We start from the raw sequence: 57671 nt of genomic DNA, 5'->3' as shown, positions 1-57671 counted from the left end.
GGTTGCTCGCGAGATCGGCGAATTCGTCACCGATGCGATCGAGATGAGAGAAGCCGCTGCGGCTGCTCGTCGAGATGCGGAGAAGGACGCGGCTTTCGCCGAGACCGTCGACCTCGACACTCCGGTATCCGAAGATCTCGACGCGCCGACGTTGTTCGCCGAACCGGCCGCGGGCGACAAAGCTCCGGCTACCGGCGACAAAACCCCGGTTACGGGCGAGCAGGTCTGATCCTCACCACACCGGCAACCGCCTGCGGTGTTCGGTGACATCGGTGATCAGATCCCGGTAGCCGTCGGTCAATTCGGCAAGACGACACCACTGCAGATGGGTGCGAGCCTCCCGCTGCCGTGGTGTCGTCGTCGTTTGTGCGGCCAATGCCTGTTGCGCGGCAATCCATTTCGCGGCCATCCGGTCGATCACCGCGCCGAGGGTCTCGGTGTGCAGCGAGGCGCCGTCGCGGTGTTCGACGTGGGTGGCGACCCAGTCGTCGATGCGGGCGATCAGCGCGCCGCGGTCGTCGTCGATGGCGTCGACGAGTCGCCCGCACGCCGCGACGCCGCTGCTCGACGCGGCGGGGTCGCGGGCCTGTTCGAGGATTCTGCGCCTGCGATCGTGGCAGCTGGCGAGTCCGCTCGCGGCGTCGAGAACCTGGTGTCGCGTCGGATCGGGGTGGTGGGTGTGCAGGAAGGCCCGCAGCAGTGCCGACGGTGTCGGTAGCTGTGCGGCGTCCAGGCGATGATCGATCGGCATGGCTGCCCCTGATGACGCGAAGGTGGCTGGATACGCCGACGCCGAGAAGGATATGTGAGGGTGCCACTCCCCGGCACCGGCGTAGCCCCGCCCGGACGTCGACGAAAGTCCGCGACGCTGCGGTGGAAGACGGCCCGGGGAAAAATCGGGACCCTTTCAGGAAAGCGCGATTCGGCGGCGACGCGCAATAGTACGGAGTACAAACTCCGCGGTCGGCGGCAATTGTTATCCACCATTACGGCAGCGTCTCCCCGTGAGTACTACCAGGTAACCGCCACGGCATATTTCCGGCAACCATTTCGGTGCCCTGTGCATTAACCTCGATACTTGTGCCGGCCTATGTTTCCTCGCCAGAGCTGACCTTCGGATTCCTGTTCGCACTGGAAGACCCGGAGCGCATCGCCGATGTCGTGCGCGGCCTCATGGAACGTCGTGCGGTGTCGGTGTTCCGGCTCGCGCGCCTGTCCGGCGACGACGGCCCACCCGAGCGTTACGTCGTGAATTGGGCTGCCATCCCACAGATTTCGATCACCACCGGCGCCCCCGACGACGAACAGTTGCGCGCGCAACGGATCATGCTGGTCAACGCCTTCCTCGGGGCGGGCGGCGAGGTGAGCATGTACGCGGGAAACCCGGACGGGCACAGCTGAATCAGCGGGTCGACTCGTAGATCCGGCGGACCACATCCTCGATATCGGGTTCCTCGATCGACAGGTCGCGCACCTGCGCCCGGTCCGACACCGCGGCCAGTAAAGCCGCGGCGGTGGTCTTCTCCGCGTCGAAGGCAAGGCGCTGGCGCATGCCGCCCGCTTCGCTGGACAGTAACTGGGCCCCGCAGGGCAGATCGTCGAGATCCGGTGTGGGAGCGGCCAGGTCGACCACCAGTACCCGGCGCGCGCCGACGGTGGCGCCGAGCCCGGTCAGCGAACCGTCGTACACCAGCCGCCCGTAGTCGACCACGAGCACCCGATCGCAGAGGCGTTCGATATCGCCCATGTCGTGGGTGGTGAGCAGCAGGGTGGTGCCGCGCTCGATGCGTTCGGCGCGCAGGAACTCGCGTAATCGCTGCTTGGACAGCACGTCCAGGCCGATCGTCGGCTCGTCGAGGATCACCAGTTCCGGCGAATGCAGCAGCGCGGCAGCCACTTCCGCGCGCATGCGCTGGCCGAGCGAGAGCTGGCGGACCGGGGTGTCGAGGGTGTCCGACATCTCGAGCTGTTCCACCAGTTCGTGGGTGCGCTTGTCGGCGACATCGGGGTCGAGGCGATGGATCGCGGCCAGGATCGAAAACGACTCGTGCAGTGGCAGATCCCACCACAGCTGCGAACGCTGCCCGAACACCACGCCGATGCGCGAGGCGAGCTCCTTGCGCTGGCGTACCGGCTCGAGGCCGCAGGTACGCACGGAGCCGGTGGTCGGGACGAGGATGCCGGTGAGTATCTTGATGGTCGTGGACTTGCCCGCGCCGTTGGCGCCGATATAGCCGACCGCCGAACCGCGTTCGATCCGGAAGCTCATCCGATCGACGGCGGTGATGGTGTCGCGGTGGCGGCGCCAGCGGTGGCCGTTCTTGCGGTAGACGGTGAATTCCCGGGTGAGGTCATCGATGTCGATGATCGGTTCGGCGTTCTCGTGGGAGTCCATCATCTATCCCCCTCCTCCCTGATAGTGCCTCGTACCGATACGCCATGCCGCCGAGGCGAGTAGCCACACCCACGCCGCGGCGAGTGGGGTGAGCCACGCCGACCACGCGGGCAACAGTGGTGGCCCCGGCAATCCGAGCAGGGCGATCGTCGGCACATATGCCGTGAACGCGACGGGAATCGCGAACCCGAACAACAGTTTCAGCGGTGTCGGGAACACCGAGGCAGGCTGCATCGCGGCGAACGAACCGCCGTAGGTGAAGCTGTTGGTGAGCTCGGCACCATCGATCAAGAAGAACTGTAGTCCTGCCGCACATACGAAAAGGCCACAGAACAGTGCAAATCCACTTATCAAGGTGATCACGATCAAGGTAACTGGCGCGATGCCCCAGTCGATATCGTTGCGCCACAGTCCGATTCCGAGCACGATCACCGCCACGGCGGCGCGGGCCAGCCTGCGTAACGAGATGTCGCTGGTTACCAGCTGCAGCAGAAGTGGTTGTGGGCGAAGGTGATAGGCGTCGAGGGTGCCCATTCGAATCATCGACGGCAGCGAATCCAGGTGCCCGACCGCGACCTGGGCCAGCGCGAACGAGGTGTTGGACAGCCCGAACAGCAGCAGCGCGGCCTCCACATCGAGACCACCGAGTACGCCGACATTGTGGAAGATGACCCACACCTCGCCGAACTCCACCAGCCCGATCAGGAACGCGCTGAACACCTCGGTGGCGAACGAAAGCCGGTACACCTGCTGTGCTTTCACACGCGAACGCAATACTGCGAGATAGGGGGTGAACCAGGTCCCGGCAACGATGCGCGCGGAATCCGGTTCAGCCACCCTGTACCTCCAGCCTGCGTTGTCCCGCTCGCAACAACACCCTGCCGAGCAGTCCGATCACCAGCACCCAGAAGCCCTGTACCGCCACGATGATCAAGGCATCCGAGCCGGCAGCCCGCCCTGACAGCGTATCGATCGGGGCCTGCAGGATGGACGGAAACGGCGTAGACATCGCCACGACACGCAGCCAGTCGGGGAACATGTGCACCGGCACGAAAAGCCCGGCCAGGAACGTGCCGACGATCTGGTACAGCACCCGGATCCCACGGATCTCGACCACCCAGAACCCGATCAGCGCCACCGCGAACAGGCACAGAAACGACAACGCCACGGCCAGCAGCACACTGATCAGACCGAGCAGATAGGCCAGCGGGGTGTCCGGCATCGACAGGCCGAAGGTGGTGGCGCCGATGACGATGCTCGGCACCCCGCGCGGCAGGATTGTGCAGGCCGCGCGGCCCAAATCGGTGGCCAGGTAGCCGAGTTGGACGTCGATCGGGCGCAGGAAGTCGATGGCGACGTCACCGGATTTGATCCGGTCGACCAGGTCGATCTGCGGTCCCATGAACTGGGTGGCGCCGAGCAGGGCCTGCGACAACCACACGTACGCCCCGATGGTGCCCTCGTCGTAGCCGCCGAAATCACTGGCCGAACGCACCGCCGCGACCATCACCGCCGCACGGACGAACCCGAACACACAGTTGGTGAAAAGCCCGGCGAACATCGCCAGTTTGTATTGCGCCTGCCGCTTGAACCCCGCCCGCGCCAACGTCCAATACACCCGGAAAGTCCCTGGCTTGCGGCGACGCCGCGCTGCGAAGGCAAGCCCACCATCCCCCACCACATCGCCCCGCACAATCAGTCAACTGTAGGCCGACCGCGCTGAATCAGGACGAAAACGGCACGGATCGGTACTGCTGCGCGGGTGCTACCGGTGGCCGCTCAGTCGGTGGGGAAGCCTGTCGCGAACAGGATCGCGATGGCGACGGAGCTGACCACGGAGACGGCAAGGATGATCCACATGGGCAGAAGATTACCGGGCCTGCTGTGGGATGCGGGCAGCGAGTGCCTTCACGGCGGGCCGCCACATCTGATCGGCGCAGCACGGTCGGCTGGTTCATACGCCGCCGCCGTGGTCTCGGCGCGTCACCGGTGCCGACGCAGAAAATCGACCGTCGCCTCGGCGACAGCGTCGGGCTGCTCGGTGACCAGACAGTGGCCTGCGCGCTCGATCACCACCCGTTCGGTGCGGGCGCCGATCCGCGCTTGCAGCCGCTGCGAACCCTCCGGCGGCGCGATGACGTCGTCGGCGCCCTGCACGATCAACAACCTCGGCTACTGCGTCTTCCGCGAGACCTTCGCTCGCGACCTCGGCATCGACGCCGAGCTCCTCGATGCTCGGGCGACCGCGGTCTTCGATCGGATCACCCGAGGCCTCGCGTCCGATGACGGATGAATCGGATCATCGCTTCCCGGGTTCGTCCACCCCGCTGCGTGGTGTGGCTTCAGGCCGACACGACGGTGTCACGGCAGTGCTGCTCGTCGTGATGGGTGCCGTGGTGGCGGGCAAGGGCCATCGGCAGTTGTCGTCTACCCGGTGTGTTGCGGGGGAGGCGTGAGATCGCGGCGGCGGTATCGGCTGATCGGGCGGGCGAATCGTGATGCCCGGCCAGGAAACGCCACGAACACCACCGGGACCGCGAGCGACTCGGATTCCTTCGGCGGTGATCCGAGGGCGGTAGATGGTTGCGCGGTGACCGAAGGCCGGGTCGAGATCGACGGAGTTGAACAGCTCCATCCTCGTCAACCACAGTGACGCACGAACTACTTCGTCCTCGGTGAGCGATTCTCCCGGCCAACCAACTGACGCCCCGACGACGAAGGCGCCGAGGACCGGCACCGGGTTGTCGAGAACGTCCTCGTTGTGTGCCCATTTCAGCACCGCCTCACGCACCGCCCATTGCCGGTCGGAGTAGCCGGGCGTCGTTCGCGCAGTACTGTCCATCCGCAGCATCGCAGACTTTTCCATCAGGTCACTCCTCATTTTCGAACCGAACGGCCCGTGACGTCACGGCCACTAGCGCTGAGCCGACGGGCCCGTGACTCCTGCCGCTACTCCGCTGTGGTTCCCACACGCCACTGTCCCTTCGACAGGCCCAACGTTTCCCCGGGTGACGCGAGCGGACTCGGAGTGCGACAGCTCCACGGTCGCCGTTTACAAGATAAACATATGTCCGTTTATCTTGTAAACTTCCGTATCCACTCTTGCTTGGCGGGGTGTATCGAAACCAGTCGGAACATCCCCGGTATCCTGGGATTATGGCGGTGTGCTGGAAGGCCGGGACCCGAAGATTTTGACAGGAGTTCTGCCCTGAGCGAGGACACGATCGACTCGGGCGCCGAGCTGCGCGACAACGGTTCGCGGGACGGGGATGCGCGCCGCCCCCCACGGCTGGACCGGGTCCTGATCCTGGAATCGGCGATTGCGCTGATCGATGAGGAAGGCCTGGGGCATCTGACGATGCGCCGTCTGGGTTCGTGGTTGGGCGTCGAAGCGATGGCCCTGTACCGATACGTTTCCGGTCGTGACGACCTGCTGGCCGGTGTGGTCGATCACCTCGTCGACCAGCTCTACGATCAGAACCTGATGGAGCCCGACGAGGAGGGCGGCAGTTGGCAGGGGTACCTGCAGCGTCTAGCGCACGGCGTGCGCCGCGTCGCGATCGAGCACCCCGAGGTCTTCCCGTTGATGGCCTCCAGTCCACCGCAGGCGCCTTGGCTCTGCCCGCCTTTGCGCAGTCTGAATTGGATGGAATCCTTCCTCGAAACCATGCTTCACTACGGCTTCGACGACCATCAGGCAGTCCAGGTCTACCGGTCTTTCGCTACGTTCCTGCTCGGCCACCTCCTCCTCGAGGTAGCGACAAAGGGGGTCGAGCTGAGCCCGGTCACCACCGCCGAACCCGGACAGCACGAATCATCGGAGTTGGCGGACTACCCCCACGTGTTTCGCCTGCAGAGCCACCTGGCAGCCAACCGTGCGGCCGATGAATTCGAAGACTCGCTCGAGGCACTGCTCGACCGGCTCGAAGCGATGCGCCGCGCAAGACAACGCCCGTGAGCGGTGGCTCGACTGTGTCGAGCCGTGACGCCCGCTATTGTCGGCGAGGTATCGCCGCAGGTAGCGGGCTGTTCTGTGCGCCCCCGGCAGGAATCGCCGCAGAACTGCGACGGTGGTGCATCTCGGCGGCCGCGGTGCATCGTTCGAGCTGGGGGAGGGTCGGCCGGGCGATGTCGATGCTGAACTGGGCATGGTGATGGAGTTTGTTGTAGATGATCCGGAGTGCGAAGGCGTCGCATAGCTGACGCAGTACGTCTTCCGGCATCTCGGCCACGTCGATGACGGTGTGCGGAAGCTGGTCGAGAAGTTCGACTCCGTCGTTCGGCGGTGGTGGGGCCGTGGCTTCCAGCTTGTGGAGTTCAGCTTGCTTGGTGTCGCGTTCAGTGGTGAGGGTGATCAGGCGTTTCTGGATCTGGTCGAAGATGGCACCGGTGGGATCGTCGCGCTCCTCGAGTGTGAGGAGGAGTCGGCCGAGTCGGCTCTCGGTGTCAGCGATCGTGCGTCGGAGGCCTTGGATTTTGTCAAGGTGGGTTCGGGCGCGGTCGTTGTCATCGACAGTGATCGCGGCGGCGAACAGTTCGCGGCGATGTGGTCCGAAGACATGCGTGTTGAAGAACTCAGTTGTGGCGGCAAGGAGTTCGGGCTCGGGGAGCAGGATCGATGGTGGGTGGTTGTCCGGCCGGAGCTGACCGCGGGGCTGGCAGTTGTAGTAGGTGTAGCTCTTGCGGGTCTTTCCGTGCATGCGTTTGCCGCCGCAGAGTTCGCACCGCACGTAGGACCGCATGCGGTAGGTGTGGGCCGTTTGGCGGTGTGGGTTGGCGCTGGCGGGCCTGGCGTCGCTGCGGGACCGTACGCGTTCCCTGGCGACGTGCAGGGCCGCAGTGAACGTGTCCAAGTCGATGATGGCGGGGTGGGTCGGTTTGGTGGACCAGACCCATTCGCTCGGCGGGTTCGGTTTGCACTTGTTCTTCGAGGCACGCCGGTTCCAGACTTGGTAGCCGGTGTACTTCGGATTGTGAAGTATGTCGCGAACGGTCGTGGGTCCCCACTTGCCTGAGGCCTTGGACGGGTCGGGTGCGATCGGCGCAGGGTGCCGATCGAGATCGAAGTTCAACCGCTCGGCGATCGCCCGATAGCCGAGCTTCTCGTTGATGCGCCATGAGTAGATCGTCTGGATGACGGGCGCCCGGACCGGGTCGATGGCAAGTCGGGTCTTACTTCTGCCCTCCGCGCGCCGGGCCGGGACGGGGTGGGGAACCTTCTCGGCCGCATAGCCGTACGGCGCTTGGCCGATGTTGAATCCGGCTTCGGTGTGTTGTTCGAATCCGCCCCGGGACTTCTCCAGCATCTCGAGGACGTACCACTCAGCGATGCCCTGCTTGACGCGGCGGGTCAGAACATTCGTTGCGCGTGGGCTGGCGCCGCGGGCCAGATCGATCGGCTCGTCGGCGGCGAGTAGCGCGACACCGAGGCTTTGGAGTTTGTGTTCGATGCGGGTGGAAAAGACTGTGCGACGCCAGATCCGGTCGATGGATTCACAGATGACGATGTCGAAGCGCCGCTCTGGTGCGGCGGCCTCGGTGAGCATGTCGGCGATGCCGCCGTCGCGGTGGATCGGGATCGCGAACTGTTCGTGAGCGGTGCCGCGTCCGCGCTTGTCGAGGTCGCTGCGGCCGGACTCCACGTCGTAGAAGTGAGCGGTGATGATGACGTTCTGGGGCAACCCCGCCAACACTTTGGTGCAGCTGCCGAGCTGGCGTGGCAGAGACAGCGTCGGGTCCTGCATGTCGTCAGTCGAGGTGCGACCGATGAACGCGGCACGAATCAGCCCCGACCCTGGTGCGATCAGTGGTGCGGATAGCTCGGCCAGAATCTGTTGTGGCGACCGAGTCTCGGAGCCGTTGATTGCTACGCCGCTTCCGGTTGCTGCCGATCGGCCCCAGGGCTGTTGTGGTTGATCCACCATGTCAAGACCTCCCGGATCGCGCGCGCTTGGACTTGGGCGAGCTGGGCTCCGACGGGGCCATCGACGATGGTGATGTCCGCAGTGACGCTGAGCGGCCGGATATCCCTGCCGTTGCCTGGCGCGTCTGGCCGGGATCGGTTCGGTAGTTGGGTGGCATGTGCCCGGGATACGTCATCGACTGCGGAGTCCGCAATCAGATCCGCCGGAAAAACTCCTGGTCCACGAGCTATCTGCCGGTTCCTGCGTTGAGTCACTGGTCCTCCGAACAATCTTCATGCGATTCATCCACGCCACCTTCGTGGTACTGGCCTACTCCTGGATCGCCGCCGCATTCCGACATCCAAGGTCGAGCTGCAGGAGCGCCCGAACCATCCTGAACAGGTGTTGAGAATCGTTCTGTTGACGCCGATGCCGCGATTCGCGAACGTCAGGTGGCTTCCCATCGTTGGTGTCCATGAACCGAGGTCGGCAAACGGTGTCGTTTTCCGAACACCCCCAGGCGCGACCCTATGTTGGCCGGGCCGGCTTTTCGACATGGGTGTCGATCAGAAAGCCAGCGACGGCGAATCCTGCGTTGACCGCCAGCTTCGCATGTCGCGGTGCTGGGCGAACCGAAGTTTTACCTCGCCCGTGTGAGTCGCTCAAGCTGTTGCGCATCGCCGCGAGTCCGCTCACGACGGTAGCCACTCCGCTCAGGATCTGTTTGATGATCTTCTCGGTGTGCTGGTCCGGTGCGATCTCCATTGCCGCCGCTGCCGCCTTGTACAGTTTCGCGAGATCACCGCCGTCCTCGTACGCGACCCCTCGCTCGTCGCAGATGTGCTTGCAGACGCTCTCCAACGTGGTTCGAGCCGCCGTGATCGCGCCTTCCGGATCACTGACGACCTTGTCCAAGGCCGCTGTCCACGAACGCTGCACACCGTCCCAATCTTCAAGCTGCTCAAGTCTGTCCGACGCGGCCGTCGAGCCTGGTGCGCTGCCTTGCAGCAACAGGCTCCGCAACTTCGCGATGTCCTCCTCGGAGGGCATCGGATACTTGCTCGGACCGTCGTAGGTGCACAGGTCGAGGAGGAACCGACGCTGGTCATCGCTGGAGAGACTGTTGAGTCCCGTTTCGAACAGCTGCCAGCGCGATGGGCCACCACCCGACATCGTGTACGAGCCGAGCACGTCGGTGTAGTCGGCGAAGATCCGATGGAGCTCGGGCCCGCTGAAACCGGTATCTCGCGCGAACATGTCAGTTGCGAGCTTGGTGACTTTATAGGGCAGCTTGGAACGAACGGATGGCATCAGCAGATCATCGCACCCACAAGAATTCTCAGTGCACTCCTCTTTGTGAGCGCGAAAGATGAGGTGGGAGGCGCGAACTCTCGGCCCCACAGAACCGATGCGGATCGCGCCCAATCCCACCGCCGATCGGTGCTGCTCAGGCAGTTGTTGATCATCCTGAAGCTATATGGCGGTGACTGGGCATATGCTCTGGCTAGCCGCTCGCTGTTAATGCGTCCTCGTGGGCGAATTCCAAGAACTCCCTGTGCGGGGTCCGCTGAGAATGCCATCGTGTCGTAGCGCCGTCCGGTCGAACGCGTCGTTTCGCGTATGTCAGCACCAAATGGTACTTGGCGCGCGAGATGGCGACGAAAAACTCGGAGATCGCAGTGATGGGGTCGGCCCAGAAGAGCTGCGTCTCTACGCCGAGGACGACAACCTTGTCGAACTCCAGGCCTTTGCACTTGTGGATGGTTAGAATCCTAATTGCGTCTACTTCGGATAGCCGTCGGAGTGCTTGATTGGCATCGCCGTCGACGAAAAGTTCACGATAGAAGGCTTTGTGTGCCTGCTCGATGACGTCATCAAGACGGGTACCTTGCTCGTAGCTGGGCGACAATGCGGTCAGGACGGGTCGCGATACCAGGCTCAGGAATTCTCCAATGAGAGTCCCCCATGCGGCGGGGTTCTCAGCCTCGAACGTGCTCGAATGCACGGTCGCTCGAGCCGAGTGGAGTATTCCCTTTAGTCGGCTATCGAAGCGTGCCGACTCGTTCTCGGAGTTGCTCGACTGATGGACGACTCGCATAAGTTCGGCATAAGCGTGGGGCTGCCGATTGGTTGCGACTATCCGTATAAAGTTGAAAATGAGGGCGGCTACCGGCTCCGCGGAGAGGTCCTGGCTCTGTTGCTCGTTCCGAAAGGGGATCCCGCGGAGGGTGAGCTCGCTACATAATGCTGCGGCCACAAGATGTGGCTGCTGGCGCACCAGGATTGAAATTTCATGCGGCGGTACTCCCTCTTTGAGCCACTGTTCGATAATGTTTGCGATTGCCTTCGCCTCGTCGCGTTCGGAGTCGAATTTTAGGACGTCGATGACACCATCGTCGTCAGTCGGCTCCTTTACAGGGCTAACTGCGCCGGGGTCCATGCGTGAAATCATTCTGTTCTGCATCCGGCGAAGGCGGGGTGCAGAGCGAAAGTTCTGATACAAGGGGAGTGGTTGGGCGGAGAAGTCATCGGCGAAGGTTTGCATGACTCCGTCTAGTGCGCCCGCCCAAGTCATGATTCGTTGTTTGGTGTCCCCGACCGCCGTCAGGATCGCTGTTTTTGGGTCAAACGCTGCTTTGACCAATTGGTACTGTTGGTCGGTGCAGTCCTGGAATTCGTCGAGGAAGACATGGCTATAGGTTTGGCGGATGCCTCCGCGCGCGTACGCGTTGGTCTCGATGATCTCTAGGGCGAGTGGCACGAGATCTGCGAAGGTGACCTGTTCGCCGGCGATGCGGGTGTCGGGGTCGATCCTGTAGCCCGGGCTGAGCGCGTTGTATCCGGTGAGGGCAGGTCGGAAGTTGTCGATGATCCGTTTCGCGAAAGCGTGAAACGTGAGGCTGTCGAACCGTGCGGCGAGCTGCGGCCCGGAGCGAAGACGGACTCGCTCGCGCAGATTGCGAGCGGCGTCGACTTTGAAGGACACGGCAAGAATTCTGCGAGGGTATGGACACTCACCTGTACGCAGCAGGAAGTCTGCCCGTTGGGCCAAAAGCTCAGTCTTGCCCGCACCTGGTCCGGCTGAGACGACCACGTTCTCCTTCGAGATCGTCGCGGCAGACATAGCGTTCGGCTCGAGAGTGAGCCCATCGACCGGGATCCATTGATCGCGGCGGATCATTCCGGCAGCGCCTCAAGGCTCGTGCGGACATGCTCGACAAGTCGGCTGAGTACGCCGGGCGCACCATCTATCAGTTGGTTGTCGCTCATGTCGGCTAGTGCGGCCAGGTGTGCAGCGGGCTTGCTGCCGAGATCGAATTTGTCGTGGTAATCGTCAAAGAGGGTGAGCGTGTCCGTGGAGAGTAGTTCGTGGTTCACATGGCTCTTGCCGAGTACGGCGACAATTGTGTCGTGGTCAGGTTCAGTGGGATCAACTTTATATGCATCGGGGTATGCCGCCATCATCGTCAGATCGAGGTCCACCGGCGATGAGAAAAACACCGCATGTTGCTCGAGTGTTCTGACGTAGTCGTTTTCCTTAGTGGTGGCTTCATGGTCCGGGAAGTCGCAGTGTTCATCCCATTTAGGAAGGGCTTCTATTGCTATCTTTGAGAAGGTCTCTGGCTTCACGATATTTAGCTGTTTCAGGGCATTGCGAACTCGGCCCCAACCCCCGTGGAAACGGCCTGAGTCGAGGTCGAGCAGCGTTGCATACGGGATCTGTAGATCCTCGAGGAGGCGCCAGAAGTGATTGACATGGCGTCCGCCCAGCGGGACGACGGATACGGATGCGTCGTCCTCGGCGATACCTGCGGCGGCCAGGAGCCGAGGCAGGACAACCTGCTCACTGGCACCCTCGCCCAGCACAACAAACCGGGAGAAATACAGTTCTGGGTAGGCCTTTACGGCCTCGCGCAGATACTTCGCGGCATCTTCGTCGTTCTCGGGCAAGGTTATGCGGTGGACTGTTGTTTCTCGGGAGCCGTTCAGGCGTAGGAAGCAGATGGTACGAGGATCGACGCGATGCAACAGTGCCGGTGCATGTGTCGCGATGAGTGTTTGAACATCTCCGTTTGCGCTGGCGTTTCGCAGTTGGCGGACGATCCGGCCGAGATACTGCGGCGCGAGACTGTTCTCGGGCTCCTCCAGTGCGATGACGGTGTGGATAGGGGGTCGCAGCTTGTCTGCATCGAGAGATGTCTCTTCGCCTGCCAGAACTCGCCGTGAAAGGGCCTGCCAGGCAAGCACCAGTGAGATGTAGAGCAGCGACTTCTGGCCGTCGCTCAACCGCTCGAACGGGAGAGGGGGTTCGCCGTGAGTCGGTGAGAAGTTCACGGTGAGCTGACGAAGCACACCCTCTAGATCGCCGCGCCCGAACGCGATCGACGGATCCTTGAAGTAGTCGCCATGGTGGAGTCCCTGCCACTGGTCGGCAAGTCGCTTCCCGATGCTCGCGACGGTCGGATTCGCGACTAGCGCGTTGGTGATCTCAGCAGTGAGCCGGCCCAGGGTTGTGCGTTCGGACGCCCAGTCGGCGGCGCGAAGGGTGCGTGCGATAACGGAAGTGGCGGTGTAGGAGACGTGATCGGTGGGGTCCCTACGGGCGGGCAAGTAGTGCACTTCGATATGGCGACGGTCGTATCTGGACATCTCGGATCGATGGGTGGGCTCGCCCGCCTCGTCGGCATCCAGTACGTATTCGATCTTTTCGTCGATGACGCCATCCGGTGCGAGCGCTGCCGTCAGGCGAATCCGCGTACGGGGGACCCCGTCAGCAGTGTCGATCGCCATGTGCGAGAAGTTTGGTGGGATCGACGCGTGCTGCCCGTCAACTGCCGCTTCTGGGAACTCGACGTCCACCTCCAGCCACAGTGTCGGTTCCTCGGATTGCACCTCTGTCCCGGAGCGGCCGACGGGCACGTGGAAGTCCCTGACGCGAATTTCACGCTGACCAGCCAGCGGGCTGAACAGCCGTGACATCGCCTCTAAGACCGCGGTCTTACCCGACCCATTCGGTCCGAGCACGTGTGTGAGGTCGTGGAGGTCGATCTCTGTCGGTGTTGGCCCGAAGGACTGGAAGTTGCACAGTCGCAACATCGTGATCTTCATCGGTACCCGACCCGTCTTCCGCTGCGTCAATGCTGAACACCCGTCGTGCGGGCGTTTGGCGAGGTTTCGCCGGGACGATACTTCGGCGAAAGCCGCTATCCGTTTGCTCGTCCGCCACCACGCCGTGCGAGTATCAGCGCCATGGGGGTGGGCGGGTCGAGAATACTCCAACGCTTCAGGTGAAATACGCTGGGGTGGAAGCCAACTCGTCTTCGTCGAAATTTTGAAACCGGTCGGTATTTCAGTTTCGGTTTTGGTTTGCTTGGTGGTGTCGGCGATCGTGAGCCGTTCGTCGCGCATCCTTCCGTCGGATGCGCGTCGCTGATGGCGATGCCAGCAATCGACGTTGTCCTCCAGACCTGTCGGCGTCGGCTCACGAGCTCCCCATCGTCCTGGGGGAGGCGGCGGTCAGACGAGGTTCGGCTTCGCCCTTGCGAGGGTTTCTCTGCGGAGTTGCGCATCAGTCGGTGGTTCTGGATCGGATTGGCTGTGGCGTTCCTGGTCGGGTTGGCCACGACGCGTACCGGCCGAAGGTCGAGCTTTCGCGCGAGGGGAAGCTGCAGGTTGCGGGTATGGGCCGAGCCATTCAGGTGCGACGGCTGCAATCGGCGACGTTCCCGGCAAACGATACGGCACCGGTAGGCCGCCTTCGATCGGTCTAGCCGGTGCGGCGGTTCTGACGCCGAAGTGGACGGTGTTGGGCCAGCTTGAGTCTGGCAGATAGGGAATGCTCGTGGCTTGGCGGCGACACGGTTCGCCTCGCCTGTGTGGCTGACATCGTGGCGACCGGGCAAGATGGCCTGGCGAGCATTGCTGTTTCTGTGAAAGGGTCGAGGTCGGTTATGGGTTCCGTTCACGAGGTCATCGAGGCGTTTCGGCAGGCACCCAGCAACTCGGAGCGTGGGACCAAATTCGAGGAGCTGATGGTCCGTTATTTCCAGCTCGATCCGATGCTTGCCCAGCAGTACGACCAGGTCTGGCAGTGGATCGACTGGCCGGGCCGCGACGGAAAACCTGACACCGGCATCGACCTGGTCGCCCGTGAACGGGACACCGGCTCGATTACGGCGATCCAGTGCAAGTTCTACGAACCCACCCACACCCTCGCCAAAGGTGATATCGACTCCTTCTTCACCGCCTCAGGCAAGAAGCCGTTCGCTAACCGGGTGATCATCTCCACGACCGACCGGTGGGGAAAGAACGCCGAGGACGCGCTCGACGGGCAGTCGATCCCCGTCCAACGGATCGGGTTGGCCGATATCGCCGAGTCCCCGATCGACTGGGACATCGCCTGGCCGGCTGGTGTGCTACACGTCGACCTGTCGGAGGCAAAGCGGCACGAGCCACGTCCCCACCAGCAGGATGCGATCGACGCCGTGTTCGCAGGGTTCGAGGCCGGCAACGACCGCGGCAAGCTGATCATGGCGTGTGGCACCGGCAAGACGTTCACCGCGTTGAAGATCGCTGAACGGGTCGCAGCCGAAAATGGCGGCGCCGCAAGGATTTTGTTCGCGGTGCCGTCGATCTCGCTGTTGTCGCAGACGTTGCGGGAATGGACCGCGCAAACCCAGCTTGGACTGCGGGCGTTCGCGGTGTGCTCCGACACCAAGGTTTCGCGCTCCGCAGAGGACGTCGCTGTGCACGACGTCGCGATCCCCGTAACCACCGATCCGGCGAGGCTTGTGGCGGAGATGGCGCACCGCAAGCGTGCGAAGGGTCTGACGGTGGTATTCACCACCTATCAGTCCCTTCCGGTGGTCGCCGCCGCGCAGACACAGGGCGTTGATCCGTTCGACATGGTGATCTGCGACGAAGCCCACCGGACCACCGGTGTGACCCTGTTCGGTACGGACGAGTCGAACTTCGTCCGCGTCCACGACCCTGACTACCTCAAAGCCACCCGCCGGTTGTACATGACCGCGACGCCGCGGATCTTCGACGAGACGGTGAAGGAAAAGGCAGAGGAACATTCCGCCGAACTGTCCTCGATGGACGACGAGACCCGCTACGGGCCGGAGTTCCATCGGCTTTCATTCGGGGATGCCGTCGAGCGGGGTCTGCTGACCGACTACAAGGTGATCGTGCTGACCGTCGATGAAGACTTGGTCGCGTCTCCGCTACAGCAGCAATTGGCGGGGGAGTTCAGCGAGCTGCGCCTCGACGATGCGTCCAAGATCGTCGGCTGCTGGAACGGGCTCGCCAAGCGTGCTGGCCGCACTCCCGACGGAACCGGCTTCGCGGCCGGTGAACCGCCGATGCGCCGGGCAGTGGTGTTCGCAAAGGATATCGCCGCGTCCAAACAGGTCGCGGACGTGTTCCCTGCGGTCGTGGACGCCTATCGGGATCTTCTCACCGATAGTGAGGGCGACGGGCATGCGGTGTCGACGACGAACCTCGATCTGGCGTGCTCGGTCCGGCATGTCGACGGCACGTTCAACGCCCTACAACGCAATGCTGAGTTGGCGTGGTTGAAGGCGCCGGTACCGGAGGGTGAGTGCCGGATTCTGACGAATGCCCGCTGTCTGTCCGAAGGCGTGGACGTGCCGGCATTGGATGCGGTAATGTTCCTCAACCCCCGCAACTCCGTGGTCGATGTGGTGCAGTCGGTCGGCCGGGTGATGCGGAAGGCCGACGGCAAGGACTACGGCTACATCATTTTGCCGGTCGCGGTCCCCGCAGGGGTCGCGCCGTCACAAGCGTTGTCGGACAACCGACGGTTCAAGGTGGTTTGGCAGGTCCTCAACGCGTTGCGCGCGCACGATGACCGATTCAACGCGATGGTCAACTCGATCGCCCTCAACACCACCACCACCGATCAGAAGGTGGGCAAGGGCTCAAGCATGCTGATGGGCGATCACATCGGCCCCGTGGCCGCTCAAGGCGAATCCGTCAGTGGCACAGGAACAGTCGAGTCCTCGGATTCCACCAGTGCCGACACAGCACCTGATTCCGGCGGACAGATGGCGACCCAGATGGCGCTGTTCTCTCTGTCGGAGTGGCAGGAAGCGATCGTCGCGAAGATCGTCGACAAGGTCGGCACCCGGGCATACTGGGAGGACTGGGCCAACGACGTCGCCGACATCGCCGCCGCGCAGATCACCCGCATCCGCGCCCTCCTCGCCAGCGCGGACCCGGCCGTAGCGACCGCGTTCGAGCAGTTCCACCAGGGACTCAAAGACAATCTCAACGACTCCGTCACTGTCGATGACGCGATTAGCATGCTCTCGCAGCATCTGATCACCAAGCCGGTGTTCGACGCGCTGTTCGCCGAACACGACTTCGCTTCCCACAACCCTGTCTCGCGGGTGATGCAGACGATGGTCGAGCGCCTCGGCGACTCCGGCCTCGAAGCCGAAACCGCCAAACTTGAGGGTTTCTACGATTCGGTGCGTATCCGCGCTGCGGAGGTCACCACCGCCGACGGCAAGCAGAGAGTCATCGCGGACCTGTATGAGAAGTTCTTCCGCATCGGCTTCAAGCGCCAGTCCAAAGCTCTCGGGATCGTCTATACCCCGGTCGAGGTCGTCGACTTCATTCTTCGTGCCGCCGATCAGGCATCCCGGAACGCGTTCGGACGCGGTCTCACCGATGAGGGCGTCCACGTCCTGGACCCGTTTACCGGCACCGGCACCTTCATGACCCGCCTGCTGCAATCCGGTCTCATCCGAACTGAGGATCTGGCCCGCAAGTACACCAACGAGTTGCACGCCAACGAGATCATGCTCCTCGCTTACTACATCGCAGCGGTGAACATTGAGTCCACTTACCATGCAATCGCCGGGAAAGAGGCTGCGGCGGAGTATGTGCCGTTCGAGGGGATCGTCCTCGCCGACACTTTCCAGATCAGCGAGGAGGGCGACAGTCTCGATGCAGTCATATTCCCGCAGAACAACGACCGTATCATCCGGCAAAACACCGTCCCAATCAACGTCGTGGTCGGAAATCCGCCCTACTCGAAGGGGCAGACCTCCGCGAACGACCTGAACGCGAATCGCGGCTACCCGACCTTGGACGGGCGGATCGCTGCCACTTACGCCAAACGCTCCACGGCGACGAACAAGAACAGCCTCTACGACTCGTACCTGCGCGCGTTGCGGTGGGCCACCGACCGTGTTGGGGATGCCGGCGTTGTCGCGTTCGTCTCCAACGGTGGGTGGATCGACGGCAACACCGCAGATGGCGTCCGCCTGTCGCTCGCCGACGAATATGCACAGCTCTACGTCTACAACTTGCGCGGAAACCAGCGCGCCGCTGGCGAACTCTCCCGCAAGGAAGGTGGCAAGATCTTTGGCTCTGGCAGCCGCAACACCGTCGCGATTCTGATTGGTGTCAAGAACCCCAACCACAGCGGTGCGTGTGAGATCTTCTACCGCGACATCGGCGACTACCTGACCCGCGAAGAAAAACTCCGCGTTGTCGCCGACAGCGCACTCACCAGCACTAACTGGAAGACCATCGTCCCCAACGCTCACGGAGACTGGACCAACCAGCGTAATGACGAGTTCGAGGTATGGCCGGTCATCGGTGAGAAGCAGCCGGAACCCGGACAGACCGTTGTGTTCTCGCTGCACTCGTCAGGATTGAAGTCGAACCGCGACACCTGGGTTTACAATTTCTCCGAGGCAGCCGTCGAGGCGAACGTCAAACGCATGCTCGATTTCTATAACGCGCAGGCCGAGCTATTGGATGCTCATTGCTCGGCGCACGCAGTCGCGGACCGCAAGGGTGTCGCAGAACAGTTCATCGACACCGACCCGACCAAAATCAGTTGGAGTGGGGGTCTCAGGGCGAGTTTCGCAGCCAGCAAGCGCTTCGAATACGAGCCCGCATCCCTCACAGTTGGGCTCTACCGGCCGTTCTCGAAGCAGTACGTCTACTACAATGCTGCGCTTAACGAGCGTCGCTATCAGCTCGCGTCGATGTTCCCGACCCCTCACCACAGGAACATCGGTTTCTACGTGGTCGGCACGGGGTCTGACAAGCCGTTTTCGGCCTTGATGACCAACTCGATACCCGACCTGTCATTCTGGGGATCGGGAAGCGGCCAGTTTTTCCCCCGCTGGACGTATGTGAGGACCGAGTCGTCTGACGGTGAGCTCGATTTCGCGTCAGCCGCGACCGTCGACGTCGACGAGTACGGCTACCGGCAGATCGACAACATCACTGACGGCATCCTGGCGCTTTATCGCTGCGCGGTCGGGGACCAGGTCACGAAGGACGACATCTTCTACTACGTGTATGGGCTGTTGTACGACCCTGCCTATCGCGAGGCGTACGCGGCGGATCTGAAGAAGATGCTCCCACATATCCCGACCCCTGAGACTCGGGAGCGTTTCGAACAACTCGCTACTGCGGGCCGTGGGCTGTCGGACCTGCACGTGGGCTACGAGTCCGTGGAGCCCTACGATCTCGACGTGCAGCTCAAGCCGGGCGCTCTCGACGATGATCGGGAGACATGGCGGGCGTCGAAAATGAAGTGGGGCAAGAAGAAGGACCCCGAGACGGGAAGAAGCGTCGACGATCGCACCACGATCGTTTACAACCCGAAGATCACCATCTCTGGGATCCCCGAGGACGCCGAACGCTACATGCTCGGCTCCCGCTCGGCGCTGGCATGGATTATCTACCGCTACCAGGTCGACACAGACAAGGCATCCGGAATCGTCAACGACCCCAACGACTGGTGCGACGAACACGATGACCCGACATACATCGTCGACCTGATCAAGCGGGTGACGACGGTGGCGGTCGAGACCATGAAGATCGTCGACTCACTTGGGTGAAACTCTGTTCCGCCTGGACTGACCGCCGGTCACTCCGCGCAGTCGGCCGCCCGAGTGCGGGTACCGGCGGTGCGTAGCTCAGCATCTGGTCGAACTCGTAGCCCTGTTCGCTGGTAAGGCGTCGCATCTGTTCGGCGACGTTGGCGCCGATTCGGGACCTCATTTTCGGGAGGATGAGAAGGGCTCAGCGGTTCGTGCGGCGAGTGAGTTCCTTGGCGATCTGGGATTCTGTGGCCGGGATGACGGTTGCGTCGTGGTGGTTGACGTCGATCAGATATCGGCCTGCGGCGCGGTGGCCGTGTTGGATGTCGATCCAGTTCAGGCACTGAGGCGGATTCTCGGCTGCCACGCGGACATCGTTCTCTATGTACAGGTGTCCGTCAGCGCTTCGGGGAGCTCGCAAGAGAGCGAGGATACGGTTCTCAGCTACTTCATTGCCATCGGCGTTGATGAAATACGACGTCTCCGCCTCGCCGCGCACACGCGGGGTGTAGCCCACGAGCCGAGGAATAACCCCGGCCGGTGTCGCGGGCATCGTGGTGACAACCGCGCGACCGAGATTGCCTCGTCGGGTCGCCAGGATCTCGACGTCGGAACCGAAGTCCTTTGTCTCGCCGGCGAGTTGGTGGGCGATCACCGCGTGGTCGCCCACCGCGGCCGCGAGGCAACGGATTCGGCGCCCTCGGGACTGGCCGGTGCACACGATCCGAACTTCGGGGTCGGCGAGGACCCCCAGAGCGCGCGTGAGGTCGATGTCGGCTTGGTGGGGATAACGCGAGGAGATCGCGTGGCGCTGTCGAACGTAGGTGTCCAGATCGGGTGCGGATTCGAGAATGCTCAGCGGGTAAGGGTATTCGCGCTTGGTCTGCGACCACACCCACGCGAACTCGTCGGGGGTGAATCGCCACTGCGTATTCGCGGTCATTCTCGTGTTCAGGGTCGGACGCCGGAGTCCGTGGCGGGTGTTTGGTCCTCGCGAGGCTCGTCAGGTTCGGTAGTCGGGGTGGTCATGTCCCAAGGACCGCTTCCGGTGATCGGGCCGTACTGGGGCTGGGCGGCTGGAGCTTGCGCCTGGGCAGAATCGGGAACGGCACCGGTCGGCTCAGACGTCGGTCCACTCGGTGCTACTGCGGGCATAGGAGTGGCGGCAACCGTCCTGGTTGGTTCGGCAGCGGTGGTAACGGGGACGGTTGTCGGCGCAGCTGTGGAGGCAGCGGCGGGCCGGTCGTCGGCGCTGAACAGCGAACGCGGCATCGCCGGATCGGCCGCCGGGGCGGGAAGTGGCTCGGGCCGGGGTTCGGATGCGGGCTCGGAGATTTCGGTCGTGTGATCACCGATGACCGGCGCGATCGCCGCTTGGTGGCCGACGAGTTCCTCCTGTACCCGGCGCAAATATTCGGGGCTCTGATGGGTGTCGTCGTCGCCCTGACCCTTGCGGGCGCCCGCACCGGGCCCCATCGGCCCCATCGGCCCATGGCCAGAACGCCCTGTCGAGGACCCAGCGGTCGAAGCGTTCGACGCCGCGCCGACACCTGGTGCGCTACCACGGACCGGCACTCCCGCACCGACCCCAGGTGCACCGCCCGCTCCACCACCCGAACCTGGCGCGCCAGCGCCCGAACCCGGCGTTCCAGCACCCGAACCCGGTGCACTGCCGACCGGGGACTGGCCGTTGACATTGGGTGGAGTTCCCGCCGACGGAGTCGCCGTCGTCGGTGCCGCGCCCGCGGCCGTCGTCGCCGCGTCGGAATCAGTTCCGGAGTCGGTCGAACCGGCTTGCTCCGAAGTGCCCGCGTCACCCTCAGCTGGGGCTCCCGATGATTCAGGTCCTGCCTCACCGGACGGATCGTCAGTAGGCGCGTCGGTTCCGGGATCAGCGGCGCTTGGGGTTCCCGGGTTCTGCGCACTACCGGGTGCGCCCGCACTCGTACCGTTCCCGCCGGTGTCGACGCCTTCGCCGACCTGCGGCGGCGCGACGAACGAGGGAACATCGGCCCCCGAAGGCGGGAACGTCGGTAGGTAGGTCGTGTTGACCGCCGCGACCGCCAGTGCCCGCAACCGGGTCGCGTTCTCGTCGTCGCCGCGTGCCTTCTCGCCACTGACCAGCCCGGGCAGCACCGATTCGGAGGCGTTGTCGGGATCGGCGACGGTTTCCACTGGCGGCGGTGGCACCGCTCCGGCCAGTGCCTGGGCGGCGTAGAACATCGTGTCGAGCCGCATCGCCACCGACTTCGCGACGTTGCCCATGTGCTCGCCTCCGGTAGCGAACGCCGACACCGCCGCGACACCCGCCTCCGCCGCTTGCCCTTCCCACCGACCCTCTACCGCCCGGTTCAGGCCGATCCGGGCCAACTGGAACGCGGAGGTGATCGACGTGGACACCTGCGACCAGACGACGCAGGTGTTCCAGATCGCCTGCTGGTCCAGGCGCTGGATGTCATCCCAGATTTGTTGATGGGTCATGGTCTCCGGCGGAGCCTCCGGCGAGGTCACATACGCCGGATCGACACCCCCGTCGAGTTGTTCGTCGTGGCGACCACGCTGCTGCTGCGACGCCTCGGCTCGCTGCTGCTTCCCCGTCGCGGCCGCCTGAGCGCCGGCACCCGGCACCGTCAGCATTTCCTCGATCAGCCGAGTGGCATCGTTGGTGGCCATCACTTCCCCCGTTTCGTACAAACCGCAGGTTGTCGGGTGTCCCGGCCCACGCACCCCATACGCCTTGCCAGTAGGCTACACCGGGTTGATCGGCCGTACTGGCGTGCCCGAGGCCCGGCACGGGGATATGGCGGGAGCGATGGCGGCTCGGTATCGTCGCTGTCGATCAGCAGCCGCAACAAGGGGGGACCACCTTGCTCTCAGCCGATATCGTCCAGATGCGTCAACTCGTGGGCACGTTGAACGACGTCGCGACCCAGATCGACGCGCTCGACGTTCGCACCGTCGCCGATACGCTGGCCGCGGCGCTGCCTGGCTGCCCGATCCCGGCCGCGTGTGCGCAAGCAGGCGAGTACACCGAGGGAGCGTGGCTGCGCGTCGCGCAACGAATCCAGCAGATCTCGTCCGCGACGAGCCAGTGCGCCAACAACATCCAGGCCACCGACGAGGACTTCCAGAAGGCCCTCGACACCATGCGCTTCCAGGTTCCAGGAGCGAAGTGATGCTGCAGATCACCTTGCCGCAAGTCCAGCAATGGCAGCTGGGGCGACTGTCGGAATGGGCCACCAACCTCGAGACCGCCAATCAGGGCTACGAGCATCAGCTCGGGCGCACCGTAACCCACTTCCAGGACCTGCACGGTTCATGGGCGGGCAAGGCCGCGGACGCCGCCTATGGGCGGATGGACGAGGAAAACAATCAGGGCCGTCGTCTCGCGGCCGAGACCACCGAGCTGATCACCGCTGTCCGCACCGGCACCGACCGCGTCACCCGGGAACGAGAGATCCTGCTCGGACGTGTCGCCGATGCCGAAACCCTGCCGTTCAGCATCGACGGGAAGGCGATCACGTTCTCCGTCGGCGCGCAATGGCGCGTACTCGCCGACTACACCGCCGTCCGTGACCTCACCGAGGACATCGTGCGCCAGATCCAGGCCGAGACCGACAATCGACAAGGCCAGATCAACACCGCCTACTTCAGCTTCGCCACCGCGGTCGAGGAATTCGCCACTGCCATCACCACCAACGCGGGCGAAATCCGTTCGCGTGGTGACATTCTGGGCAACGGGCTCGACGTCGCGGGCACTGAGCAAACCACGGGCCTGACAGCCGAACAGGGAAAACTCGACGGTCAAACCATCGCCGACGGAAAGCTCTCACCCGAGGAGATCGACCGGATCTCCAAGAACTTGTTGGCGGCCGGACTAACGCCCACTCAACTCGCCGCCATGCAACGCGGCGAGGAAGTCACCGTGCCCGCGTCAGCGATGAGCTACATGACCGAGCTATACGGCAGCGCTGGACGCGACGGCCTGATCGGTGTCTCCGAACAGCTCCGAACCGACACCACACCGGGATCGCAACAGCTGCGTTCGTCGCTGGCCAACGGGCTGTTGACGGTGTCGAACGAGAACGTCGTCGGCCGCGACTATCGCACCGGCAAAGACGATCGCGGTGGCTGGAACAAGCTCAACCCCGAACTAAAGGAGATCATCGGAACCCGGCCCGCGCTGGGAACCGATGCCCCCGATTCCAACACCAGCCGCCTGCCCGAAGACTACCGCAACAACGCCTGGGACAGCCGCAATATCACCGGCTCCTACAAGGAGTATCAGACCGACCTCAACGCCTTCAGCGACTTCCTCAGCAGCTCAGGCGAGGGATACCAGCCCGGTGACCGGCTCGGCGTCGAGCTGTCACGTCAAGCGGCGCACCAGACGTGGCTGTCCGACAACGGCGAGTACCGCCGCGTCATGAACCCCAACGATGTCGGGATGAGCGATGCCAGGGCGGACAACGCCGCCCAGAATCTGCTCGAGGTCGGTACCCGCAACAACGACTCCAACTACGCGCTGATCACCGGAAACGGAAGTCCCGAACTGTTCGGCAGCGGCGAGCCTGGTCAGACGTTCAATGACGGCGACAAGTTCAAAGAAGTGGTCGCCCCGATGATCACGCGTGACTGGGGTGATGACGGCGCGGCGGCAGCGGGGATGTTCGGTTGGATTAACGATGACGCCACCTCGCCGAATCCGGACGTAGCGACACGAGCCGGCGAATCCGCGAATATCCTGGCCAACTACGTCGCCGACAACAAGGCTGAACTACTCAATCTCGACGGCGAGAAGACCGCGTCACTGGGTGAACGGAATCCCGCGATGCTGCAAGGAATGGCCGAGGGATTGAGTCCGTACAGTCCGCAACTAGCGGGAGTTCCGGACGGGCCGAACAGCCCGCTTCTAACCAGCGGATTCGAGTGGACGGACGAGGACACAAATTTCGAAAAGGCGAAGTCGATCTTCACTGTGATGGATACCGACAAGGATGTCGCGGGCTACTTCAATGCCAACGCGCTTGCCTCCGCCGAGCAGCTTCAGTCAGCTTGGCTCTCATCGGCATTGGACGGGCCTCACGGCGGGGACAACCGCCTGGCGGCGGGATATGGAACGACGCTCGGTCTCGTTGATGCAGGACTTACCGCGGAGGCTGCTGATCGGACCAAAGACGAAGCTTCGGCAGCTGCGCACAGTTTCGCTGACAAGGGCGCCGCCTACGATGCACTGAAGGGCGCGCTGACCGGCGGGATCAAATATCTTCCTGTTGTAGGACCCGTGGCATCCGACATTGCATCTAACACACTCGCGCCGGCAATTGATGTATCGAACACTTATGTCAAGAATGCGACGCTGGGGGTTTATATGGCGCCGGACCCCGCGGTGCCCAATGGATCATGGATGCCGAGCTCTCAGAGTCCGGCGTCGGCGCATTATCTGGCGCAGAGTTTGCAGGACCTCAGAGGCCCGATTTCCCATCATCAAGATTTCGATAGGTATTTCGACTCCGATGGAAAGTTGCTCAGCTATGGGCAGCTTACAGAAGAGATGAACATGGATCGGGCCACCGTCCGGAATGATCTGACCAAGATCTTGGAGGAATACAATGGCAGAGTTCTTGACAACCAATTAAGTGACTACAATATCGAGGTCGCCAATGGAAGGGCTGCGGTCAAGTGAGCTGGCGTATCGCGGCGAACGTGGGTGGCGTCGCGCTGGTGACAGCATTGGGTTCGATGACCGTCGGTTGTACGTCTGACGATGGACCGGCCCGGCCGATATCAGTTCAGGTCAGCAAGGCTAATGGTCCGGTTCCAATTCAATGGGACCCATGCTTCAAAGTCAATGACAACACGGTGAGCGAATTGGGGTTCGACCCCACGACACGTCGACGTGAGACATACCTAGACCGAGAAGAAACGAAAACCGGGTGTCGCTTCACGCGAAAGATGGATGACCCGAACTCCCACGGCGAGGTTGGGTGGCTAGTGGTTATTACGAACACCCTCACGTTAGAGCAGCTGAGTTTTGTTTTTCCGAACGCTCCGAAGGTGACGATAGATGGCCGTGAGGGAATCTCCATTCCGGAGGATGGTGACTCCTGCGGCATTACGATGACGGGTCCCGACGGAACAATCGCTGTAAGGTTGGGCGCTACACCTGCGCGAAGCTGGGATCCGTGTGAGCAGATCGAGAATGCTGCTCGCGTAGTAGAGTCAACTCTGCCGAAGTGATCTACTAGTCCGGCAGCTCCGCCTCGTACACAGCGGCGACCTTCTTGATTTGTCCGCATGGGTCACCGGATGAAAATCCGAGCGATTCCGAGATTTGAACGCTTGCTGATCCATTGGTAGTCGACATTGCGAGAAAGCATGAGTCGGATGTTGATGCTTTGGGTAGCTGGAATATGATCGCTTCTCTGTTATTGATTGTGAAATGTTCGAGTGCTGTCCCGAAATAGGGTTGTTCCTTTAGTGGGACGTTCGATATATCGACAGTGAGTCCCCTTGTGCGGCGACCGGTCTCGAGATCCTCGAACGCGCACCCCACCACTGAGTATGTATCGGCAACGAAGTCAGCTCGTTCTCTGGTACGGGGCGTGAACCCGGCGCGCACGATTGCATCGTCATCCAAGGACCTGCACGGGTCGTAGGTAATAGGGGCTCGGCCCGGATTCTCACGGACGGGCGGAGCTGCAACCGATACCGCGATCGGGCCGGGGATCTTGGTGGTCGACGCCGGTTCTTGTGCGGGATCCTCGCTGGTGCATCCGCTGAGGCCGCACGCGGTAACGAAAGCGCTCAGTGCCGCCATCGTGATGGCCGCCCTGTTCATGTCGTGCGGCCGGGGACAGCGGCAGAGGCGGCTGCGATCGCTCGCGCGTTCATCTGGTCGGCCTCTGCGTATTTTCCGGCCGCCCGCAGGAAGGTTTCCTGAAGTCGGATGGTTCCCACGATGTACTGATCGATGGTGTCCACCATCTGGTCGGCTTTGCCAGAGAATCCGACGGCGAGCTGTTGAGCGGAGGGGAATCCGGCAAGACCCGTGTTCTTCGCGCCGCGATCCATTTTGAGACGTTGTCGGTCCAGCTCGTCGATCACTCCATCGAGTACCTTCACAACGTCAGCCACCGCAGCCGGGTCGAACTTCAATGTTCCCGCGGCAACGGCGTCGCTCATCGCTTTGATCTGCGCCTGCCCATAGTCGACTTCCATCACACCCCCAGATCCGAGTCCGTCAGACCGCCACGTTACCAGCCATCGCGTCAGGATTCGCCGGTGCGCAGGCGTGCAGCGGACCTCGCGCGGTATGCCTGTCCGCTGTGGTGGTTTGCCATCCCATTGTCCGCCGTGTTCAATGGTGGGTTGTTTGAATCGGGTCGGGTTGAGTGGGAGTGGACGATCGCGATGCCGTATGAACTGTTGGCTTTGGTCGGCGTGGTTTTGTGGGTGTATTGCCTGGTAGATGTGGCGATGGCTCCCCGTACGGCCGTTCGTCGTCTGCCGAAAGCGGCGTGGGTGATCATCGTCTTCGGGCTTCCGCTGTTTGGTGGCCTCGTGTGGATGATCGCGGGTAGTCCGGAGAGCGGCCCCCGGCGGCGCGTTGCGACTACCCGTTTCGCTGAGTACGACCGCCCCGGCCGTTATGTGGCGCAAGACCCCGCTGCGGATGACGCGTTCCTGGCCGGGTTGCGTGAGCGCGCCCAGCGTCAGCAGCGTGAGGCGCATCGCTCAGCGGAGCGGCAACAGGCCGAACAGCATCGCCGTTGGGCGAACGGCGAGCTGTAGCGAAGGTGTGTGATCCTCGGTCATGCGAAATGCCAGAATCTGGGCGGCCACGGCGGCGGCGTCGCCGATCGTGTTCCCGGTGCTCACCATCGCGGTGGCCTACCTCGTCGACGCGATAACCGGCACGGGCGCCGACGTCGCTTGGTATCTGGTGTTCACGCTGTTGCTCGGCACGGCCTGGTTTCTCCCCGGCATCGGTCTGACGCTTATCGGCATCGTCGTGCTCCCTCGCCGCAGCGGTGCTGTCCTGACCGTCCTTGCGCTGGTTCTGCTGGTGCTCGCGTCCGCGGCGATGGGTGTCGGCGTCTTCGATGACGCTCTGAGCCCGCTCGATGACCAACCCCGCCTGATTCCGATGCTGTCGATCCCGGAAGCCGTCGCGGTCGTGGCACCCTACGCGTTGGTCGTGCTCGCGTGTCTTCGCGCCGCCGTGCCGGTCATCGCTGCTGCACGCGGCGTAGCGACTACCGCCGACGCACCCGACGCTGTGCCTTCATGACCTCCGCGCCCAGCTCGATGGAATAGACAAAGGTCCAGCGAATCAGTCCGAACCAACTCGACGATGATGTGGTCCGGCGGGATCCAACCCACCTACCGCTGATCGGTCAGGTCGGCACGACTCCGACTCGTTGTGCCAGGCGCCCGAGGTCGCCGGTCGTCAGATTGCGCCGAGCGGTTCTCATCATGTGTCCGACCAGCTCCCGAACCGGAGCCATTGTTCGGACATGTTGAGGCGCAACATGTTCGGCACGGAGGAGGGCGTAGAGCGAGTCGCGGTAGTTGCGTTGCATCGCGTACGCGCGCCCGGTCTCGACGAAGTACTGGGCGCGGCGGCCGTCATTGGGCAGGTCAGCAGCTGACACCGTCGACGCGAGGGCCAGTACCTTGCCCGGATCGCGTTGCTCCATCGCCGCCGACATCCGCCACAGCGTCACGTTCGCCGGGCCGAAGGACTCGTTACGCGTCACCGAGGTGCTGGGTCGGGCATCGGGGAGCCGGTCCGCTTGCTCGGCGGCTTCGAGCAGGTAGGGCTCGGGGTCGGCGCCCAGTGTGGCCGCGACGATCGAGCCTTGGAGGTGGAGCATGCCGTAGGTTTCGATCTCGCCCACGGTGCGGACCTCGGCGGATAGCTGTTCGGCGGTGTCGATGGTGGTCGACAGTGCCGCGGGGAGTGCGCCGGGGCGTGACAACATGATCTGGCCCTGGCTGAACGCGGCGGCCGCTACCGGGGCGACTCCGCCGGTCTGTGTGGCGGCCCGCTGCGATTCCTGGGCGGCGGTCCACGCGAGGGCGTAGTAGCCGCGGGCCCGCAACGCGGACGCGACCCCATAGGTCACCGCGCTCAACACGTCCCATGCCCGATCAACGCTTCCGGGATCGGCGTCGCGCACTCGGCGGTAGGCGTCGGTGAGCAGTGGGGCGAGCATCGGGCCCAGTCGCGCGTAGTCGCAGTCGTTGCGCAGGCGCGTCGCGGTGTCGGTGAGCGCGGTCAACTCGTCCAGCGAGCGCGGCGGTGCGGTATCGGTGACGTTGCCGCGTGCCCACAGCACTGTCTCGAGTTCGGGGACAGCGACATGGAATCCGGCTGTTGCCGGGTCGAGTCGATCCTGTTCGTGTCCTGTCAGATCGCCGATGGTGACATCGAGTGCCGCTGCCAGTGCGAGCAGGGTTCGGCGCGAGTCGATCGGGCGTTCCCCGCTCTCGTATTTCGCGATCGCGCCACGGCTGAGCCCGGTTCGGTCGGCCAGGACTTGCTGCGAGATGCCCCGGCGCGCCCGGATCACGCGCACCTGCTGTCCGATGAAGCGGTCGGCGTCCATGAACTTCTCCCGGTTGACGGCACTACCAATCCACAGGATACGTGCGTTGTCCCGCAGCGGGACAAACAACGGTGGCGCTGCAGGGATGGTTGTCCCGGTCCCGTCGCCGGGGCGATGGAGGAAGAGGCGATCAACCCTCCACATCGGGGGTAGCGAGCTGCGAATCGATGGCGAAAGCCCCCCGGCGGCGGGCCATCCGATCTGACGATTCACCGAGGAGAACCGATGCCGCCGCTGCCGCGCTATGTCCCGCATGCCCCAACGCACTGGGGAAGGGCGTCGATTCGCGCCACGATAGAGCCGATCCGCGGAGCTGAACGATGAGCGCGCCGGTGTTCACGTACTACCGGCGGCCGTTGGTGCGCAACAGGATTGAAGCTGTCGAGGCTCGGCTCGTGGAGGTCGCGTTGCAGTACGGCAGTGGCGATCTCACCGACCGAATGTTCGTCGAGTTCGAGTCACCGGTCCGTATCTTGTGGTCGCTGGTGGAAGTCCTGGACCGACGGATCGGTGTGAACGTCGCCGAACAGGTGCGTCTCCTCGCCCGCGACCAAGGCTACGAGTTCGACCAGATGCTGAACTACGCCCCGCCGGTACCGGCACTGTGGCGGCTGACGGCGGCCGTGGAAGCTGCTGGTGGTGGCACGGTTCTGATCCCGTCGATCGAGCACCTCACGAACCTCGGTTGTTCGGAATCGGCTCTGCTGAACCATATTTCCGGCAGACCGAATACGCAGGTGATCTGGACCGACCCTCTATCCGAAGTCTCGCGAACGACCAGCGACCCGCGCGAGTCCGCACCCTCGGAGCCGCTGGCCGGAGTGCTAGGCGAGTTCCGGGTCAGCCCGTTCTGTGCGGCGCTGAGAATGGCGCGCTTCTACTGCGAGGAGCATCTGTCTCGGGCAGGGCTTTCGACGTTGGTGGATGCGGTCGATGAGCTGATGGTGGCGGTCGTGGGCCCGGCCGAGCAGCGTTGGAGCGGATGCATCGGCACGCTCAACGAGCAGATGGAGGTGCGACTGACGCGTCCAGCGGGAACTCGCTTGTTGGTGATCGACGTGACCGAGACGCGTGACATCGCCGATGAACCGCTCGATTCGAAGCTCCAACGGATCTGCGCATCGGGAATCAGCGTTCGTCGCCGCTACGGAAGCGGCGGCGGCACGTTGACTCGATGTGAGGTGCCGATTCCGATGGTGGCCCGGCGTTGATGTGGGAGCTGGCGCTGCCGATCCTGCCGTGCCTTGCGGTACTCGCCTGGTGCGTGCGCGGTTCGTGCTGGATGTCCAGGCTCACCCGGAAGTTTCGTACTCGACCCGCGACAGGGCGCGGTGGCCGGGTGCCCGGCCACCGCTAAACGGCGTTACGCCGATGCTGCGTCGTAGGCCGCGATGACTTCGGCGGAGATCCTGCCGCGGCTCGACACGGTGTGGCCGTTTTCGCCCGCCCACGTGCGGATAGCGCCGAGATCGTCTCGACGACTGGACTTGCCCGTCGCCGACGACTGGCGGCCGGCGGTCTTGGCCCGACCGATCCGACGGGCGTAGGGAACCCACTGGTCGAACGATTCGCGCAGCTTTGTCGCGTTGGTATCGGACAGGTCGATTTCGTAAGCGGCACCGTCGATTTCGAAGCTGACGGTATCTTCGGCGACCGAGGTGCCATCGAAGTCGTCGATGAGGGTGACAACAACCTTGCGTGCCATGCTTATAGGTCCTGTTCGTTGTGTTCGGAAAACGCTTGTTATCAATCGTAATTGATCTTCGGTTCGGGTATTCAATAGTCGACTCGTTGCCCCTCTGCGGTAGCCTGGTCGAAATTCACGCGGCACGCTTCTTCGGCATGATTTGCGGATGGTCGGCGTTCCAGCTTTCGCTGCGGGGGAATAGCACTACATTTGATGGGGATGGGTGCTCGAGCTGTTCGCGCTGCATTGATCCCACCGGGCCCAGTCGACGTTCGAGAACTATGACGTCTTCGTGCGCGATCAGGTGGAACGGCAGACCCGCGTTGCGTTGTTTTCTGATGAAGTCGCGTTGGAAGAAGGAGCTGCGGGCGATGAGGTCGCCGTCGGCGAGTCGGCCGAGCAGGGCCACGCAGCGTTCGACGGGGACGAGTCCGGCCAGGGTGCCGCAGGTGATGATGTAGGCGGGGAGGTTGACCAGTTCGGCGTGCTGTCGCCAGGGGCGGGCTGTGATCACGATGTGTCCGCCGGGGCGTAGGTAGGTGGCGGACTCGGTGAGGATGCGGGTGAAGCCGGAGAGTAGGCGGTTGAGGCCCACGTTGGCGAGGTTGCCGCGGTCGAGGACAGCGCCGTAGCGGTGGTTGCGTTTGTGGACGCCTTGGCCGGGGGCTGTGGTGACGTGTCCGTGGGTGGAGTCACCGTAGGGCGGTGAGGTGATGACGAGATCGACGGTGCCTTTGTAGGTTTCGGGGAGAACGGTGGAGAGTTTGCGGGCGTCGCCGGTGAATACCTCGGCGTCGTGGTCGATTCCGGCCGCGCGGGCGAGGTCGATGTTGGTGCGGGCAACGGTGGCCCAGCGTTGTTCGTATTCGACGCCGAGGGCTCTGCGGCCGGCGTGGAGGGCTTCGACGATGGTGGTGCCGATGCCGCACATCGGGTCCAGGACGAGGTCGCCGGGGCGGGTGTAGTGGGTGATGGCGTGGGCGGCGATGGCGGGCAGCATTTTCGCCGGGTGGGCGGTGCTGTCGGGGTGGTAGCGCCCGGCGCGTTGTCGGGCGGGCGCGGATTGGGCGGTGGCCCATACAGAGACCGCGGGTGCACCGGCGTTGTCGCTGGAGCCGAACGGACTGGCGTGCTTGGGGGATGTGCTCATAGACGGCAGCTCTTTCAGACTGGGCGCGGCGACGACCACGCTGGCGGATCGAAGTGTCAGGCGGTGGTACGGGGTTGTAGGAAAACGAGGACATCGACGTGCACATTTCGGTGCCGAGGTGCGCTGGTGGACTGCTTGCGGACGCATCGGGGCGGGCCCGTGATGGTGTCGTCGGTGATCGGGACGGCGACTATGTGCCCGAGGTAGAGCAGGTCGGCGTTCTGTCCGGCGGCGACGACGGGGCCGGTCGGGTCGATGAGAGTGCCGTCGCTGGTGTGGGTGCAGCGGGTGAGCACGACGAGTACGCCGTCTTCGGCGAGTTCGTCGGCGGCCAGTGCCGCGAGCTGAGTCGCCGCTCCGGCGGGGTCATGGTGGTGGGGGAGCATGCTGGCAAGGAGTAGATCGACTGTGCCTGGATGGTCCGGCTTGCGCTCGAGCTTGGCGATAGCGGCATTCGGCCGGTCGGTACTCGAGGGCGCCACGGATAGCTGTCGGCGTGTGGTCGCCGGTTGAACGAGCCGGATGCGGTCGCCGGGGCGGGTGAATTCTCGGACTGCTCGTTTGATGATCGGCTCCGGCCAGGAATCGCTGGCGTCGAGCGGCTGAGTCCCGGTGGCCCAGATGGTGGAGGGGATCTCGGCCCGATTCAGACGGGCGCCCGAACCGGTTGTGCTGTGCGGTGGGGTGGGGTCGGACTGGGATCGCGGCATGGCGGGGAGTCCTGTCTGTCGAGCGAGAAGTCGGCAACCAGCACTCCGCCGCAGACTTTTCTTTTCGACAGCCGACCCCCTTTGCCGCCCTCGGAATTCCCGCGAGATATAGCCCTGTGTCCGTGAGCCCACGCACCTGACCGGAGCCGATGCGGCCGGGCGAATCAAAGTTTCTTCGAACGGATTCGGTGGCGGTGATTCTCGATCGGTGGATCACGCAACCGGACGGACACCACAGCGCCACCAAAGATACACAGACGCAGGTAGAAGCCGGTTTCGCGTCTCTGGTGTCGAGTGGGGCTTCGGTGCTGATCGAAAGACGGCATTCGGTATCTGGTGTCGTCGCGGAAGTCGCTTGGTGGCTTCTCGGTGGCGTTTTGGTGTCTCCGATTTTGTGTCCTGGATCGACCGGAATTCGTTTCCCTTGATCCCAGGAGTCGATCACATGAATACACACGGAGAGTCGTCACGGCCCGGCAAGGGTTCGCGGTCGGAATCGGTGTTGCAGGTGGTGCGGTCGGAGTTCGACCGGCTCGGCGAACAGCCGGTTTGCCTGCCCGCGGCTGCGATGGCCGGGTTACCGGAACCGCCGGGATCCTGGCGCGGGTTGCGGGAGTTCCTGCTGGATCCGGCGTTGCCGATGGTTGCCGTCGATGCGGTGTGGGTGGCGTTGGTGAACGAGTCCCGCACGTGCGGTGGGGACATGACGATCGTCTGTGCGGGCACCGCGTTGCCGATGTTGATCAACGTCGCTGCTCGCCTTTCGCGTCCGTGGCGTGGGGACCACCGTGACATCGACGCTGCGGTCTTGGCGGGGTTTCTCGGCGAGTTGGCGCGCATCGATTTGGGACGCCGCCACGTGCTGCACAGGTTGCGGTGGGCGGCCTATCGCGGCGGGTTGAGCTGGATCGAGAAGGAACGCGACGCACCGACCCCACACGAAGACATAGGGGAATCGACCCCGGCTCGCCCTGCGCTGTCCAGTACACCGGGACATCCAGAGCTGGTGATGGCCGAGGCCGTCGCTGAGGGTGTGATCACCGTGTTCGCGGCGGAGCTGATCGCAGCCACCCGGCTTCAGCGGTGCTCGCTCACCGGGGTCGCCGCGGCCCGCGCGGATTCCTATGCGCGGCTGCATCAGATCCGCTACCGCGCCGAACGCAAGCTCGTCGCCTGGCTGCGGGCTCGTGCGGCCGAGTCGAGCGACTCCGACATCAGCGCCGACGGACCTCACGCACTGCGTGTGGTCTCCGATCCCAGCGGTGCTCGGTCTGTCGGGACGGTGTCGAACCTGATCCGCAATCGCGGAGTCCCTGAATGCGGGCGCGCATCCGATGCTCCCGCACCACCGACCTTCCAGGAGCGACGATGCGCATAAACACATTCCCGGTCCGAAACCTCCCCAACCAGCCGAACCCGGTGACCTCGGGTCGGGACCGATCCGGGCACCGACGGTTGCCGCGATTGCTGCTGTTGATCGTGGCCACGGTTTTCGCGCTGGTGTGGGTTGCTGGTTCGGCTGCGGCGCAACCGGATTCGGTGCTGGCGGTGGCGGGATCGTTCGAAGAGGTGCTCAACAACCTGCGGAACTGGTTGGTCGGGATCCTTGCCGCGCTCGCGACGGTGTGCTTGACCATCGGTGGCGTGCGGTACCTGGTCGGTGCCGGCGATCCGAGCGAGATCGAGAAGGCCAAGCTCGCGTTGAAAGGCGCCGCGATCGGTTACGGCCTGGCCGTGCTCGCCCCGGTCGTAGTCGAGGTCCTCAAGTCGATCGTCGGGGGCTGACCCATGACCGCGCCCCACCTCACCGCGCGACAAGCGCGGTCGCCATACCGACCACCGCCCGGCCCGGTGTCGGCCGTGGTGGCGATCGTCGCGATGGTGGCGATGCTGTGGTGCGGCACCGCGATCGGCCTCGCCGATCCCGCCACCCCCACCCCACCCACACCGCCGGTGGTCACCACACCGGCCCAGCCGACGCCAACACCCGCAACTACGGCACCGGGGACGTCGACACCGACGGTCACCCCGGCGCCGAGCAGCGCCCCTTCGGATGACCCCGCGGACCAGACCGGGGACGGTGACTCGGAGTGCGGTGTCACCGATATCGAGGGCTGCGTCGCGAACGCGGTAGACGGCTTCTTCCGCCGCGTGGTCGATTCCGCGCTCAACCCGCTGCTGGAACTTCTCGGTGAGACGTTTCTGGCGACACCGGAGCCGAGCGATTTGCCTCGGGTGGGGGAGTTGTGGAATTCGTCCTGGCAGCTGGTGCTCGCCATCTACGGGCTGCTGGTGATGGTCGCCGGGATCTTGTTGATGCTGCGTGAGACCTTGCAAACCCGATGGTCGCTGCAAGAGCTACTGCCTCGCCTGGTTGTCGGGCTGATCGCGGGAGCGATGAGCATGCTGATCGCGACCCAGGCCATCTCGTTTGCCAACGGACTCGCCATGGCCCTGGCCGGTGACGGTGTCGATACGGATTCCGCGGCAGCGGCATTGAAGGAACTCGCGACCATTCCCGCTGGCGGACAGGCATCCAGCATCTTCGTCATCTTGCTGCTGCTCGCGCTGATCCACGTGATGATCATTCTGGCGATCACCTATGTGGTGCGGGTGATGGTCACGATCGTGCTTGTCGTTGCTGCCCCGTTGGCGTTGATGTGTCACGCGCTGCCAGGGCTCGACGGGATCGCGCGGTGGTGGTGGCGAGCGTTCGCCGCGTGCCTGGCGATCCAAGTCGTCCAGTCCCTGGTGCTCGTCACCGCGCTGCGTGTGTTCCTGAGCCCCGGCGGCTGGGAGTTCTTCGGCCCCAATAAGGAGGGGTACGTCAACCTGATCATCGCCTTGGCGTTGATGGGTGTGCTGATCAAGGTCCCGTTCTGGCTGCTCTCGGCCATGAAGATCAGCAACGGACGCTCGCTGCCCAATACGCTGCTGCGCGGCTACATCTCCTACAAGACCTTCGGCCTGATCAAGGGCGCGAAGAAGGCACCGGCGGCGAGCACCGCGCGCAACGCCGCCGGCGGATCCACTCCCCGCCAACAGGTCCGAGCCCCGCGCCCGACACCGGACCCCTACAGCCGAACGCGTTCCACCAGCGACGGACAGCTGATGCTGCCCCTCGAAGGCGTCCGTCGCGCCACGCCGAAACCGCCACCACCGCAACGCATCACACCAGCCTGGGCGGTGCCAGCGGCCACACCGCGCGGCGAGCAGATGATGCTCCCGCTACCGCAATGGCACGGCGTGGACCTCGGTCCCCAACCTCGCCTCGGTCGCGACGGCCAATACCGGCTGCCGATCAAGGCCGCGAAAGGGCCGAGAAGGACACCACCGCCGGTCTCGACCACACCGCCACCCTCGACAACCCGAGCGCGCGTCACATCCGCACCGACACCGTCACCGACTTCGGCGACCCGAGCGCGCTTCACAACTGCACCGACACCGTCGCCGCGTCGGCAGGGGCGCCAGTTGGCGTTCGATTTCCGCACTCCGGACCCGGATCCGTACGCGGGCATCCAGCCGCTGCGCGACGGCCAGTACCCCTTGCCGATCCCGGTCCGCCGCGCGCGACCGCCGACACCTGAGCCGCCGCGACCAGCCGGACCCGCGACTCCGCCCGGGCCGATGCCTTCACCGCCGAGTCCACGAGGAAGCACACCGACACCACCACCGTCGCCGCGTCCGCCTGGTCGACAACTGCACCTTCCATTGCCTGACCTGCCCATCAAGCGTCGCAACCGGCGCACCCCGCCGCCGTCTGGAGGCACACGATGACCACTCGCATTCCTGCCGATGTCGATCGCCCTGACCGCCTTGTCGGTCCGTTCACCGCTCGCCAACTCGCGATCCTCGCTGCCCTGGTCGCGATGATGTATCTGGCGTGGACCGCCACTCGAAGTGTGATCCCGGCGCCGGTATTCATTGCCTTCGCTATTCCGCTCGGGACCGCCGTCGCTGTGACCGCGTTGACCACACGCCACGGCCTGTCCGGTGACAAACTGCTCCTCGCCGCGATCCGACACCGAACCCGACCCCGGCACCTGGTGTCGGCACCGGAAGGGATCGGCAAAGTTCCACGCTGGCTCACCGCTAGCGCCACCGGCAAACACCCCGACCCGCGCCCTCTCTCTTCGGACGCGGTGACGCTGCCGGAGACCGTGACACCCGGCGGTGACGGGATCGGGGTGATCGACCTCGGCGCGGAGGGGTTGGCGATGATCGCCGCAGCCGGCACGGTCAACCTCGCCCTGCACACCCCCGAAGAACAAGACAGCCTCGTCGCCCAACTCGGCCGCTGGCTGCACTCACTGTCCCAACCGGTACAGATCCTGCTCCGCTCGACCCGCCTCGATCTGACCGGGCACATCAACGGTCTACGCACCGCCGCCGAAGCGATGTCACCCGAACTCGCCACCGCCGCAACCGATCACGCCGATCACCTGGCAGGAATGGCGCGAGACGAACTGCTGCTGCGCCGCCAAGTACTGCTCGTGTGGCGCGAAACCCTCGACCTACCCACCGGAGCCGGGGCGAGCTTGACCGGGCCGTCATCGACCGCGATCGCGAGCTGGCTGCTCGGCGGCCGTCGCCGCGCCCGCCGCCAACTCTCCGATGCCGCCCGTCGCGCGGCCGAGTCACGATTGCAGCGCCGAATCAGCGAGGCAACCGATCTGCTTGCTCCGCTCGGCATCACCGTCACCGCCCTCGACCATGACCAGGCCACCTCGATCCTGACCAGCGCCACCCACCCCGGCAGCCTCGTCCCTGACACCGCCGACACTGACGACCACCACCGTGACGACGTTGTTCACATCGGTGAAGCCGAAACCTTCAAGAACTGGGCGTTCAGTCGCCGAGTGCGGACGACCGGTGGACGAGGCACGGCTGGATTCGCGCCGGAGTCGTTGACAATCGGAGCCAGGCATCTCGAGGTCGGCGCGGGATGGGTAGCGACACTGGCGATTACCGGATTCCCCCGCGAGGTCGGACCAGCATGGCTGGCACCGTTGCTGTCGCACCCGGGCCGCCTCGACGTCGCCGTGCACATCGAACCGGTCGACGCCGTCACCGCCGCCACCCGCCTGCGCAAACAGCTCGCGCGCCTGGAATCGTCCCGCAACACCGACTTCGGCCACGGCCGCCTGGCTGATCAACAGGTCGAGGTCGCCGTCGAGGACGCCACCGATCTGTCCTCCCGCATCGCACGCGGCCAAGGCCGCCTGTTCCGCACCGGCGTCTACGTGACCGTCCACGCCGATTCCGAAGCCGAGCTCGCCGACGAAGCCGCCGCCGTGCGAGCGCTGGCCGCGAGCCTGCTGATCGACACCTGCCCGCTCACCTACCGCGCCACCCAAGGCTGGACCGCGACCCTCCCGTTAGGCATGGACCCGGTGCGGGTGCGCCGCACCTTCGACACCGACGCCCTCGCCGCGGCGTTCCCGTTCAACTCCCCACAACTGCCCGCCATCGACCCCGTCGCGAACCGCCCGGCCGGAGTCCTGCTCGGCCGTGACGCCGCCGGTGGGCTGATGTTCTGGGACCGCTTCGCCCCAGAAGTGCACAACCACAACGCGATCGTGCTCGGCGTCTCCGGTTCCGGCAAGTCCTATCTACTCAAAGCCGAACTCCTGCGCTCGCTGCATCGGGGTATCGAGAACATCGTCATCGATCCCGAAGACGAATACCGCCGCCTGTCCGACGCGGTCGGGGGCACCTACGTTCACCTCGGCGCGAAAGGTGTCCGCCTCAACCCGTTCGACCTGGAAATCCACATCCACCCCGACGGGCACCGCGCCGCACCCGCCGACGCCTTCACCCGCCGGAAACTGTTCGCCCACACCGTCATCGCCGTGATCCTCGGCCAGCAAACCCCGACACAGCGCGCGCTGCTCGACACCGCGCTGACCGCCGCGTACTCCAGTGTCGGCATCACCGACGACCCCGCCACCTGGGGCAACCCGGCACCGACGATGAGCATCCTGCGCGAACAACTCCTCGCCCTCGACAGCCCGGTCGGTGCCGACATCGCCGCTGCCCTGGCTCCTTACACCGGGACGGGTGCGTTCGCCGGTCTGATCGATGGGCCCACCACCACGGTCCCGGATGGCGGGCTGGTGGTGCTCTCGCTGCGGGAACTGCCCGAGGAGCTCAAAACCATCGGCACGCTCCTAGCCCTGGATGTCACCGCTCGCCGGGTCGCGAACCCCGCAACTCGCCGCCCCCGGCAAGTGACCGTCGACGAGGCGTGGTTGCTGATGCGTCAACCAATCGGCGCGGAGTTCCTCCTCAAGGCCGCGAAGTCGTTCAGGAAGAGCTGGGCAGGACTGACCGTGGCCACTCAGGACTGCGCTGATGTCCTGTCCACCGATATCGGCAAAGCGATCGTCGCGAACTCGGCCACCCAGATCCTGCTGCGCCAAGCATCCCAAGCCATCGACGAGGTCGCGGGCGCGTTCAAACTCTCCGACGGCGAACGCACCATGCTGCTCACCGCCGGACGCGGCGTCGGCCTCCTGTCGACAGGCACCCATCGGGCCGCCTTTGCCACCTTGGCTTCCGCAGTCGAGAACGCTCTGATCACCAGTGATCCCAACGAGATCGCCGCCACCGACGCGGGTGTCGATGAGAACGACTACGTCGCCTTGTCCAACAACGTAATTGACGATGCCGATGCCCACAAGGTTTCGCCAGCTGAACCCGCTGACGATGGTCCCGACGGTGAGGACGTGTACATCGACTTGCGGGACGCGGCCTGATGATCACCTCACTGGCCACCTCGGACCCGGCTGACAGTCCAGTCGGTCGCCTCCTCACCGACCCCGCACAGCTCGGCAGCGTTGTGTCCGACCTCGTCACCGGGATCGGGACATCGCGGCCCGCCGCATTGATCGTGGGAGCGGTTGTCGCGGCGGTGCTCGCCGCGGTGCGGGTGCTCGGGCGTGCGCGTCGCCGGCGGATGGCCGCCGGTGCCCGACTGGTGAGAGTGCTTTCCCCGCCGGTGGTCGATGCCAAAGGTGCACTGGCGTTGTGGGCACACCTGATCGGTCTGCTGCGCCCGGCCTGGAAACGCACCCTGTTCGGGCAACCCCACCTCGGATTCGAATACGCCATCACCCCTGAGACTGGTGTCTCGATCCAGATCTGGGTGCCCTCCTCTGTTCCGCCGGGACTCATCGAACGCGCGGTTGCCTCGGCCTGGCCCGGTGCACGCACCGACACCACCCCCGCCCGACCACCACTACCCGAACTGGAAACCAGCACCCGGCGAATCCTGGCCGGGGGAGAGCTACGGCTGGGCCGCCGCGAAACCCTGCCGATCCGCACCGAACCCCTCGGCGGCGACCCCGTCCGCGACCTCATCCTCGCCGCCGACGGCCTCGAAACCGGACAAGCCGCCTGCGTCCAGATCCTCGCCCGCCAAGCCACCGGCCGCCGCGTCCGTCGCACCGAAAACCACAGTGGAGGACACGGGCTCGTCCTCGGAGCGGTGACCGACCTGCTCGATGTCTTCACGCCCCGGCGGCTCGGTCGGTCCGCACGTACCGGCCCCCGGCGCGACACCGGACGGCCTCGCGATCGTCAGACATCGTTGGAGTACACCGCAGCCACCCGCGCCAGCGCCAACAAAGCACGAGGTGGGCACTGGGACACCGTCATTCGCTACGCCGCCACCATCACCCTCCCTGCCGACCCCGACCCCGATCAAGCCCGCCAGGCTCGCGCCATCGCGCGAGGACGAGCCCACGGTCTGGCCGCGGTATTCGGCGCGGTCACCGACCTCAACTACTACAAGCGCCGCCGTCGCCTGCGCCTGTCGAAAGCGTTGGCTGAACGCAGGTTCCGACGCGGAGACCTGCTCTCGATCCCCGAACTGGCGACTATCGCCCACCTCCCGTACGACCCGGATCTCCCCGGAATCGACCGGGCCGGAGCGCGTGCCCTGGCACCCACGGTGACGGTCCCGACCTCCGGTGAACACACCAAACCCCTCGGCCTCGCAGACTCGGGCAACCGACGCCCGGTCGCGTTGCGCGTCGCCGACGCCCGCCATCACCTGCACGTCCTCGGCGCCACCGGCACCGGCAAATCCACCTTGCTCGCACAACTGATCCTCGACGACGCCGAAGCCGGGCGAGGAGTCGTCGTCATCGACCCCAAAGGTGACCTCGTCGCCGACGTCCTGGACCGCCTGCCCGCCCACTGCACTGACAAGGTCGTCCTCTTCGACGCCGACGCCCGCACCCCACCACCGTGTGTGAACCCCCTCGATACCGACCTCGCCCGAATCGACCTGGCGGTGGACAACCTGGTCACCATCTTTCGCCGCATCTACGCCCGCCACTGGGGCCCCCGCACCGACGACATCCTGCGAGCGAGCCTGCTCACCCTCTGCGCCGAACCCGGCGTCACCACCCTCACCCACCTCGCCCGAATCCTCACCGAAGCGCCCTACCGAGCCCGCATCACCGGCGGCGTCACCGATCCCGTTCTCCGAGGGTTCTGGGACTCCTTTGAAGCGCTATCCGACGCCGGCCGCGGCGAGGTCGTCGCGCCCCTGCTCAACAAACTGAGACCGCTGCTGCTGCGCCCCTTCGTCAAAGCCGCCGTCGCCGCCGGCCGATCCACCGTCGACCTCGCCGAAGTCCTCGACCACGGCGGAATCTGTTTGGTCCGCATCCCGAAAGGCTCTCTCGGCGAGGAAACAACCCGGCTGATGGGATCGCTGCTGGTCGCCCGCACCTGGCAGACCATCACCGCCCGCGCCAGCACCACCGCGGCCCAGCGTGCCGACGCGAGCCTTGTCCTCGACGAAGCACACAACTTCCTGAACCTGTCGACCCCGGTCGAGGACATGCTCGCCGAAGCCCGCGGCCTGCGCCTCTCACTCGTCTTGGCTCACCAAAACCTCGGCCAACTACCCCGCGAACTCCGAGACGGCATCTCAGCGAACGCCCGCTCGAAGATCATCTTCACCGCGTCCCCCGAAGACGCCCGCGACCTCGCCCGCCACACCAGCCCGTGGCTGTCCGAACACGACCTGACCCATCTCGACGTCTTCCATGCCGCTGCCCGCGTGCTCGTGTCCGGACAACAGGCACCACCGTTCACCTTCACCACCGAAGCACTGCCGCCGCCGGCACCAGGACGTGCCCGCACCATCCGAGCTGCCGCCCGCCGCAACACCCCCGCTCCGACACCGGACGACGACATCGAACCTGCGCCCAAACCCGTCCTAGAAATCGCTCCGAGACCACCCGGACACGACCCACGCCGATAGCCAAAGCCCGGGTCCAGCTCAGCCCCAACAGCTTCCGCACCACTGCCCGAATTCTGTGCTCGCTCCGAAAGGCGGTATCCCCGATGACCGGCAAACCATTGCGGCAGAAGGACTACCGTGCCGCCAGGAGCAACACACCGGAATCGATCGGCCCTGCCGCGCTGGCAGTACGACTGACCGCCCGTGACCGGTGGCTGCTCCGGATGCTCTACGAGCACCAGGTCCTCACCAGCCACCAAATCGCCGCCCTCGGGTTCACCTCACGTCGGGTAGCCCGACGGCGCCTGCTCACACTGTTCCGATACGGAGTGATCAGCCGCTTCACCCCCTACCGCACCTCAGGCACCCACCCCACCCACTACGTCCTCGCCACGGTCGGCGCCCAAGTCCTCGCCGCCGAGGAAGGCCTCGACCTCAAAGAACTCCGATGGCGCGCCGACCGCGCGATCGGAATATCCCTCGGTATCCATCTCGCCCACACCGTCGGCGTCGCCGACTGGTTCACCGCCCTCGCCACCACAGCCCGCCAACGCCGCGACCAGACCCTGGGCCAATGGTGGTCCCAAACCCGCTGCCAACGCCTCTGGGGCGACCTCGTCCGCCCCGACGCCTACGGCCGGTGGAGCGTCGGCGACACCACGATCGAGTTCTTCCTCGAATACGACCTCGGCACCGAAAACCTCGGCCAACTCACCCGCAAACTCCACGGCTACTCCGAACTCGCCGAATCCACCGCCATCACCACCCCGCTCCTGATCTGGCTACCCACAATTCGCCGAGAAACCAACGCACGCAGGGCCTTACATGAAATCTGGCGCTCGCTCGACAACCCCGCCGCAGTACCGATCGCCACCGCCGCGGCCGACTTCGACAACCCCGAACCACATCAACCCGGCCCAGCTGGTCGAGTGTGGCTTCCGCTGGACTCCGAACCCGGAACCGGTCGAGTGCACCTGCACCAGCTCACGCGCCGCTGGCCCCGCCTCACGCCACCAACGGTGCCGACCGCAGACGCCGAGCCCGGCGATGCGCCGCTCGCGAGGCAGACCATTCTGGCCGCGCCAACACCAGTTCCACCGGCCGAGGCTGGTGAACAGTGATGCTGACCAAAGCCCTCGGCGCCAGCGCAGCGGCCTTCGTCTTCTGCACCGTCATCATCGCCACGGTCGTCGCCACCGCCATCACCTTCGACCGCAGCGCGACGATCACCGCACCCGCTCCGGGAACAGGAACCGCACCGAGCACCGAAGCAGTACAAGACATTCCGGAGAACATGCTCGCGCTCTACCGAGCAGCCCCCGCAGCATGCCCAGGTCTGGACTGGTCCGTGCTCGCCGCGATCGGCAAGATCGAAACCGACCACGGCCGCTCACCACTACCCGGCGTCAGCACCGGCGAGAACTTCGCCGGGGCCGGCGGCCCGATGCAATTCCTCGCACCGACCTTCGACTCCGTCGTCGCCCGACACCCACTCCCGGCCGGCGGCGCGGATCCGCCCTCGCGCTACAACCCCAGCGACGCTATCTACGCCGCCGCCCACTACCTGTGCGACTCCGGCGCGCCCAATGACATGTACGCCGCGATTTACGCCTACAACCACGCCGACTGGTACGTCCGCGACGTCCTGGACCAAGCAGCCCGCTACAGCACCCCCGCCCAAACCGGCACCGGCACCTGCACCGAATTCCAAACAACCAACCCCGCCGCGGCGACCGTGATCGCCTTCGCCTGCGCCCAACTCGGACAACCGTACGTGTGGGGCGGCAACGGCCCCGAGGCCAGCGGCGGCTGGGACTGCTCCGGGCTCACCAAATCCGCCTGGGCGACAGCCGGTGTCACGCTGCCCCGCCTGGCCCACGACCAGTACTTCGCTGGAACGCCCGTGTCCGAGACCCAACTACAGCCCGGAGACCTGGTGTTCTACGGCACCGACGCTGATCTCCATCACGTCGGCCTGTATCTGGGGGCCGGAAAAATGATCAACGCACCCACGTTCAACGTGCCCGTCCAGATCGAGGACTACCGGTACTCCGGCGATGACTTCTTCGGAGCGAGCCGACCAGTTCCGCCCAGATCGGAAACTGCGAATGACCCGAAACTTTGATGTTGCAGACGGATTCGTGGAGATGCCATGAACTCGCCGCCGGGAAGGAGCAAGGAGAATGAAACCACATCGAACGGTGAGTGCGCTCGTGGACTTCTCCTATAGACCGACCGGAAGCGGTCGAATCGTCCACCGCATCGAACAGATCGAGATCCCCCTCGCCCGAACCCGAGAATGCAACCACCACGACAGCGTCTGCCCGAACTGCACCCCGAAATGGCAGAAGGACTGCCTGTTCACCGAACCATTCCCCTGGTCCGACGACGCACCCGATCCAACTAGGACATGAACACCACCACCGAAGCCACCAGGAGAAGAATGGCAAGCCAACACGCATTCGAATTCTTCTCCCGCACAGTGTTTTCCCTGTTCGCAGGCGTATCGGGATTCATCGCCGGGATAGTTTCCTACTGGCCGCTTGACATTGGCCGGTGTATCGAGCGTCCATAGATGTGGAACCCGACCGGAAACCAATTCCGAACGGCGACCGTCCCGGCCGGGACATGACAACCATCCCACCCCTTTTCCGTTGAGGAGCCGTCATGTCCACCATCATCGAAAACGCGCGCAGCACAACCGAAGACAACCTCTGGGCCACCCTGAACGCCACCGACACACCGACCACTGCCGCCGAACTGGCCTCAACCGCCGGAATCGGTGCCTCCACCGCCCGCAAGATCCTCGCTCGCTGGGGCGCCGAAGGCAGCGTCACCCGCCACGACGATGACGACAACCTCCGCGCCGCCGTCCGCTGGAGCATCACCCCAGAAACCACCATCGCGCAGCCTAACTCCGCGCCGGAGCCCGTCGAATCGAAAGTTGCTACAGCACAACAGGAACCGACAGTCTCCGACGAACCGGCAGAGCCCGACCCAACTCCCGAGCCCGAGGAGGCACCGGCTCCTGACACCGAACCGGCCGAGGAACCTACGCCCGAACCCGTCGCCGGGGACAAGCCCGCCCACCTGCCATCAGGCGGACTGCGGGGAATGGTCGAAGACCACCTGCGCGACCACCCCGGCGAATCGTTCAGCCCACACCAAATCGGCAAAGCCCTCGGACGATCGAGCGGCGCGGTCCACAACGCACTAGTCAAACTCACCGATACCGGCGTCGCGACCATGACCTGCGAGGCACCCAAGAAGTTCGCACTGGCCGAACAGGGGGACCACTCGACGGAGCCGCCGACCGAGCCCGCCGCGCAGCCCTGACAGGCACGAAGCCCTTGCAATCGCGTAGTCCAGCCCCGCGCTGTACTACGCGATTGCCGCTATTGATTCGAGAAGGGAAACAACCCGATGCATGTCATGCGGAACACGAAGGGCCACGACGACACCGGTGCCATCAAACCCGGCGTCAGTTTCAGCGGGAACGACTACGTCAGCCTGCAACTACGCGACAGCGACGACGACCCAGGCCGAGCGCTCATCCTCGAGCCAGGCAAATGCAATCACGGCATTACCATTTGTCGAGAATGGGAAATCGACTACCACGTCCACGTCCACTACCACTGCACGGCCGGTGGGCGACGCCTACTCGAACGCATCCAGGCAGACCGAACAACTATCGCCACGGGCGACGCAATAGGCGTTAGTGATCCAGCATCGCCCGTCTAACCTCGAACTGTCGGGCTTCTCCAGATAGGTTTGATCGGTGTTGGAAGAATTCGCTGCCGATCATTAGAGTTCGAGCGAATGTCGGCGAACGTTGGCACCTCGCTGTCAACGTTCACCGGGCCCTGAACCGGGTCTTACGTTACCTATCGGATCTAGGCGAGTGGTGATTCTGGCCGATAGTGTCCGAGCGCTCCTCGCGCATTGTTAAGGCGTGCGTCGTTCGATCTCCGCAATAAGGGTCGCGACCCGACTGATGCCTGCCTCATCCGGCATGTTGGTGTAAATGTCCATAGCTTGTAACGCATCTGTCATTGCGTCATGGTGCTGTTCGATCTCGATAAAGGCCTTGCTGCGGACTATGAGTGATCGGGCTTGCCAAAAAGGTAGCTTTGTGGCGCTGTTGGCCATAAACGCCGCTGTAGCTTGTTCGATGGCTAGGTACGGCTTACCTGCCCCAAGTGTCGTATATGCCAGTAGGCAATTTCCAACGGACGTTCCTGCGAGATATTCTATTGATTGTGAGATATTGAGAAGTTCAGTGACTGCCGCTGAAGCTCTGTAGAAATCGTTCATATCTATCATTATTTCTATATGTGCAATAAGTGCATTTGCTCGGCCTCGCCTGTTCCTGTCGAGGTCGTAGAGTTGCAAGCTTTTATTGATCGTGGACTCTGCGGCCGGTAGGTCATTTTGCTGCCGCTTAATCCAGCTCAATGCGCGCAACGACTCCGCGTGCGCATAATTGTTGTTTATGGATTCTGAAATATTTGCGCACTCAAGGGCAAGTTCTGTTGCTCGCTCATATGACCCGAGTCTGATATCTATCCAGCATAGATCGCGAAGCGCCTCGCCTATCCCAGCGGTATGTTGAATTGATCTATAAAGCAGAAGTGAATCTTCTACATGCTTCCGTGCGCGTTCGACTGAACCGGTTTGATGTTCGACACGGGAAATTATTGTGAGAGTATCAGCGACTCCCTTTTTGTCGCCAATGTTAGAGAAACGCGCGTTGGCATCAGCGAGTGCAGTGAGAGCATCATCCATCTTGTTGCGGAAGTAGTTGAGGCGCCCAGTGAGGTAGTAGCCACGGGCGAGTAGTTGCTCCGCTCCGAGTTTGCGAAGCCTATCCTCTTGCCCCATAACGGCGTCGAGGTGTAGGACTGCGTTGCCAAGATCCTGGCGTATAATTGCCGCCTCAGTAGTAGCTGACCACCATTCTCCGAGCGATAGGTCGCCGATCGCGAATCGGTGATACGCTTCTTCAAGTGTTTGGCCGACATCGCGGAAATAGTCGGCGGCGACGCGTTGTAACTGTGAAAACAGACGCGGTTCTCCACGTTCGAGCTGTGTGAGAACGGACTCGCGAACCAAAGCATGAATCTCAAATGTTCCGCCAGTTGATTTCACAAACGAGTGGCGGGTAAATCGACTAAACCAAGCCTCGGAGATGGTCGTTTCGTAAATTAGTTCGCCTATGATTTCTTCTGTGACGAGGCGCGGAATCGCAGCCGCCTTCAGAACCCTCTTCTGTGTGGGGGAAAGCCGCTCTAGAAGTGTTTCTGTTAGCCATGTTTCAGCAGGCCGTCCGGATGCTTCGAGCCTTAGTTGCTCGACCGTAAGCGAAACATTGCGCAACTGTAGTTCTTGATTGAATTCCGCAATTAGGGCTAGCCACAGTGGAACTCCACGGCACAACCGGTGAGCTTCTGCTATTAGCACCTCATTGTCAATTCCGCACGATTGTAGGAATGTGGTTGTGTGCTCAAGCGACCAGTCTGCCAGCTCATGAATGCTGGCGATGACTCCGGCAGGCTCTGTCGGACAGTCGCGTCCGGCGGTGACAACCTTTATGCGCGGATTGGATCGTGCCAACTCTGGTAGAACGCTATGCGTGAACCAGTGACCTAAAGGTGGTTGGCCCGGCCCCTGTTCATGTGCTATATCATCAAGCAGGGCGAGTAACTCACTCGTGTCGATAAGGATGATGCCGGGATGTTGTATATGGCGAGCTAGTTCTGTTAGTGCGGCAACCAATCGCCGCCGATGGGCAGCAAATGCTTCTGCGTCAGGTCCATTGGCAATCTGTATTACGTTTCCGGTGATGGAGCTGTTATTCTTGGCCTGTATTACAACGCGTACATCGCCTGCCCTCAGTATTTGTATCGCTTTTCTTGCCTCGATGCTAAAATATCGCTTGAGTCGTTTAGAATCAGTCCACGATGACAGTGCGTCTGCGATGCGGGCAAGGAGTTCGCCTGCCGGGCCTTGAGGTAGTTGACCATAGTTGGCAGCGATCACGGAGGTCAGGTCGATTACGCGGCTTTGGCCAGCAGGCGTTCTGGCTGCGAGCTCTGCGACGATACGAGATTTCCCCATCCCGGCGAGGCCCCAAAGCATCAATAGCTGCTCGTCTGACTGCGCGAATCGATCGAATGCGGCGATGATCTCGCCGCGGTCGGTGAACCGTCCCACCCAAACCATTGTCGAACCACCCGTCATGGAATAGCCTGTACTGCAACGGATCTTGCCACATCGAGCGCTCGGAAGAACCAATGAATGTTCGTAACGCCGCGTCAGCGGCTGCGGCTCTAAATTTCCTGACGATCGCTGCTAGCGTCGTCGTCAACAAGCTGACTGGCTTCAGCGACTGGCCTCAGATTGTGGCGGGGTCCGCGCTCCTGACTCTCATCACGGCAGCCGCCTGCGCACTAGCATGGTATGTCGAGCGGAAGCGATCTCGCGGACGTTCATCCGTGACGTTACTGGCGGATGGTGGATCGCAAATCGAAGGTTCGGTCATTCAGGCAGCGGCCGCTGCCAACGTCAAGTTGGCGGCTACATCAGAGTCTGCGATGCGGGGCAATGCGGTCGAGGCGTCCAGCGCCGACGTTGAGATCGCCGCTTCCGATCGCAGCAGGATCGATGACCAGGATATAGAGGTCGGTGCGTGATGGGGCATGAGCTTACGGTGACCAACAACCAGTAATGTGTCCACGGCAAGTGACGGTTGATCTCGTCGCAACGTCTGTTATCGCGAGAAATCCGTGTTCGCGATGACTGGTTGACGCGCGCTTCGCCGCCTGCTTCCGTGTTGGGACGCACGAATCCATCAGCGCCACAACATATCCTGACGTCACACTCGGCCAGCCTCTATGATTTGCGACTGGAACCACGTGTGATTGTGGGAGGACCGTCGGGAGGGGATGTTGTGCCGGGGACAGGTGCTCCAGCGCCGCTGGTAGACCGGGTTGACGAGCTAGCGATGCTATTGGCGGTCGTCGACCGTTCGGTCGAGAGCCGCGAGGCGCAGGTAGTCGTTCTCCGCGGTGAGGCCGGGGTCGGCAAGACCAGCCTGCTGACCAGATTCGCCCACGAAGCCGCCGAACGGCACAGTTCTTCCCACCTGCTCACCGGCTATGGGCAAGCGATGCTGAACTCGCTGGCCTCGGACTCGTTCCAGGCCGTCCGGGAATGTCTCCGGTCGTTGGCTGCCTCAGCGCAAAGGTCGGGCTCACCTTCCCGGTGGCAGCGAATCACGCAGTCGTTCAAGCAGAACGCTCCTGATTGGATCGAGTCGGTGCCCGTTGTCGGGCAGGTGCTGGCTGCGGGCGTCCGCACCGGGCAGTCCTACGCGGCCAGCGGCGGCGATCGGACAGAGATGGACAGCCGGCTCGACCAGCTGCTGCGGCTCATCGAGGACATCGTCACCGACACCCCGCTGGTGATGGTGCTCGACGACCTGCACTGGGCCGACACCGCCACCATCGACCTGCTGACAGCCATCGCGCTACGGGTGCAAGGCCCGCTCGTCCTGGTCCTCGCCTACCGGTCTGATCAGCTGAAGTCCGCCGACCAAACCCATCCCTTGCAGCGCACAGTCTTCAAACTGTGCCGGTATCGCCCGCAGACACCGGTCATCGATCTGCCGCGCCTGTCACCGCAGGACACCGAGGAGTTGGTACGCCGCACGGTCGTCGGCCGGACCGCGTCACCGAATGCCGTGTCACGCATCGTCCGGCTCAGCGATGGCAACCCCTTGTTCGCCGAGTCGCTGGCCCGAGTCGACCGACACCGCTCGCACCACCCGCCCAGGCAGATCACCTCCGTCATAGAAGATCGACTGTCCTACTTGACCTCCGAGGACCAGCGGCTGCTCGAAACCGCTGCGTTGATCGGCTACATCTTCGAAGTCGACTACCTGGCTCAACTCACCCGGATCGACATCGACGACGTCTACGAGCGACTCCACGTCCTCTTCGACGAACACGACCTCGTTCGCCCCGCCGAACAGCGAAACGAATACGACCGCTACCGCATTCATCACCCGCTGTTCGCGCAGGTGCTACGGGAACGCGGCGCGGCCAACGCGCCCCGGTGGCGGCGTCACCACACCAAACTGCTCCAGATCATCGAAGCAGAGCGGGACTGGGACGATGAGCTGTTCGTGCGAGCGGCAGCGGTCGCCGTCGAAGCCTCCAACGGGGCGAAGGCCGGAGCGCTCGCATTGCGGGCGGCCCGGCGCCAGTTCGCACTCGGTGCGGTCTCGAAAGCGCGGGACCTCGCTCGGATCGCGGTGGAGAACACTCCACATTTCGCCGCGTTCGCGCTGCTGGCCGAATGTCTTTCCGCTGGAGGAGATCACGCTGCCGGTGTCGACGCGTGCGTAGCGGGACTCGACCTGCCCGAATCGGACGCGGTTGCGCCCGCCGAGGTGGCACACCTTCGACTGTTGTGGGCGCGGAACCTGCGCATGACCTGCCGGTGGGAGCAGGCAGTCGACGTGCTCGACCAGTTGGCGATCGACTTCGGCGAACCCGGGGGAGTGCTGGCGGAGACGCTGAACCTCTATGCGGAGGTCGCGCTGTGCGGGCCGGTCCAGGACTTCGCCCGGTGCGTCGAACTGTGCGACCAGGTCGCGGCGATGTCCGCCGAACCCGAAGTGCAGTCACGAGCTTTCGGCCACCGGGGGCTCGCACACCTGGCTGCGGGTCAGCCGATGGAGGCTGAGCAGTGGTTACAGAAGGCGATCGACGTCGCCCGCGCCGCCGGACACCCGTACGCCGAATACGAGGCAGTGCATTGGCTGAGCAAGAAGACGATGGCGTGCATGGAGGTCGAACGTTCCGCTGAGCTGCTCACGCAGCTGCGGGAGATGTCGCAAGCCTCGGGGGTGGCCAGCGAGAATCCGCCACACATCCGCGATCTCAGCCGGGTACTCGGGATGCGCGGTGAATTCCCCAACGCCGCCAACGCCTTCGCGGTTTTCACCGATATCAGCCAATCCGCTGCGGCTGGACGGGTATCGACCACACTCGCGTGCCAGCTCTTTGAAATCGAGGCTCTGCGAGGTCCGTTCGCGGCGGCAGAATTCCTCGACGAGGTACTCCGCGCGGCGAACGAGGACTTCCTGCTCGCGGATTCACGTGAGCTGCTGCGCGAGCTGGTCGAACGGCTCGGCACCCGACCGCCAGGGTGGGATCCAGTCACTTTCGCGGTCGCGCAACTGGGAGTGTCTGTCGAAGACGCGCAGGCAGCGGATGCGATCTTCCGGTTCGACGTGCCCAACCTGGCACACCTGCGGGCGGGGCTGGCATGAAGCCCGGGGCGGTCGTGGACTTCGCGCTGCGCGCTGACCTCACCCAGTTCAATCACGCGTCCTATGGGCTGAGTTCACGGAGAGTCATCGCTGAAGGTGACAGGCTCCGTCAGCAGATCGAATCCGACCCGACAGCGCATCTGGGATACGAGCTGACCGGCCGTCTGGCCGAGCAGACGATTTCGGCAGCCCGAGCGCTCGGTGTGGACGGTGCTCGCATGACGCTGTGCACCAATGCCACGTCGGCCGCCGCGTCGACAATCGCGTCGGTTCCGCTCAACCGGGACAGCACCGTTGTTGTGCTCGATATCGAGTACTCGTCGATCCGCCGTGCCTGGGAAATCGCGTGCTCCAAAGCTGGGGCCCGTTTGGTGTCGGTCGCAGTGCCCGTTCCGCTCGAGTCGAGTACCGCTCTGCTCGCCGCTCTCGATGAACAGGTACCCGGCCAGGTCGACTACTTGCAGGTCAGCGCCGTCACATCGTCGACCGCGATCCGGATGCCACTGGCCGCGCTAGGAGAGTGGGTCGAGCAGCGCGGTGGGCGAATGATCGTCGACGCTGCGCATGGGCCTGGACATATTCCCCTGTCTCCCGAAATTTGGGGTGCGTCCGTGGTGTTCGGAACCCTCCACAAGTGGTTTCCAACGTTGCGTCCTGTCGGCTTCCTGTGGGTTGAGCCAGAGCTCGAGATCCGGCCGGCGGAAGTTTCTCTGACGTGGGACTCCGTCGACCTTGCCGAGCGATTCTCGTGGCCGGGGACCTTCGATCCAGTGCCTCGTCTGTGCACGGGAACAGCGATCGAACAGTGGCTCGAATGGCAGAGCACCGGACTACTCCACGACTGCGAGAAACTGGCCGACACCGCCGACCGAGCACTGGCCGACATCGGTGCCCGGCCCACGGCGGCAACGAAATTCAGGCCGCCGCGCCTTCGCTCGTTCATACTCGACGGCGTGACAGCACCCCGGGTCAAGGACGCGCTCCAGGCCGCCGAGATCCGGGCATGGGTCGGCAATGGCGCGGACGGAGAATGCCTGCTGCGACTCGCGACCCACATCTACAACGACGAGAACGACATCGATCGTGTCACCAACCGAATCCAGGAGGTGCTGTCTCGATGAACATCCCGACAATCCCCGAACGGCTGGAAGCGGCCATCATCTTCCTCCGCGGCGAGGACGACGGCCGTGCCTGGCTCGGGACTCTCCCTGACCAACTCGCCCGATACGCCCAGCGCTGGGGTTTGGAGATGGACAGCATCGCCGACAACGGTGCGATGTCGTGCTGCGCGTACTGCACAGAGACCGAAACTGGCCGAGCCGCGGTGCTGAAGATCCCCGTCGACCTCGAGGCGGGCAACACCGAGATGCAGATGATCAACCGCTGGGCGGCAGGCAACGCCGCACCCTCGGTGTTGCGTCAGGACACGAACACGGGCGTCTTCCTGATGACCCGCATCGTTCCCGGCACCGTGGCGTGGCCCGGCGACGACCCCGCCGAGTCCGACAGCTTCACGACACTTCTCAGCCGTCTCAACGCGCCGGACTTGCCGGAACCACCCGCGTTGAAAGACCTCGCCGACGTAATCGAGATGCGAATGGGCTGGGCCAGAGAACGTTTCGACGATCCCCGGTTCACGGACGCGATCGGACGCATCGACGGTTACCGGCACCTCGCGGACGCCCAGGTGGTGATCGACAAGCTCCTGAGTACCACCGAACAGCCTCGAGTTCTCCACGCGGACCTGCAGGCCAAGAACATTTTGCAAGGCCCTGACCTCTGGTACACGATCGACCCGCTCGGTGCCGTCGGCGACGTCAACGCAGAAGCGGCCCTGTGGGTGGCGATTCAGGACGGGCCGCGCACGATTGCCGAGAGGCTCGACGACCTGGCCAGCCACCCTCTGCTGGTTCCGAACCGGCTGCTGGCGTGGACCTACGTGCTCGCGGTCGCGGAGTATCGGCCGTACCTGCCGCCATCAGGAGAACGAATCGTGCAGTTCATCGGGTCGATCGATCGGGGCATTGCCAGCTCGGTATAGCGAGAGTTCGAGGTTTCGCAGCCCGTGCGAGCAGGTCGGCCGCGCCACGCCACGCTGAATCGGCATTCATACGGTGTGCACCTGGCCGCAGATATTCACTTGCATGCTGAAGTCGAAATCGGTTGCCTCATAGAGGTTCGAGTGCTTCTGCTGGTGTGGTTGATCGACTATAGGCGGTACGACGCCGACGCAGAACACGGCTCGGTAGGGACGCGCAGGCATCGGCGTCAAGTAGTAGTCGGCGTGGCCGAAGATGGGATGGTTGCCAACGAGCGGAAGGGGCACGTCGAATTCATCCGCGACCGTCTGACCTGGCTGGACACGGAGCGTGGGTGGAAGCGGTGGAGGGGCTGCATTCAGTACCGGACATTCGGGTGTGGTGTATTTGCGGCGGCTGATTTCGACGATGCCGTCGCTTCGTGGGACGAGGTTGGCCGGTCCGGTCGTCGAGTTCGCGCGATTCGCGAAGTAGATGTCGGCGTCGCGGTGGTTGGTGAGCTGGAAGCGGATGATCAGCCGGTCAGCTTTGGCGACGAACTCGGTGTCCATTTGGATGCTGTCGTCCTTGGTGACGACTACGCGTTCCTCGCACATGGCCGGGGCCGGATTCGGCACTGTCGTGGTGACCGGTCGGCTCGTCGATTCTGTTGCGCCACCACAACCCACACACAAGCTGACGACGAGCGTTGCGAGCATCGTTGTACGAGTCGACAGGTGCCGGATCATTGTGCTCACTGGGATTCGTAGTGTTCGCGCAGGGGCAATCCGAGCTCGGTGCGCATTGCGTTCTCTGTCAGCGCGGTGGGATGTTCGGGTACGACTTGTTCGGGCGTGGACGGGTTGTTGTCGTGGTCGATCGGTAGCCCGACAGCGACGCGTTCCCCCTCACGGACACCGGCGGAGTTGCCGTCGATCTTGTCGTCGCCCTGGTAGGTGCCGCCTCGGAACGTTCCATGGGTGAAGTCGGTGGCGTGGGCCAACTCGTGGGTGAGAACAAGGGACGGTGGCAGTTCGGCACCCCATGCATACTTCTCGTAGCCGAAGCCCAGATCAGTGGTTCGAGGGTCGTAGGCGACCGTTACGCTCGTCCCGGCGCCGGGTGTTCCGGTGGCTGGGTTGTAGCTCGCCGGTTTCCAATCCCCAGGCATGGCATTGCTGCGTTCGTTAGCGGCCTCGACGATGGTCACGGTGTGGTCGGTGTTGGCGAAACTGGTCAGCATCTGCTGACCAGTCGGCGATGACCGCATGAACTCGAGGTCGCTGCGGACGCGTTCTTGGAATTCCGGTGACCCGGTGACGACGATCTTTTCCGGGATCTGTGCCAGTTCCACGTTGACGACGGTGGGTTGGTCGCCGTGGCGGCTGATGGTGTCCACGCCCTCTTGCGCGTAGATCGTGTCGTTGCCGTTCCCGTTCGCGGCGGTGTTGACTCCGCTGCCGGAGACGTTGTCGGTTCCGTCACCCGCGTAGATTTTGTCGCTGCCCTCGTTGCCTTCGATGAAGTCGTCGCCGAGTCCACCGGAGAGGATGTCGTTGCCGGCGTGGCCTGCGATCCTGTCGTTTCCGGACCCACCTTCGACGTAATCCTCACCCTCGCCGCCGAATAGGCTGTCGTCGTCGGCGCCGCCGTAGATGACGTCGTTGCCCTCACCGCCGTGGATGGTGTCTTGGCCTGCGCCGCCCTCGAGGTAGTCGCGACCTTTGCCGCCGAAGATGGTGTCCTTCCCGTCGCCACCTTCGACTTTTACGCCGACCTGGGTGCCGTTGGCGACGGTGATCAGGTCATCTCCGCCGCGCGATTTGATGACGAGGTTCTCGGCGTCCGTGCCGGTGAAGGTTTGCTTCTCGCCGTTGACCGTCACGGTCGCGACACCCGTTTTCGGGTCGTGTTCGACGGTGATGACGTCGTTCTCATCGGTGGTCTCGATGATCACCGAGAGCCCATCTCGGCTGATATTCGGCTTCGCGCCGAGTGCCGCTGGGTCATCACCGAGGGCGGATCCGCGGTCGCGGACCGCATCCCGAGCCTCGGAGATCGATCGGTTGACCTGCGCGACTGCGGCCATCAGCTCATTGCGGGCTTGGGCGATGAGGCTCTGGTGGGCACTGCGATCGCTCTCTTCGCCAGTGTCGCTGGCGGTGACGGTCCAGTCGTCGCCAACCGTGAAACCAGCGCCTTCGGCATCACCGACCCGAGCCAGGACGACACCCCGATAACTGGTGATCGTGCTGGCACCAGCGATCGTCGCCTCGGCGAGAGCGGTGACTTCCTGGGCGAGTTTGGTTCCCGCGTCGTGGTCCTCGCCGATTCGGTTGTAGGCAGCCCAGTACGCGTCGCCGTCCCAATGCGACCCCGCGGTCTGGATGTCGGCGCGCAACCGGTCGATGCCGGAGGTGAACTCCTGATTCTGGGCAAGAATGCGCTGCCCGGCGTCGGCGAGCAGGGTCGGATTCCATTGGTTGACCTCGGCGCGGGTCGGCATCTACGCCTCTCCCAGTTCGGTGATCCGTTTGCTGAACTCGACATCGGTGATCTCGAAGGTGTCCGCGCTGCCTTTGGCGATCTGGGAGATTCGGCGGCACCGGGCGCCCATACGCCGGAACGCGGTCTCGGTGACCTCTCCGGAACTGGCGCAGACATCGGCGAGGTCCGCTCCGGGCAGCGCGGCACCGACGGCGTTCGCAGCGGTCCGGACCTCGAGTGCGTCCAGCAGTCCGGCGACCGATTCCATCGACGAAGCCAGGCTTCGCAACTCGTCGGGATCCACGTTCAGCATCTCGCCCCCTATCGAATGGGCCTCCCAAGCCCAACAGGCACGGTACCGCATGGCGTTGCGGCTCGCCGTCGGTGACGCGGAGACCGGCGTGGTCGGCCGGGATGCCCTCGAGCTTGTGCCTACTGGCTGTCGAATCGGGCCGTGATGGTCGGAGTCCTGTGGTGCTGGCGCGTATCCCCGCCAGGAATCCACCGAACGTTCCGGAGGGCCGATGTTCACCACCCGAACACACACAACGCTGATCGATTCATCCCCGCCCGCACCAAACGCCAAGACTCGAACGACCATGCGGCGCAGTGTCGGCGCCGTCGCATGTATCGCAGCGTTGACAACCGCCGGGAGTACAGCGACGGCGGGTGCCGACCCGGTAACGGAGTCTGGGTGTGCGCGGTGGACGGCGGTATTGGTGCCGGGCACGACCGAGACCACCGCGAATGCGGACCCCGGCCATCTCGTTGGACTCCTCGCGCCGATCGGTGCGGAGCTGCGTGCGCGGTTCGGCGAGGATATCGACGTCCGGAGTCTTCCGTACTCCGCCGCGCCGTTGCCGTATTCGGCATCGGAATCTGGTGGAGTGCAAGCTCTGTCGTCGATGCTGGCTGGTCTGTGCGACTCGACTCAGGTGGTGATGGCTGGGTACTCGCAAGGCGCCGATGTCGCCGGCGACATGGCGGCGCAGATCGGCCGCGGGAAAGGTCCGATTCCTGCCTCGCGAGTACTCGGTGTCGGATTGCTGTCCGATCCCAATCGGGATTCGAGCACTCCGCAACTGGGGCAGGCAGTTTCCGGCCAGGGGATCGCGGGGACCCGCGACAGTTTCGCGGAGTTGGAAGGCCGCGTAGTCACGAGCTGCGCAACCGGTGATATCTATTGCTCGACCTCGCCGGAAGCTTCCCCTGCGTTGTCCGCGGTCGGGCGCGCGTTCACGGGCGGATCGACCCTGGATACCGACAACCCGAACTCGACGAACACCGAGGATGAGCCGAGCGGTGGGTTGGATGCTTCGTCGGTGACACAGCAGGTCGTGATCGTGCTCGGTGGCCTGGCCAGCTTCGCCGCGAACATTCCACAGATCGGCTATGACATCGCCCAGTTACCCGCGCTGCTGGCGGTCGGGGACGTCGCTGGAGTGCATCGGGTTACCGGAGAGCTCAATACGCTGTTCAACCCGCTGGTGAGTCTCGCTGACAAGGTCGATTTCCACCTCGTCGCCGACGCACTGTCGATGGCGTCAGCGTTCGATGCCTCGGGATGGACCGGGATCGCTGCCCAGATCGTGGATATTCTTGCTGACCTCGACATCAGCCGGATCGCAACCGACATCGGAGCAGCCCAGGAGGTCGCGTGGCGGGCCTTCGAGAAGCTCGCCGTTGTCGACCTGATCGGTGCGGCCACAGAACTCACCGGGCTGATTCCGGTCGCTGCTGACCTCGCAGCCACCGCCGCATCGGCGTTGACCGGCAACAGCAGCGAGATCGCCACCCTCGCAGAAGAGTTCACCGCTAGCACCGATGCGACTACTACGACAGCTCTGGTCGACCTCGCCAGCCAGGCCGCCGAGGCTGCGCAATTCGCGACCTCGGGTGTCCACGTGAACGGCTACACCGACGGTGCTCTGGACGTGGTTGGTGATTGGCTCGCTGATCAGATCGCGAGTAGTCGGTAGATGGACCGCCGTGGGAGGTTTGCGGCCGCGTAAGGTTTGGCGCGCGATGCGAGGTCGAAAAGAGCAGTAACACAACCGAATTACGATCGTCCATCTCTCAGGAACGAACCCCGAAACGACGGCCAACGGCAACGTTGGCCGTCGTTTTGGGTGTGCGGCGGCGGGTGTGCGGCGGCGGGTGTGCGGCGGCGGGTGTGCGGCGGCGGGTGTGCGGCGGCGGGTGTGCGGCGGCGGGTGTGCGGCGGCGGGTGTGCGGCG

Annotated in this window: 47 protein-coding genes (1 of these 47 cut by a window edge); 25 read left to right on the top strand and 22 right to left on the bottom strand. The window is 63.9% G+C overall.

Annotated elements, in window-relative coordinates; all coding sequences use genetic code 11:
- On the top strand, nucleotides 1-229 hold the 3' portion of the coding sequence (locus ACFWUP_RS22070; protein WP_379237127.1) for a hypothetical protein. Its footprint begins 107 nt before the window's first position; the window shows 229 of its 336 coding nt (coding positions 108-336); the start codon falls outside the window, past its left edge; its stop codon occupies nucleotides 227-229.
- Between the two features lie 3 nt (nucleotides 230-232).
- On the opposite strand, the gene ACFWUP_RS22065 is transcribed toward ACFWUP_RS22070, so the two are convergent.
- Nucleotides 233-751: a DUF4254 domain-containing protein gene (locus ACFWUP_RS22065; RefSeq protein ID WP_379237125.1), complete on the bottom strand. Its 519-nt coding sequence runs from the start codon at nucleotides 749-751 to the stop codon at nucleotides 233-235.
- A gap of 329 nt (nucleotides 752-1080) precedes the next feature.
- Here ACFWUP_RS22065 and ACFWUP_RS22060 point away from each other — a divergent pair, with 329 nt between their 5' ends.
- Entirely contained in the window at nucleotides 1081-1401 is a 321-nt protein-coding gene (locus ACFWUP_RS22060; protein ID WP_379237123.1) for a hypothetical protein, read from the top strand.
- A gap of 1 nt (nucleotide 1402) precedes the next feature.
- Here the strand turns inward: ACFWUP_RS22060 and ACFWUP_RS22055 are convergent, their stop codons facing one another.
- The 4 genes from ACFWUP_RS22055 to ACFWUP_RS22040 all read right to left on the bottom strand — a co-directional run bounded on the left by ACFWUP_RS22055 (nucleotide 1403) and on the right by ACFWUP_RS22040 (nucleotide 4552).
- Nucleotides 1403-2395 (bottom strand): ATP-binding cassette domain-containing protein, encoded by a 993-nt coding sequence (locus ACFWUP_RS22055; RefSeq protein ID WP_379237200.1) that lies wholly within the window; start codon nucleotides 2393-2395, stop codon nucleotides 1403-1405.
- Between the two features lie 3 nt (nucleotides 2396-2398).
- Nucleotides 2399-3232 carry an ABC transporter permease gene (locus ACFWUP_RS22050; RefSeq protein ID WP_379237121.1) on the bottom strand — a complete coding sequence of 278 codons (834 nt, stop codon included), beginning with the start codon at nucleotides 3230-3232 and terminating at the stop codon, nucleotides 2399-2401.
- On the bottom strand, nucleotides 3225-4088 hold the full coding sequence (locus ACFWUP_RS22045) for an ABC transporter permease (RefSeq protein WP_379237119.1): 864 nt from the start codon (nucleotides 4086-4088) through the stop codon (nucleotides 3225-3227). Before ACFWUP_RS22045 ends, ACFWUP_RS22050 begins: the two co-directional genes overlap by 8 nt.
- Nucleotides 4089-4378: 290 nt before the next feature.
- Nucleotides 4379-4552: an alpha/beta fold hydrolase gene (locus ACFWUP_RS22040; RefSeq protein WP_379237117.1), complete on the bottom strand. Its 174-nt coding sequence runs from the start codon at nucleotides 4550-4552 to the stop codon at nucleotides 4379-4381.
- On the opposite strand from ACFWUP_RS22040, the gene ACFWUP_RS22035 reads away from it, so the two are divergent.
- Entirely contained in the window at nucleotides 4530-4688 is a 159-nt protein-coding gene (locus ACFWUP_RS22035) for a hypothetical protein (RefSeq protein WP_379237115.1), read from the top strand. The two genes, ACFWUP_RS22040 and ACFWUP_RS22035, sit on opposite strands and share 23 nt — an antisense overlap.
- A gap of 6 nt (nucleotides 4689-4694) precedes the next feature.
- Here the strand turns inward: ACFWUP_RS22035 and ACFWUP_RS22030 are convergent, their stop codons facing one another.
- Nucleotides 4695-5261 (bottom strand): hypothetical protein, encoded by a 567-nt coding sequence (locus ACFWUP_RS22030; RefSeq protein WP_379237113.1) that lies wholly within the window; start codon nucleotides 5259-5261, stop codon nucleotides 4695-4697.
- A gap of 357 nt (nucleotides 5262-5618) precedes the next feature.
- On the opposite strand from ACFWUP_RS22030, the gene ACFWUP_RS22025 reads away from it, so the two are divergent.
- The gene (locus ACFWUP_RS22025) at nucleotides 5619-6353 is read left to right on the top strand and encodes a TetR/AcrR family transcriptional regulator (RefSeq protein ID WP_379237198.1); all 735 of its coding nucleotides are present in this window, start codon (nucleotides 5619-5621) and stop codon (nucleotides 6351-6353) included.
- 34 nt (nucleotides 6354-6387) lie between these two features.
- Here ACFWUP_RS22025 and ACFWUP_RS22020 read toward each other — a convergent pair whose 3' ends face one another.
- The 4 genes from ACFWUP_RS22020 to ACFWUP_RS22005 all read right to left on the bottom strand — a co-directional run bounded on the left by ACFWUP_RS22020 (nucleotide 6388) and on the right by ACFWUP_RS22005 (nucleotide 13707).
- A complete protein-coding gene (locus ACFWUP_RS22020) occupies nucleotides 6388-8139 on the bottom strand; it encodes a recombinase family protein (RefSeq protein WP_379237111.1) in 1752 nt (583 codons plus the stop codon).
- 687 nt (nucleotides 8140-8826) lie between these two features.
- A complete protein-coding gene (locus tag ACFWUP_RS22015) occupies nucleotides 8827-9609 on the bottom strand; it encodes an abortive infection family protein (protein WP_379237109.1) in 783 nt (260 codons plus the stop codon).
- Between the two features lie 193 nt (nucleotides 9610-9802).
- Nucleotides 9803-11479 (bottom strand): UvrD-helicase domain-containing protein, encoded by a 1677-nt coding sequence (locus ACFWUP_RS22010; RefSeq protein WP_379237107.1) that lies wholly within the window; start codon nucleotides 11477-11479, stop codon nucleotides 9803-9805.
- Nucleotides 11476-13707 (bottom strand): ATP-dependent endonuclease, encoded by a 2232-nt coding sequence (locus ACFWUP_RS22005; RefSeq protein WP_379237105.1) that lies wholly within the window; start codon nucleotides 13705-13707, stop codon nucleotides 11476-11478. Before ACFWUP_RS22005 ends, ACFWUP_RS22010 begins: the two co-directional genes overlap by 4 nt.
- Before the next feature lie 542 nt (nucleotides 13708-14249).
- Between ACFWUP_RS22005 and ACFWUP_RS22000 the strand changes: the two genes are divergently transcribed.
- Nucleotides 14250-19190, top strand: coding sequence for a DEAD/DEAH box helicase (locus tag ACFWUP_RS22000; protein WP_379237196.1), 4941 nt, complete (start codon nucleotides 14250-14252; stop codon nucleotides 19188-19190).
- Between the two features lie 184 nt (nucleotides 19191-19374).
- Here the strand turns inward: ACFWUP_RS22000 and ACFWUP_RS21995 are convergent, their stop codons facing one another.
- Entirely contained in the window at nucleotides 19375-20115 is a 741-nt protein-coding gene (locus ACFWUP_RS21995) for an ESX secretion-associated protein EspG (protein ID WP_379237103.1), read from the bottom strand.
- Nucleotides 20116-20123: 8 nt separating this feature from the next.
- Nucleotides 20124-21845 (bottom strand): hypothetical protein, encoded by a 1722-nt coding sequence (locus ACFWUP_RS21990; RefSeq protein WP_379237101.1) that lies wholly within the window; start codon nucleotides 21843-21845, stop codon nucleotides 20124-20126.
- Between the two features lie 218 nt (nucleotides 21846-22063).
- Between ACFWUP_RS21990 and ACFWUP_RS21985 the strand changes: the two genes are divergently transcribed.
- From ACFWUP_RS21985 to ACFWUP_RS21975, 3 genes are read left to right on the top strand one after another with little or no spacing between them, the layout of a single operon-like run.
- Entirely contained in the window at nucleotides 22064-22348 is a 285-nt protein-coding gene (locus ACFWUP_RS21985; RefSeq protein ID WP_379237099.1) for a hypothetical protein, read from the top strand.
- Nucleotides 22348-24858, top strand: coding sequence for a hypothetical protein (locus tag ACFWUP_RS21980; protein ID WP_379237097.1), 2511 nt, complete (start codon nucleotides 22348-22350; stop codon nucleotides 24856-24858). Before ACFWUP_RS21985 ends, ACFWUP_RS21980 begins: the two co-directional genes overlap by 1 nt.
- Before the next feature lie 56 nt (nucleotides 24859-24914).
- Nucleotides 24915-25412 carry a DUF3558 family protein gene (locus ACFWUP_RS21975; protein ID WP_379237194.1) on the top strand — a complete coding sequence of 166 codons (498 nt, stop codon included), beginning with the start codon at nucleotides 24915-24917 and terminating at the stop codon, nucleotides 25410-25412.
- A gap of 4 nt (nucleotides 25413-25416) precedes the next feature.
- Here ACFWUP_RS21975 and ACFWUP_RS21970 read toward each other — a convergent pair whose 3' ends face one another.
- Nucleotides 25417-25992: a DUF3558 family protein gene (locus tag ACFWUP_RS21970; protein ID WP_379237095.1), complete on the bottom strand. Its 576-nt coding sequence runs from the start codon at nucleotides 25990-25992 to the stop codon at nucleotides 25417-25419.
- A 17-nt stretch (nucleotides 25993-26009) separates the two neighbouring features.
- Entirely contained in the window at nucleotides 26010-26396 is a 387-nt protein-coding gene (locus ACFWUP_RS21965; RefSeq protein WP_379237094.1) for a hypothetical protein, read from the bottom strand.
- Nucleotides 26397-26456: 60 nt separating this feature from the next.
- Between ACFWUP_RS21965 and ACFWUP_RS21960 the strand changes: the two genes are divergently transcribed.
- Together ACFWUP_RS21960 and ACFWUP_RS21955 are read left to right on the top strand one after the other, a co-directional pair.
- On the top strand, nucleotides 26457-26966 hold the full coding sequence (locus tag ACFWUP_RS21960) for a PLD nuclease N-terminal domain-containing protein (protein ID WP_379237092.1): 510 nt from the start codon (nucleotides 26457-26459) through the stop codon (nucleotides 26964-26966).
- A gap of 22 nt (nucleotides 26967-26988) precedes the next feature.
- Nucleotides 26989-27465 (top strand): hypothetical protein, encoded by a 477-nt coding sequence (locus ACFWUP_RS21955; protein ID WP_379237090.1) that lies wholly within the window; start codon nucleotides 26989-26991, stop codon nucleotides 27463-27465.
- A gap of 106 nt (nucleotides 27466-27571) precedes the next feature.
- Here ACFWUP_RS21955 and ACFWUP_RS21950 read toward each other — a convergent pair whose 3' ends face one another.
- On the bottom strand, nucleotides 27572-28786 hold the full coding sequence (locus ACFWUP_RS21950) for a helix-turn-helix domain-containing protein (protein WP_379237088.1): 1215 nt from the start codon (nucleotides 28784-28786) through the stop codon (nucleotides 27572-27574).
- A 320-nt stretch (nucleotides 28787-29106) separates the two neighbouring features.
- Here ACFWUP_RS21950 and ACFWUP_RS21945 point away from each other — a divergent pair, with 320 nt between their 5' ends.
- Nucleotides 29107-29997 carry a hypothetical protein gene (locus ACFWUP_RS21945; RefSeq protein ID WP_379237086.1) on the top strand — a complete coding sequence of 297 codons (891 nt, stop codon included), beginning with the start codon at nucleotides 29107-29109 and terminating at the stop codon, nucleotides 29995-29997.
- 152 nt (nucleotides 29998-30149) lie between these two features.
- Here ACFWUP_RS21945 and ACFWUP_RS21940 read toward each other — a convergent pair whose 3' ends face one another.
- The 3 genes from ACFWUP_RS21940 to ACFWUP_RS21930 all read right to left on the bottom strand — a co-directional run bounded on the left by ACFWUP_RS21940 (nucleotide 30150) and on the right by ACFWUP_RS21930 (nucleotide 32333).
- Nucleotides 30150-30491 carry an Lsr2 family protein gene (locus ACFWUP_RS21940; protein WP_379237084.1) on the bottom strand — a complete coding sequence of 114 codons (342 nt, stop codon included), beginning with the start codon at nucleotides 30489-30491 and terminating at the stop codon, nucleotides 30150-30152.
- Between the two features lie 115 nt (nucleotides 30492-30606).
- Nucleotides 30607-31623 carry a TRM11 family SAM-dependent methyltransferase gene (locus ACFWUP_RS21935; RefSeq protein ID WP_379237082.1) on the bottom strand — a complete coding sequence of 339 codons (1017 nt, stop codon included), beginning with the start codon at nucleotides 31621-31623 and terminating at the stop codon, nucleotides 30607-30609.
- Between the two features lie 56 nt (nucleotides 31624-31679).
- Nucleotides 31680-32333, bottom strand: a complete 654-nt coding sequence (locus ACFWUP_RS21930) for a hypothetical protein (protein WP_379237080.1) — start codon at nucleotides 32331-32333, stop codon at nucleotides 31680-31682.
- 445 nt (nucleotides 32334-32778) lie between these two features.
- Between ACFWUP_RS21930 and ACFWUP_RS21925 the strand changes: the two genes are divergently transcribed.
- From ACFWUP_RS21925 to ACFWUP_RS21885, 9 genes are all read left to right on the top strand, one after another.
- A complete protein-coding gene (locus ACFWUP_RS21925; protein WP_379237078.1) occupies nucleotides 32779-33711 on the top strand; it encodes a hypothetical protein in 933 nt (310 codons plus the stop codon).
- Nucleotides 33702-34118: a pilin gene (locus ACFWUP_RS21920; protein WP_379237076.1), complete on the top strand. Its 417-nt coding sequence runs from the start codon at nucleotides 33702-33704 to the stop codon at nucleotides 34116-34118. The genes ACFWUP_RS21925 and ACFWUP_RS21920 overlap by 10 nt, the downstream gene beginning before the upstream one ends.
- Nucleotides 34119-34121: 3 nt before the next feature.
- Nucleotides 34122-36110, top strand: coding sequence for a hypothetical protein (locus ACFWUP_RS21915; RefSeq protein ID WP_379237074.1), 1989 nt, complete (start codon nucleotides 34122-34124; stop codon nucleotides 36108-36110).
- On the top strand, nucleotides 36107-39091 hold the full coding sequence (locus tag ACFWUP_RS21910) for a PrgI family mobile element protein (protein WP_379237072.1): 2985 nt from the start codon (nucleotides 36107-36109) through the stop codon (nucleotides 39089-39091). Before ACFWUP_RS21915 ends, ACFWUP_RS21910 begins: the two co-directional genes overlap by 4 nt.
- Nucleotides 39091-41613 carry a type IV secretory system conjugative DNA transfer family protein gene (locus ACFWUP_RS21905; RefSeq protein WP_379237070.1) on the top strand — a complete coding sequence of 841 codons (2523 nt, stop codon included), beginning with the start codon at nucleotides 39091-39093 and terminating at the stop codon, nucleotides 41611-41613. The genes ACFWUP_RS21910 and ACFWUP_RS21905 overlap by 1 nt, the downstream gene beginning before the upstream one ends.
- 83 nt (nucleotides 41614-41696) lie before the next feature.
- Entirely contained in the window at nucleotides 41697-42713 is a 1017-nt protein-coding gene (locus ACFWUP_RS21900) for a replication-relaxation family protein (protein WP_379237068.1), read from the top strand.
- Nucleotides 42713-43717 (top strand): NlpC/P60 family protein, encoded by a 1005-nt coding sequence (locus ACFWUP_RS21895; RefSeq protein ID WP_379237066.1) that lies wholly within the window; start codon nucleotides 42713-42715, stop codon nucleotides 43715-43717. The genes ACFWUP_RS21900 and ACFWUP_RS21895 overlap by 1 nt, the downstream gene beginning before the upstream one ends.
- Nucleotides 43718-43775: 58 nt before the next feature.
- Nucleotides 43776-44006, top strand: coding sequence for a hypothetical protein (locus ACFWUP_RS21890; protein WP_379237065.1), 231 nt, complete (start codon nucleotides 43776-43778; stop codon nucleotides 44004-44006).
- Nucleotides 44007-44259: 253 nt separating this feature from the next.
- Nucleotides 44260-44928, top strand: coding sequence for a hypothetical protein (locus tag ACFWUP_RS21885; protein WP_379237063.1), 669 nt, complete (start codon nucleotides 44260-44262; stop codon nucleotides 44926-44928).
- Between the two features lie 609 nt (nucleotides 44929-45537).
- On the opposite strand, the gene ACFWUP_RS21880 is transcribed toward ACFWUP_RS21885, so the two are convergent.
- Nucleotides 45538-47805 (bottom strand): hypothetical protein, encoded by a 2268-nt coding sequence (locus ACFWUP_RS21880; RefSeq protein ID WP_379237061.1) that lies wholly within the window; start codon nucleotides 47803-47805, stop codon nucleotides 45538-45540.
- An 80-nt stretch (nucleotides 47806-47885) separates the two neighbouring features.
- On the opposite strand from ACFWUP_RS21880, the gene ACFWUP_RS21875 reads away from it, so the two are divergent.
- The 4 genes from ACFWUP_RS21875 (at nucleotide 47886) to ACFWUP_RS21860 (ending at nucleotide 52970) form a co-directional block, all read left to right on the top strand.
- Entirely contained in the window at nucleotides 47886-48284 is a 399-nt protein-coding gene (locus tag ACFWUP_RS21875; RefSeq protein ID WP_379237059.1) for a hypothetical protein, read from the top strand.
- Nucleotides 48285-48421: 137 nt separating this feature from the next.
- Nucleotides 48422-50929 (top strand): ATP-binding protein, encoded by a 2508-nt coding sequence (locus tag ACFWUP_RS21870; protein WP_379237057.1) that lies wholly within the window; start codon nucleotides 48422-48424, stop codon nucleotides 50927-50929.
- Complete coding sequence (locus ACFWUP_RS21865) at nucleotides 50926-52050, top strand: aminotransferase class V-fold PLP-dependent enzyme (protein ID WP_379237056.1); 1125 nt, start codon at nucleotides 50926-50928, stop codon at nucleotides 52048-52050. The genes ACFWUP_RS21870 and ACFWUP_RS21865 overlap by 4 nt, the downstream gene beginning before the upstream one ends.
- A complete protein-coding gene (locus ACFWUP_RS21860; protein ID WP_379237054.1) occupies nucleotides 52047-52970 on the top strand; it encodes an aminoglycoside phosphotransferase family protein in 924 nt (307 codons plus the stop codon). Before ACFWUP_RS21865 ends, ACFWUP_RS21860 begins: the two co-directional genes overlap by 4 nt.
- Before the next feature lie 66 nt (nucleotides 52971-53036).
- Here ACFWUP_RS21860 and ACFWUP_RS21855 read toward each other — a convergent pair whose 3' ends face one another.
- The 3 genes from ACFWUP_RS21855 to ACFWUP_RS21845 are packed head-to-tail and all read right to left on the bottom strand — an operon-like array spanning nucleotide 53037 to nucleotide 55747.
- Entirely contained in the window at nucleotides 53037-53696 is a 660-nt protein-coding gene (locus ACFWUP_RS21855; protein WP_379237052.1) for a hypothetical protein, read from the bottom strand.
- Between the two features lie 5 nt (nucleotides 53697-53701).
- On the bottom strand, nucleotides 53702-55453 hold the full coding sequence (locus ACFWUP_RS21850) for a M91 family zinc metallopeptidase (protein WP_379237050.1): 1752 nt from the start codon (nucleotides 55451-55453) through the stop codon (nucleotides 53702-53704).
- The gene (locus ACFWUP_RS21845; protein WP_379237048.1) at nucleotides 55454-55747 is read right to left on the bottom strand and encodes a type VII secretion target; all 294 of its coding nucleotides are present in this window, start codon (nucleotides 55745-55747) and stop codon (nucleotides 55454-55456) included.
- Between the two features lie 406 nt (nucleotides 55748-56153).
- Here ACFWUP_RS21845 and ACFWUP_RS21840 point away from each other — a divergent pair, with 406 nt between their 5' ends.
- A complete protein-coding gene (locus ACFWUP_RS21840; RefSeq protein ID WP_379237046.1) occupies nucleotides 56154-57413 on the top strand; it encodes a cutinase family protein in 1260 nt (419 codons plus the stop codon).
- Nucleotides 57414-57671: the final 258 nt, after the last annotated feature.

It is taken from the genome of Nocardia sp. NPDC058658 (assembly GCF_042716665.1).
Lineage (GTDB): Bacteria > Actinomycetota > Actinomycetes > Mycobacteriales > Mycobacteriaceae > Nocardia.
This window is presented reverse-complemented; position numbering and strand designations above follow the sequence as displayed.

Coding starts and splice junctions, on each gene's coding strand:
- ACFWUP_RS21920 (WP_379237076.1), top strand. CDS start 33,702: ATGCGCATAAACACATTCCCGGTCCGAAACCTCCCCAACCAGCCGAAC.
- ACFWUP_RS21895 (WP_379237066.1), top strand. CDS start 42,713: ATGCTGACCAAAGCCCTCGGCGCCAGCGCAGCGGCCTTCGTCTTCTGC.
- ACFWUP_RS21980 (WP_379237097.1), top strand. CDS start 22,348: ATGCTGCAGATCACCTTGCCGCAAGTCCAGCAATGGCAGCTGGGGCGA.
- ACFWUP_RS21930 (WP_379237080.1), bottom strand. CDS start 32,333: ATGCCGCGATCCCAGTCCGACCCCACCCCACCGCACAGCACAACCGGT.
- ACFWUP_RS21905 (WP_379237070.1), top strand. CDS start 39,091: ATGATCACCTCACTGGCCACCTCGGACCCGGCTGACAGTCCAGTCGGT.
- ACFWUP_RS21975 (WP_379237194.1), top strand. CDS start 24,915: ATGACCGTCGGTTGTACGTCTGACGATGGACCGGCCCGGCCGATATCA.
- ACFWUP_RS21860 (WP_379237054.1), top strand. CDS start 52,047: ATGAACATCCCGACAATCCCCGAACGGCTGGAAGCGGCCATCATCTTC.
- ACFWUP_RS22035 (WP_379237115.1), top strand. CDS start 4,530: ATGACGTCGTCGGCGCCCTGCACGATCAACAACCTCGGCTACTGCGTC.
- ACFWUP_RS21865 (WP_379237056.1), top strand. CDS start 50,926: ATGAAGCCCGGGGCGGTCGTGGACTTCGCGCTGCGCGCTGACCTCACC.
- ACFWUP_RS21885 (WP_379237063.1), top strand. CDS start 44,260: ATGTCCACCATCATCGAAAACGCGCGCAGCACAACCGAAGACAACCTC.
- ACFWUP_RS22055 (WP_379237200.1), bottom strand. CDS start 2,395: ATGGACTCCCACGAGAACGCCGAACCGATCATCGACATCGATGACCTC.
- ACFWUP_RS21855 (WP_379237052.1), bottom strand. CDS start 53,696: ATGATCCGGCACCTGTCGACTCGTACAACGATGCTCGCAACGCTCGTC.
- ACFWUP_RS21875 (WP_379237059.1), top strand. CDS start 47,886: ATGAATGTTCGTAACGCCGCGTCAGCGGCTGCGGCTCTAAATTTCCTG.
- ACFWUP_RS22065 (WP_379237125.1), bottom strand. CDS start 751: ATGCCGATCGATCATCGCCTGGACGCCGCACAGCTACCGACACCGTCG.
- ACFWUP_RS21945 (WP_379237086.1), top strand. CDS start 29,107: ATGAGCGCGCCGGTGTTCACGTACTACCGGCGGCCGTTGGTGCGCAAC.
- ACFWUP_RS21970 (WP_379237095.1), bottom strand. CDS start 25,992: ATGGCGGCACTGAGCGCTTTCGTTACCGCGTGCGGCCTCAGCGGATGC.
- ACFWUP_RS22005 (WP_379237105.1), bottom strand. CDS start 13,707: ATGCGCGACGAACGGCTCACGATCGCCGACACCACCAAGCAAACCAAA.
- ACFWUP_RS21915 (WP_379237074.1), top strand. CDS start 34,122: ATGACCGCGCCCCACCTCACCGCGCGACAAGCGCGGTCGCCATACCGA.
- ACFWUP_RS22020 (WP_379237111.1), bottom strand. CDS start 8,139: ATGCAGGACCCGACGCTGTCTCTGCCACGCCAGCTCGGCAGCTGCACC.
- ACFWUP_RS21955 (WP_379237090.1), top strand. CDS start 26,989: ATGCGAAATGCCAGAATCTGGGCGGCCACGGCGGCGGCGTCGCCGATC.
- ACFWUP_RS22030 (WP_379237113.1), bottom strand. CDS start 5,261: ATGGAAAAGTCTGCGATGCTGCGGATGGACAGTACTGCGCGAACGACG.
- ACFWUP_RS21990 (WP_379237101.1), bottom strand. CDS start 21,845: ATGGCCACCAACGATGCCACTCGGCTGATCGAGGAAATGCTGACGGTG.
- ACFWUP_RS21935 (WP_379237082.1), bottom strand. CDS start 31,623: ATGAGCACATCCCCCAAGCACGCCAGTCCGTTCGGCTCCAGCGACAAC.
- ACFWUP_RS21950 (WP_379237088.1), bottom strand. CDS start 28,786: ATGGACGCCGACCGCTTCATCGGACAGCAGGTGCGCGTGATCCGGGCG.
- ACFWUP_RS22015 (WP_379237109.1), bottom strand. CDS start 9,609: ATGCCATCCGTTCGTTCCAAGCTGCCCTATAAAGTCACCAAGCTCGCA.
- ACFWUP_RS21925 (WP_379237078.1), top strand. CDS start 32,779: ATGAATACACACGGAGAGTCGTCACGGCCCGGCAAGGGTTCGCGGTCG.
- ACFWUP_RS21985 (WP_379237099.1), top strand. CDS start 22,064: ATGCGTCAACTCGTGGGCACGTTGAACGACGTCGCGACCCAGATCGAC.
- ACFWUP_RS21995 (WP_379237103.1), bottom strand. CDS start 20,115: ATGACCGCGAATACGCAGTGGCGATTCACCCCCGACGAGTTCGCGTGG.
- ACFWUP_RS22000 (WP_379237196.1), top strand. CDS start 14,250: ATGGGTTCCGTTCACGAGGTCATCGAGGCGTTTCGGCAGGCACCCAGC.
- ACFWUP_RS21910 (WP_379237072.1), top strand. CDS start 36,107: ATGACCACTCGCATTCCTGCCGATGTCGATCGCCCTGACCGCCTTGTC.
- ACFWUP_RS21890 (WP_379237065.1), top strand. CDS start 43,776: ATGAAACCACATCGAACGGTGAGTGCGCTCGTGGACTTCTCCTATAGA.
- ACFWUP_RS21845 (WP_379237048.1), bottom strand. CDS start 55,747: ATGCTGAACGTGGATCCCGACGAGTTGCGAAGCCTGGCTTCGTCGATG.
- ACFWUP_RS22010 (WP_379237107.1), bottom strand. CDS start 11,479: ATGATCCGCCGCGATCAATGGATCCCGGTCGATGGGCTCACTCTCGAG.
- ACFWUP_RS21940 (WP_379237084.1), bottom strand. CDS start 30,491: ATGGCACGCAAGGTTGTTGTCACCCTCATCGACGACTTCGATGGCACC.
- ACFWUP_RS21900 (WP_379237068.1), top strand. CDS start 41,697: ATGACCGGCAAACCATTGCGGCAGAAGGACTACCGTGCCGCCAGGAGC.
- ACFWUP_RS21850 (WP_379237050.1), bottom strand. CDS start 55,453: ATGCCGACCCGCGCCGAGGTCAACCAATGGAATCCGACCCTGCTCGCC.